At 67.1% G+C, this 56,048-nt stretch carries 53 protein-coding genes (2 of these 53 running past the window's edge); 30 read left to right on the top strand and 23 right to left on the bottom strand.

Annotated elements, in window-relative coordinates; genetic code table 11:
• From AC3A6M_RS03900 to flhD, 10 genes are all read right to left on the bottom strand, one after another.
• Nucleotides 1-622, bottom strand: the 5' portion of a protein-coding gene (locus AC3A6M_RS03900; protein ID WP_487851425.1) for a CheR family methyltransferase. The gene continues 245 nt to the left of window position 1, outside the view; the window shows 622 of its 867 coding nt (coding positions 1-622); it begins with the start codon at nt 620-622; its stop codon lies beyond the left edge, outside the window.
• Nucleotides 623-708: 86 nt separating this feature from the next.
• Entirely contained in the window at nt 709-1,206 is a 498-nt protein-coding gene (locus AC3A6M_RS03895) for a chemotaxis protein CheW (protein ID WP_487851424.1), read from the bottom strand.
• A 31-nt stretch (nt 1,207-1,237) separates the two neighbouring features.
• Nucleotides 1,238-3,403: a chemotaxis protein CheA gene (gene cheA / locus AC3A6M_RS03890; RefSeq protein WP_487851423.1), complete on the bottom strand. Its 2,166-nt coding sequence runs from the start codon at nt 3,401-3,403 to the stop codon at nt 1,238-1,240.
• 25 nt (nt 3,404-3,428) lie between these two features.
• Nucleotides 3,429-3,794 (bottom strand): response regulator, encoded by a 366-nt coding sequence (locus tag AC3A6M_RS03885; RefSeq protein ID WP_487851422.1) that lies wholly within the window; start codon nt 3,792-3,794, stop codon nt 3,429-3,431.
• A 93-nt stretch (nt 3,795-3,887) separates the two neighbouring features.
• Nucleotides 3,888-4,436 carry a chemotaxis protein gene (locus tag AC3A6M_RS03880; RefSeq protein WP_487851421.1) on the bottom strand — a complete coding sequence of 183 codons (549 nt, stop codon included), beginning with the start codon at nt 4,434-4,436 and terminating at the stop codon, nt 3,888-3,890.
• Nucleotides 4,437-4,450: 14 nt separating this feature from the next.
• Nucleotides 4,451-5,431 (bottom strand): flagellar motor protein MotB, encoded by a 981-nt coding sequence (motB, locus tag AC3A6M_RS03875; protein ID WP_487851420.1) that lies wholly within the window; start codon nt 5,429-5,431, stop codon nt 4,451-4,453.
• The gene (motA, locus tag AC3A6M_RS03870) at nt 5,431-6,291 is read right to left on the bottom strand and encodes a flagellar motor stator protein MotA (protein WP_487851419.1); all 861 of its coding nucleotides are present in this window, start codon (nt 6,289-6,291) and stop codon (nt 5,431-5,433) included. The genes motB and motA overlap by 1 nt, the downstream gene beginning before the upstream one ends.
• Nucleotides 6,292-6,430: 139 nt before the next feature.
• Nucleotides 6,431-7,216: a class I SAM-dependent methyltransferase gene (locus tag AC3A6M_RS03865; RefSeq protein WP_487851418.1), complete on the bottom strand. Its 786-nt coding sequence runs from the start codon at nt 7,214-7,216 to the stop codon at nt 6,431-6,433.
• Nucleotides 7,217-7,269: 53 nt separating this feature from the next.
• A complete protein-coding gene (gene flhC / locus AC3A6M_RS03860; RefSeq protein WP_487851417.1) occupies nt 7,270-7,818 on the bottom strand; it encodes a flagellar transcriptional regulator FlhC in 549 nt (182 codons plus the stop codon).
• 123 nt (nt 7,819-7,941) lie between these two features.
• Entirely contained in the window at nt 7,942-8,259 is a 318-nt protein-coding gene (gene flhD / locus AC3A6M_RS03855; RefSeq protein ID WP_047826184.1) for a flagellar transcriptional regulator FlhD, read from the bottom strand.
• A 549-nt stretch (nt 8,260-8,808) separates the two neighbouring features.
• Between flhD and kynB the strand changes: the two genes are divergently transcribed.
• The 4 genes from kynB to AC3A6M_RS03835 are packed head-to-tail and all read left to right on the top strand — an operon-like array spanning nt 8,809 to nt 12,123.
• Complete coding sequence (gene kynB, locus AC3A6M_RS03850; protein ID WP_487851416.1) at nt 8,809-9,456, top strand: arylformamidase; 648 nt, start codon at nt 8,809-8,811, stop codon at nt 9,454-9,456.
• Nucleotides 9,453-10,715, top strand: coding sequence for a kynureninase (gene kynU, locus AC3A6M_RS03845; protein WP_487851415.1), 1,263 nt, complete (start codon nt 9,453-9,455; stop codon nt 10,713-10,715). The genes kynB and kynU overlap by 4 nt, the downstream gene beginning before the upstream one ends.
• Nucleotides 10,716-10,726: 11 nt before the next feature.
• Nucleotides 10,727-11,566 (top strand): tryptophan 2,3-dioxygenase, encoded by an 840-nt coding sequence (gene kynA / locus AC3A6M_RS03840; protein ID WP_487851414.1) that lies wholly within the window; start codon nt 10,727-10,729, stop codon nt 11,564-11,566.
• Nucleotides 11,563-12,123, top strand: a complete 561-nt coding sequence (locus AC3A6M_RS03835; protein WP_487851413.1) for an RBBP9/YdeN family alpha/beta hydrolase — start codon at nt 11,563-11,565, stop codon at nt 12,121-12,123. Before kynA ends, AC3A6M_RS03835 begins: the two co-directional genes overlap by 4 nt.
• 15 nt (nt 12,124-12,138) lie before the next feature.
• Here the strand turns inward: AC3A6M_RS03835 and AC3A6M_RS03830 are convergent, their stop codons facing one another.
• A complete protein-coding gene (locus AC3A6M_RS03830; RefSeq protein ID WP_487851412.1) occupies nt 12,139-13,338 on the bottom strand; it encodes a tetratricopeptide repeat protein in 1,200 nt (399 codons plus the stop codon).
• 98 nt (nt 13,339-13,436) lie between these two features.
• Complete coding sequence (gene htpG, locus AC3A6M_RS03825; RefSeq protein ID WP_487851411.1) at nt 13,437-15,359, bottom strand: molecular chaperone HtpG; 1,923 nt, start codon at nt 15,357-15,359, stop codon at nt 13,437-13,439.
• Between the two features lie 233 nt (nt 15,360-15,592).
• Between htpG and AC3A6M_RS03820 the strand changes: the two genes are divergently transcribed.
• From AC3A6M_RS03820 to AC3A6M_RS03770, 11 genes are all read left to right on the top strand, one after another.
• The gene (locus AC3A6M_RS03820; protein WP_487851410.1) at nt 15,593-16,096 is read left to right on the top strand and encodes a VOC family protein; all 504 of its coding nucleotides are present in this window, start codon (nt 15,593-15,595) and stop codon (nt 16,094-16,096) included.
• A complete protein-coding gene (locus tag AC3A6M_RS03815) occupies nt 16,093-16,518 on the top strand; it encodes a YciI family protein (protein WP_487851409.1) in 426 nt (141 codons plus the stop codon). Before AC3A6M_RS03820 ends, AC3A6M_RS03815 begins: the two co-directional genes overlap by 4 nt.
• An 84-nt stretch (nt 16,519-16,602) precedes the next feature.
• Nucleotides 16,603-17,370, top strand: coding sequence for a YciI family protein (locus AC3A6M_RS03810; protein ID WP_487851408.1), 768 nt, complete (start codon nt 16,603-16,605; stop codon nt 17,368-17,370).
• On the top strand, nt 17,367-18,662 hold the full coding sequence (locus AC3A6M_RS03805; protein WP_487851407.1) for an RNA polymerase sigma factor: 1,296 nt from the start codon (nt 17,367-17,369) through the stop codon (nt 18,660-18,662). Before AC3A6M_RS03810 ends, AC3A6M_RS03805 begins: the two co-directional genes overlap by 4 nt.
• Nucleotides 18,663-18,716: 54 nt before the next feature.
• Complete coding sequence (locus tag AC3A6M_RS03800) at nt 18,717-19,412, top strand: response regulator transcription factor (protein ID WP_487851406.1); 696 nt, start codon at nt 18,717-18,719, stop codon at nt 19,410-19,412.
• Nucleotides 19,360-20,670, top strand: a complete 1,311-nt coding sequence (locus tag AC3A6M_RS03795; RefSeq protein WP_487851405.1) for a sensor histidine kinase — start codon at nt 19,360-19,362, stop codon at nt 20,668-20,670. Before AC3A6M_RS03800 ends, AC3A6M_RS03795 begins: the two co-directional genes overlap by 53 nt.
• A 141-nt stretch (nt 20,671-20,811) precedes the next feature.
• Nucleotides 20,812-21,852 carry a bifunctional UDP-4-keto-pentose/UDP-xylose synthase gene (locus AC3A6M_RS03790; RefSeq protein WP_487851404.1) on the top strand — a complete coding sequence of 347 codons (1,041 nt, stop codon included), beginning with the start codon at nt 20,812-20,814 and terminating at the stop codon, nt 21,850-21,852.
• Nucleotides 21,853-21,859: 7 nt separating this feature from the next.
• Entirely contained in the window at nt 21,860-22,030 is a 171-nt protein-coding gene (locus AC3A6M_RS03785; protein ID WP_487851403.1) for a hypothetical protein, read from the top strand.
• Between the two features lie 77 nt (nt 22,031-22,107).
• Nucleotides 22,108-22,569: a RidA family protein gene (locus AC3A6M_RS03780; RefSeq protein ID WP_487851402.1), complete on the top strand. Its 462-nt coding sequence runs from the start codon at nt 22,108-22,110 to the stop codon at nt 22,567-22,569.
• A 138-nt stretch (nt 22,570-22,707) separates the two neighbouring features.
• Nucleotides 22,708-23,901, top strand: a complete 1,194-nt coding sequence (locus tag AC3A6M_RS03775) for an aminotransferase-like domain-containing protein (protein WP_487851401.1) — start codon at nt 22,708-22,710, stop codon at nt 23,899-23,901.
• A 210-nt stretch (nt 23,902-24,111) separates the two neighbouring features.
• Nucleotides 24,112-25,449, top strand: a complete 1,338-nt coding sequence (locus tag AC3A6M_RS03770; protein ID WP_487851400.1) for a diguanylate cyclase — start codon at nt 24,112-24,114, stop codon at nt 25,447-25,449.
• Nucleotides 25,450-25,464: 15 nt separating this feature from the next.
• Here the strand turns inward: AC3A6M_RS03770 and AC3A6M_RS03765 are convergent, their stop codons facing one another.
• From AC3A6M_RS03765 to AC3A6M_RS03755, 3 genes are read right to left on the bottom strand one after another with little or no spacing between them, the layout of a single operon-like run.
• Entirely contained in the window at nt 25,465-27,030 is a 1,566-nt protein-coding gene (locus AC3A6M_RS03765; protein ID WP_487851399.1) for an FGGY-family carbohydrate kinase, read from the bottom strand.
• Complete coding sequence (locus tag AC3A6M_RS03760; protein ID WP_487851398.1) at nt 27,027-28,631, bottom strand: glycerol-3-phosphate dehydrogenase/oxidase; 1,605 nt, start codon at nt 28,629-28,631, stop codon at nt 27,027-27,029. The genes AC3A6M_RS03765 and AC3A6M_RS03760 overlap by 4 nt, the downstream gene beginning before the upstream one ends.
• Entirely contained in the window at nt 28,631-30,220 is a 1,590-nt protein-coding gene (locus AC3A6M_RS03755) for an FAD-binding oxidoreductase (protein WP_487851397.1), read from the bottom strand. Before AC3A6M_RS03755 ends, AC3A6M_RS03760 begins: the two co-directional genes overlap by 1 nt.
• A gap of 107 nt (nt 30,221-30,327) precedes the next feature.
• Between AC3A6M_RS03755 and AC3A6M_RS03750 the strand changes: the two genes are divergently transcribed.
• On the top strand, nt 30,328-31,350 hold the full coding sequence (locus tag AC3A6M_RS03750; RefSeq protein ID WP_487851396.1) for an AraC family transcriptional regulator: 1,023 nt from the start codon (nt 30,328-30,330) through the stop codon (nt 31,348-31,350).
• Between the two features lies 1 nt (nt 31,351).
• Here the strand turns inward: AC3A6M_RS03750 and AC3A6M_RS03745 are convergent, their stop codons facing one another.
• On the bottom strand, nt 31,352-32,095 hold the full coding sequence (locus tag AC3A6M_RS03745; protein ID WP_487851395.1) for a YoaK family protein: 744 nt from the start codon (nt 32,093-32,095) through the stop codon (nt 31,352-31,354).
• 123 nt (nt 32,096-32,218) lie between these two features.
• Here AC3A6M_RS03745 and dapC point away from each other — a divergent pair, with 123 nt between their 5' ends.
• The 7 genes from dapC (at nt 32,219) to AC3A6M_RS03710 (ending at nt 40,335) form a co-directional block, all read left to right on the top strand.
• A complete protein-coding gene (dapC, locus tag AC3A6M_RS03740) occupies nt 32,219-33,451 on the top strand; it encodes a succinyldiaminopimelate transaminase (protein ID WP_487851394.1) in 1,233 nt (410 codons plus the stop codon).
• 41 nt (nt 33,452-33,492) lie between these two features.
• Nucleotides 33,493-34,317: a 2,3,4,5-tetrahydropyridine-2,6-dicarboxylate N-succinyltransferase gene (dapD, locus tag AC3A6M_RS03735; protein WP_487851393.1), complete on the top strand. Its 825-nt coding sequence runs from the start codon at nt 33,493-33,495 to the stop codon at nt 34,315-34,317.
• Between the two features lie 179 nt (nt 34,318-34,496).
• On the top strand, nt 34,497-35,642 hold the full coding sequence (locus AC3A6M_RS03730; RefSeq protein WP_487851392.1) for a PilT/PilU family type 4a pilus ATPase: 1,146 nt from the start codon (nt 34,497-34,499) through the stop codon (nt 35,640-35,642).
• A gap of 162 nt (nt 35,643-35,804) precedes the next feature.
• On the top strand, nt 35,805-36,167 hold the full coding sequence (locus tag AC3A6M_RS03725; RefSeq protein ID WP_487851391.1) for an ArsC family reductase: 363 nt from the start codon (nt 35,805-35,807) through the stop codon (nt 36,165-36,167).
• Nucleotides 36,164-37,315 carry a succinyl-diaminopimelate desuccinylase gene (dapE, locus tag AC3A6M_RS03720; RefSeq protein ID WP_487851390.1) on the top strand — a complete coding sequence of 384 codons (1,152 nt, stop codon included), beginning with the start codon at nt 36,164-36,166 and terminating at the stop codon, nt 37,313-37,315. Before AC3A6M_RS03725 ends, dapE begins: the two co-directional genes overlap by 4 nt.
• A gap of 27 nt (nt 37,316-37,342) precedes the next feature.
• Nucleotides 37,343-38,230, top strand: coding sequence for a 50S ribosomal protein L3 N(5)-glutamine methyltransferase (gene prmB / locus AC3A6M_RS03715; protein WP_487851389.1), 888 nt, complete (start codon nt 37,343-37,345; stop codon nt 38,228-38,230).
• A gap of 116 nt (nt 38,231-38,346) precedes the next feature.
• Nucleotides 38,347-40,335 carry an ATP-binding cassette domain-containing protein gene (locus AC3A6M_RS03710; protein ID WP_487851388.1) on the top strand — a complete coding sequence of 663 codons (1,989 nt, stop codon included), beginning with the start codon at nt 38,347-38,349 and terminating at the stop codon, nt 40,333-40,335.
• 111 nt (nt 40,336-40,446) lie between these two features.
• On the opposite strand, the gene AC3A6M_RS03705 is transcribed toward AC3A6M_RS03710, so the two are convergent.
• Nucleotides 40,447-40,929, bottom strand: coding sequence for a chemotaxis protein CheW (locus AC3A6M_RS03705; protein ID WP_487851387.1), 483 nt, complete (start codon nt 40,927-40,929; stop codon nt 40,447-40,449).
• A 159-nt stretch (nt 40,930-41,088) separates the two neighbouring features.
• On the opposite strand from AC3A6M_RS03705, the gene AC3A6M_RS03700 reads away from it, so the two are divergent.
• Complete coding sequence (locus AC3A6M_RS03700) at nt 41,089-42,177, top strand: HDOD domain-containing protein (RefSeq protein ID WP_487851386.1); 1,089 nt, start codon at nt 41,089-41,091, stop codon at nt 42,175-42,177.
• 106 nt (nt 42,178-42,283) lie between these two features.
• Here AC3A6M_RS03700 and AC3A6M_RS03695 read toward each other — a convergent pair whose 3' ends face one another.
• From AC3A6M_RS03695 to AC3A6M_RS03685, 3 genes are all read right to left on the bottom strand, one after another.
• Nucleotides 42,284-44,146 carry a M2 family metallopeptidase gene (locus tag AC3A6M_RS03695; RefSeq protein WP_487851732.1) on the bottom strand — a complete coding sequence of 621 codons (1,863 nt, stop codon included), beginning with the start codon at nt 44,144-44,146 and terminating at the stop codon, nt 42,284-42,286.
• Between the two features lie 38 nt (nt 44,147-44,184).
• A complete protein-coding gene (locus AC3A6M_RS03690; protein WP_487851385.1) occupies nt 44,185-46,086 on the bottom strand; it encodes a flagellar assembly protein A in 1,902 nt (633 codons plus the stop codon).
• Nucleotides 46,087-46,186: 100 nt separating this feature from the next.
• Entirely contained in the window at nt 46,187-46,612 is a 426-nt protein-coding gene (locus tag AC3A6M_RS03685; protein WP_487851384.1) for a hypothetical protein, read from the bottom strand.
• Between the two features lie 209 nt (nt 46,613-46,821).
• Here AC3A6M_RS03685 and ompR point away from each other — a divergent pair, with 209 nt between their 5' ends.
• The 5 genes from ompR to AC3A6M_RS03660 all read left to right on the top strand — a co-directional run bounded on the left by ompR (nt 46,822) and on the right by AC3A6M_RS03660 (nt 51,375).
• Nucleotides 46,822-47,580, top strand: coding sequence for an osmolarity response regulator transcription factor OmpR (gene ompR, locus AC3A6M_RS03680; RefSeq protein WP_258847468.1), 759 nt, complete (start codon nt 46,822-46,824; stop codon nt 47,578-47,580).
• A 20-nt stretch (nt 47,581-47,600) separates the two neighbouring features.
• Nucleotides 47,601-48,962 carry an ATP-binding protein gene (locus tag AC3A6M_RS03675; RefSeq protein ID WP_487851383.1) on the top strand — a complete coding sequence of 454 codons (1,362 nt, stop codon included), beginning with the start codon at nt 47,601-47,603 and terminating at the stop codon, nt 48,960-48,962.
• 25 nt (nt 48,963-48,987) lie between these two features.
• Nucleotides 48,988-49,953, top strand: a complete 966-nt coding sequence (locus tag AC3A6M_RS03670) for a threo-3-hydroxy-L-aspartate ammonia-lyase (RefSeq protein ID WP_487851382.1) — start codon at nt 48,988-48,990, stop codon at nt 49,951-49,953.
• A 128-nt stretch (nt 49,954-50,081) separates the two neighbouring features.
• Complete coding sequence (locus tag AC3A6M_RS03665; protein WP_487851381.1) at nt 50,082-50,885, top strand: fatty acid desaturase; 804 nt, start codon at nt 50,082-50,084, stop codon at nt 50,883-50,885.
• Between the two features lie 79 nt (nt 50,886-50,964).
• A complete protein-coding gene (locus AC3A6M_RS03660) occupies nt 50,965-51,375 on the top strand; it encodes a YXWGXW repeat-containing protein (protein ID WP_487851380.1) in 411 nt (136 codons plus the stop codon).
• On the opposite strand, the gene AC3A6M_RS03655 is transcribed toward AC3A6M_RS03660, so the two are convergent.
• On the bottom strand, nt 51,372-53,270 hold the full coding sequence (locus AC3A6M_RS03655; protein WP_487851379.1) for an ATP-binding protein: 1,899 nt from the start codon (nt 53,268-53,270) through the stop codon (nt 51,372-51,374). The genes AC3A6M_RS03660 and AC3A6M_RS03655 overlap by 4 nt on opposite strands.
• An 89-nt stretch (nt 53,271-53,359) precedes the next feature.
• On the bottom strand, nt 53,360-54,133 hold the full coding sequence (locus AC3A6M_RS03650; protein ID WP_487851378.1) for a c-type cytochrome: 774 nt from the start codon (nt 54,131-54,133) through the stop codon (nt 53,360-53,362).
• 91 nt (nt 54,134-54,224) lie between these two features.
• On the opposite strand from AC3A6M_RS03650, the gene AC3A6M_RS03645 reads away from it, so the two are divergent.
• Nucleotides 54,225-54,575, top strand: a complete 351-nt coding sequence (locus AC3A6M_RS03645) for a DUF4124 domain-containing protein (protein WP_487851377.1) — start codon at nt 54,225-54,227, stop codon at nt 54,573-54,575.
• Between the two features lie 22 nt (nt 54,576-54,597).
• On the opposite strand, the gene AC3A6M_RS03640 is transcribed toward AC3A6M_RS03645, so the two are convergent.
• Nucleotides 54,598-56,048 carry the 3' portion of an EAL domain-containing protein gene (locus AC3A6M_RS03640; protein ID WP_487851376.1) on the bottom strand. The gene runs 1,516 nt beyond the window's last position, so 1,451 of the gene's 2,967 nt are visible here — the last part of the coding sequence; the start codon falls outside the window, past its right edge — the gene reads right to left on this strand; its stop codon occupies nt 54,598-54,600.

The following is a 56,048-nucleotide window of genomic DNA, read 5'->3' as shown; positions in this document are numbered from 1 at the left end:
TCAGGTTGCGCAGCTCCGGGCGCACCCGCGCCAGGCCCTGCTGGGCGCCCTTCCCCTTCAGGAAGAAGCGTCGCTTGCGATCAAGCTCGAGCTTGTCGAGGCGTTCGAGCGGATAGACGCCGGCGCCGGCGGTGGCCAGCACGTTGGTGTCGATGTCGGTGGCGATGATCTGCACCGGCGGCGTGAGCGTGTCGAACGCCTCGCACAGGGTCATCGCGATCGAATAGGGTTCTTCGCCAGTCGAACTGGCCGAACACCAGATCGTCAGCGGCGTACCCGGATTGCGGCGGCGCGCCTTGAGCGCGTGCTCGGCCAGCAGCGGGAAGTGATGCGCTTCGCGGAAGAACGAGGTCAGGTTGGTGGTCAGCGCATTGGTGAAGGCTTCCCACTCCTGCTCGGGATTTCCGGCGAGACGACCTGCTTCGAGGTCGTCCAGATAGCGGGAGAAGGACTCGATGCCGGCCGCGCGCAGGCGGCGCGCAAGCCGGCTGTAGACCATCTCCTGCTTGCTGTCGGCCAGCGAAATGCCGGCGCGCTGATAAATCAGGCCCCGCACGCGCTCGAAGTCGGCACGCGTGAACTCGAATTCCTTGCCAGTTTCCTGCTTGGTGTGAAGCGGCACGTGAATACCTTTGGGTGTTGGTCGATCCTGCGAACCCGCCGGGCGGGTCCGCGCACTGCTATCCCTGTGCGCCGCGGCCGCGTTGCTTACGCTGCCATCTTGTCGATCAGGCCCATCTCGCTCGACGACATCAGGCGGTCGATGTCGATCAGGATCAGCATGCGCTCGTCGACGGTGCCGAGGCCCATCAGGTAGTCCGAGTTGAAGGCGGTGCCCATTTCCGGCGCCGGCTTGATCTGGTCCGGCGTCAGGGTGGTGACGTCCGACACGCTGTCGACCACCATGCCCATGATGCGGCCGCCGATGTTCAGGATGATCACGACGGTGAACTGGTCGTAGGTCGGGGTGCCCAGGTTGAAGCGGATGCGCATGTCGACCACCGGGATGATGATGCCACGCAGGTTGATCACGCCCTTGATGAATTCGGGGGCGTTGGCGATGCGGGTCACGGCTTCGTAGCCGCGGATCTCCTGCACCTTCAGGATGTCGATGCCGTATTCCTCGGAGCCGAGGGTGAAGGCCAGGTATTCGCTGCCGCTGCCGTCGCGCGCGTCGGCCGGTTTGGTAGTCTGTTGAGTGGACATGTCGGTTCCTGAGTTCAGAGTAAGTTCAATGTTATGAGACGACGGTATCGTCCGTCAGCTGACGGGACGAGCGCAGCAGCGCCGCCACGTCCAGGATCAGGGCAACGCCACCATCGCCGAGGATGGTCGCACCGGAGATCCCTGCCACCTTGCGGTAGTTCGATTCGAGGTTCTTCACCACGACCTGCTGCTGGCCCACCAGTTCGTCGACGAACAGCGCGGCCTTGCGTCCTTCGGTCTCGAGGATCACCAGGATGCCTTCCCAAGGGTCGGTATGGCGCGGCTCGATGCCGAACATCTGGTGCAGCGGGATCAGCGGCAGGTATTCGCCGCGCACCTTGACCACCCGGCCCTGGCCGGCGATCTCGCGCACGTCGGACCGCGCCGGCTGCAGCGACTCGACCACGAAGCCGAGCGGCAGGATGTAGATCTCGTCGCCGCAGCGGATCGACATGCCGTCCAGGATCGCCAAGGTCAGCGGCAGCGAGATCAGGATGGTGGTGCCGAAGCCCTTCGCCGAGCGGATGTCGATGGTCCCGCCCATGGCCGTGATGTTGCGCTTGACGACGTCCATGCCGACCCCGCGGCCGGAAACGTCGGTAACGGTTTCCGCGGTCGAGAAGCCCGGCGCGAAGATCAGCTGCCAGACTTCGGCGTCGCTCATGTTCTCGGACACCGGCAAGCCGTTCTGGCGGGCCTTGGCCAGGATCCGTTCGCGATTCAGGCCGCCGCCGTCGTCGGCCACCTCGATCACGATATTGCCGCCCTGGTGGGCAGCGGACAGGAACAGGCGGCCCGATTCGGATTTGCCGGCGGCGATGCGCGCGGCCGGCATCTCGATGCCGTGGTCGATGCTGTTCCTCACCAGGTGGGTCAGCGGGTCGACGATGCGCTCGATCAGGCCCTTGTCCAGTTCCGTCGCGGCGCCGTTGGTGATGAAGTCGACCTTCTTGCCAAGCTTGCTGGCCAGGTCGCGCACCATGCGCGGGAAGCGCGAGAACACGAAGTCCATCGGCATCATGCGGATCGACATCACCGCTTCCTGCAGGTCGCGGGTATTGCGGGTCAGTTGCGATACCGAAGCGAGCAGGCGCTGGTGGACCATCGGGTCCAGCCCGTCGCTCCTCTGCTCGATCATGGCCTGGGTGATCACCAGTTCGCCGACCAGGTTGATCAACTGGTCGACCTTTTCGATCGAGACCCGGATCGAGCTCGATTCGGCGTGCGCATGGGCGGCGTCGGCGGCCTTCTTCGCGGCCTTCTTCTCGGCCGCCACCTCGGTCACTTCGAGCGGCTCCGGGCGCGCCGGCGCGGCGATCGGCGCCGGCACTTCGGCCACGATGCCGGCTTCACGGCGGATCTGCTCGATCGGCTGGAAGAAACCGTAACCGCGCTCGTCGTCGGACTGCTCGGCTTGCTGCGCATCGAGCGGATCGGACGGGTCGAAGAAGCCGTAGCCCTGCTCTTCCTCGATGCGGGCGCGTTCAAGGGCCTCGAGGGCGCGCTGCTCGGGCGTCAGCGGCGGCGCTTCGAAAATCTTCAGGTCGTTCGGGTCCAGCACGAACGAGCAGATCGCGATGATGTCGTCCAGCCCTTCGTGGGTCATGATGATCAGCGCGCTGCGGCCGCCTTCCAGCGGAGTGACCGAGACGCGGCCCAGCAGGCCGAGTTCGTCCACCAGCGCATTCACGTCGCGCTGCGGGATGTCGGGCAGTTCGATCTTGTAGCGGTGCGCGCCTTCGCGCACTTCCTGCTTCTGCTCGGCGTGGAGGAAGGACGGCACGGTCGGCTGGTGCGCGGCGACGACCACGCCCTCGGACAGGTCGTGCAGCATCATGCGCACGTTGGCGACCGCTTCCTGGTCGACGCTGGCGCCGTTGCGGTGGCCGTCGAGCTGCATCTTGAGGATGTCCTTGGCGGCCAGGAAGGCATCCACGTGCTGGCTGGTGAGGGACATCTCGCCCTTGCGGATCCGGTCCAGCAGCGACTCCAGCACGTGGGTCACTTCGCTCATGTCGTTCAGGCCGAAGGTCGAGGCCCCGCCCTTGATCGAGTGGGCGGTGCGGAAGATCGCGTTCAGGTCTTCCGCGTCCGGCGCGGCGATATCGACGGCCAGCAGCAGACGCTCCTTCTCGGCGAGGAGTTCTTCCGCCTCGTCGAAAAAGACCTGGTAGAACTGGCTGATGTCGATGGTCATGATGTGTCGCTTGTCGCTTGTCGGCTCAGCCGATGACTTTCTTGACCACCTCGATCAGGCGCTGCGGATCGAAAGGCTTGACCAGCCAGCCATTCGCGCCGGCGGCACGGCCCTTCGATTTCATGTCGTCCGACGATTCGGTGGTGAGCATCAGGATCGGCACCTTCTGGTAGGTCGGCAGCGCGCGCAGCGACTTGATCAGGGTGAGGCCATCCATCTTCGGCATGTTCTGGTCGGTCAGGACCAGGTCGACGGTCTGCTGCTTCGCCTTTTCGAGGCCATCCTGGCCGTCGACGGCCTCCACCACCTGGTAGCCGGCGGCCTTCAGGCTGAACGCCACCATCTGGCGCAGGGAACTGGAATCGTCAACCGCAAGAATCGTTTTAGCCATATTTGTGTGCTCCCGAGGGGTCGGAGTCCGGTTCTTCTTTTAAGGGACTCCGACCCCGGTGTTATTAGTTAAAGTTTATTTCGCCGGATAAGATCAAAACAGTTCCACGTCACCGCTCTCGAGATGCCGCTGCTCCACCGACTTGCGCAGCATGCTGCGCAGCTCGAGCGACTGGATCGCCAGCGCCATGCTGACCTTGCCCAGCCGGTCGACGATTTCCTCGCTGTGGCTGTCGGGCGCGAGATCGGCGCCGTGCTCGCTCAGCGTGGTCAGGAATTCGCGCAGGCCGGTCACGCGGCGCAGCGTGCGGTCGAGCAGCTGGCTGGTCATGTCCTGGAACTGCATGCTGGTGATCGCCGTGTTCACGTGCTGGCCGATCTCGCCCGACATGCCGGTCAGCTTCTCGCTTTCCTCGGCCGACGGGGCCTCGCCCGCCAGCAGGCGGTTGATGCTCTGCTGGCGCGCGTCGACCGCCTGGTGGATCGCCATGAAGCTGGTGGTCAGCTTCTCGACGGCCTCCTCCAGCAGCAGCGTGGTCTGCACCAGGTCGGTCTCGACTTCGGACAGGTGGCGCCGCCCGTGGTCGGAGACGCCCGACAGCAGGCGCTTCACGTGTGACCCTAAAATCTTTTTTCTTGTCATTGAGTCCTCCAGAACTATCGCGCGCTCTGCTTCGCTTCCGCGGCCTCTGCCAGACCACCGCCCGTCGCCGAGGCCACGGCCTTGACGGCGCCGTCGGCGTCGCCGGGGACGTCCAGCTTGTCGCCGCTGTCGCCGCCGTCGCGCAGCAGCGCTTCCTCGGTGCGCTTGTTCATCACCAGGATGCTGATGCGGCGGTTGACCGGGTTGAACGGGTCCTTGCGGTCCAGGTGGTTGGCCGCGGCCAGGCCGACCACGCGCAGCACCTTGTCGTCGGCCAGGCCGCCGCGCACCAGCTCGCGGCGCGAGGCGTTGGCGCGGTCCGCCGACAGTTCCCAGTTGCTGTAGCCGCTCTCGCTCATGTACGGCGTCGAATCGGTGTGGCCGGACAGGCTGATTTTGTTCGGCACGTCGTTCAGCACTAGCGCCAGCACGTCGAGGATGTCGCGGGTGTAGGGCTGCAGCTCGGCCCTGGCCATCTCGAACATCGGGCGGTTCTTCTCGTCCACGATCTGGATGCGCAGGCCCTCGTTGGTGATGTCGAGCAGCAGCTGGTTCTTGTATTTCTTCAGCAGCGGATTGGCATCGATGGTCGACTGGATGCGCTCCTTCAGCTTTTGCAGCTTGGCCGCTTCCTCGTGCTCGAGGGCGGCGCGTGCGGCCTTCAGGTCGTAGGTCTTTTTCTCGGCCGGGACTTCGCCCTTCTTGACCTGGCCGCTACGGCGCGTCAGGTCCTGGCCGCCGCCCTGCAGGATCGAGGAGCTGTCGCCGCTGCCCGAACCGCCCTGCATGGCCACCTTCAGCGGGGTCTTGAAGTAGTTGGCGATGCCTTCCATGTCGCCCTTGGTGGTCGAGCCGAGCAGCCACATGAGCAGGAAGAAGGCCATCATCGCCGTCACGAAGTCGGCGTACGCGATCTTCCAGGCGCCGCCATGGTGTCCATGGCCGCCCTTCTTGACGCGCTTGACGATGATCGGCCGCTGGCCTTCGTCCGCCATTACTTGCTCTTCGCTTTCTTGATGTGGTCTTCGAGCTCGGCGAAGGTCGGACGCTCGGTCGAGTACAGGACCTTGCGGCCGAATTCGACCGCCAGCGCCGGCGCATAGCCGTTCAGGCTGGCCAGCAGGGTCACCTTCACGGTCTGGAACATCTTGGTCGATTCCTCCAGTTTCTGTTCCAGCAGGCTGGCGAGCGGACCCACGAAGCCGTAGGCCAGCAGGATGCCGAGGAAGGTGCCGACCAGCGCGTGGGCGATCAGGATGCCCAGCTCGGCGGGCGGCAGGCCGACCGATTCCATGGTGTGGACCACGCCCATCACCGCGGCGACGATGCCGAATGCCGGCAGGCCGTCGCCCAGCTTGGCGATGCATTGGGCCGGGACCGCTCCCTCATGATGGTGGGTCTCGATTTCGTTGTCCATCAGGTTTTCGATCTGGAACGCGTCCATGTTGCCGGAAACCATCAGGCGCAGGTAGTCGGTAATGAATTCGACAATGTGGTGGTCGGCCAGCACGGCCGGGTATTTCGAGAACACGGGGCTCTGTTCGGGCGCCTCGATGTCGCCTTCGATCGACATCAGGCCCTCTTTACGGACCTTGGACAGGACGTCGAACATCAGCGACATCAGCTCCATGTACATGTCGCGCGTGTATTTGGAACCCTTGAACAGGGTCGGGAAAGCCTTGAGGGTGGCTTTCACGGCCTTCGGGCTGTTGCCGACGAAGAAAGCGCCAACTGCGGCGCCGCCGATCATCACCAGTTCCAGCGGCTGCCACAGCGCCGCCAGGTGGCCGCCGTTCATGGCAAAACCGCCGAAGACGGCGGCTAGGACGACAACGTAACCAACAATAACAAACACGGGACTCCCGATCGAGAAATCCGGGAGCTGGCCCCGGTGTTTGAATCCAAGTTAATGAATCCAAAGAGAAATATTTACCTAGGGAACTAGATTATCTTGAGAATGGACTACGGGCAAGTAAAAGTGCCGGGAATGTGGCTCAAAAGTGCCAAATGTAGAGAATTTTTCTGCTATCGCCAGTTACAACGCGCTGGTCGGGTTCGCGCTCCGGAACGGTGAATTCGTAACTGAGAAGTACACTGCCGGGACGCATTTCGGCCTCGGCCTTGCGCCACAGCGCGCCCATCGCGGCCGGCGACAGATAGGCGAAGATCACATCGTACTGTCCGAAGTCGAGTTCGTCGTAGTCGCCGCGCAGGAAACGGGCGCGGCTGCGCGTGGCGCGGGCGCGCAAGGCACTGGCCAGCCACGGCAAGGGTGCGAGTTCGATGCCGGCGACGTCGCAGTCGGGACGGCGCCGCGCCAGGTCGAGCGCCAGGCCGCCCAGCCCGCTGCCGATGTCGATGATGCGCAGCGGACGGCCCGCCGGCAGCACCCTGGCGACCTCTTCCCACACGCGCCGGCCGGACGGGTAGTACGGCACCTGGGTCCGGAAGGTCGACCAATACAGCAGCAGCAGGAACAGGAACACGGCCAGGAAGGCCGTCGGCGGCACGGCCAGCGCATCGGCCGCTTCCCTGGCCAGCAACAGGGCCGGCGGAAACAGGAACTGGATCGTTCGCCACCAGCTCGCCAGCCCGGCGCGCCAGGACAGCATCGCCGCCCAGGCGCCCTGCACCAGCGTCACGCCGAGCCAGGATTGCGGCGCACCGGCGCGCGCCAGCAGCCAGACCGAGGCCAGCATCAGGGGAAAAGCGAGGACTTGCAGCAGCAGCGCGCGGACGGCGGGCGCGCGCCGGATGCGGCGCGGGGCAGCGGCGCTCACGCCCTGCCCCGCAGGAAGATGAAGAGTCGGATCAGGCGCACATCAGGGGCGCATCAGGCGCCGGCCAGCGCGGCGGCATCCTTGGCCTTGCGGGTCTTGCCGGCGCGCGAAGGCATGTGGCACAGGCCGCACTGGTAATCGTTGTTCAGGTCGAGCGCGTTGACGACATACTTGCCCTTGCACTTCGAGCAAGGCGCCAGCACCAGCATGCCGCCCTGGAAGAAGCGCACCAGGGTCCAGGCGCGGGTCAGCGACAGCAGCGGCTCTTCGCCCGGCTCCGGCGGCATCTGCTCCAGGTAGAGTTTATAAGCCTTCATCACCGCCTGGATGCCGGTGGCGCCGGCGTGCTCGACCAGGAACTTGTAGATATTGATGTACAGCGAGGAGTGGATGTTCGGCTGCCAGGTCAGGAACCAGTCGGTCGAGAACGGCAGCATGCCCTTCGGCGGCGACACGCCCTTCAGTTCCTTGTACAACTTGAGCAGGCGCTCGCGCGACAGCGAGACTTCGCTTTCCAGCAGTTGCAGGCGGGCGCCAAGCTGGATCAGTTCGATGGCCAGCTGGATTTCCTGGGCTTCCGAGACGACGCTTTTCTTGCTCATGATTCACTCACTCCGACAACTGCACATACGCTAGAAAACTGACTTCGATCAAACCGGGGTCAGACTCCCGATTTTGGAAATTGCCCAAAACCGGAGTCTGACCCCGGTTTTTGGAAATTGAACTTAGGCGATTTCTTCGGCAGGCTGGCCGGCCATCAGGATGGCGGCGTGCGACTGCGCCAGGGCGCGGTCCTTGCTGTGGCTGGTGAGCATCGACAGGATGGCGGTGTCGTCGAAGCGGAAGCGGGCCAGCATCATGTTGCCGCCGGCGAGCTTCAGGATCTGGGCATTGCTCATGCCTTCGATCAGGTCGGCGATGTCGGCCGAGATGCCGAGACGGAAGATTGCGGTGACTTTGTCGGCACGGATCATCTGCTGAGCCAGCATCAGGTAGCTCAGGTTCGCATCACGAATTTCAGCCATCATGTCGTTCGCAGTCATTTTCATCTCTCCGTTTGATCTATTCGTCGGCGGGTTTGTGTTGCCGTTGAGATAGATTCTGACTGTGAGGAAACTTTCCGTATATTGGAGACTGTCTGGATTTTTCGTCCGGCAAAGACGAAGACGACCCGTAGGAGTTTGTCTGACAAACCCTCCCGGATCGGGGTCGCGCCCCTATGAAAACGGGCGGATGAAGATGTTCGATAACTCGGGCTTTTCGGGCCCGGCGACGCCGACAGGAATCTGCGTCTGTGTTGGTTAACGTCAACCGATTTGGGAACTTTAGGGTCGAATCGAAATATTTTTCGATTTTTTTGCTGCCCTTCGTTGCCCTACAGACCGTTATCGGATGGGTTTGCGCAAACTTTAGGGTGGTTTGCAAAAAATTTTCGACCCAATCCCGGTCATCTGGGTAGGTTATCGGACGGGTTTTCGGGAACTTTAGGGTTCCGGCGAAAAATTTTAAAAAAATTTTTGCCCCCTCCTTCCGGCCGCCGCCGATGCATTTCTTGCTACACTGCCGGCTTCGCGCATTCCTCACCAAATCCTATGCACGCTCCTGCACTCTGGGATATCAGCCCGACGATCTCGGCCGGCATCCCGGTCTGGCCCGGCGACACCCCGTTCGACGCCAGTCCGACCTGGGAAATCCGGGATGGCTGCCCGGTCCATGTCAGCCGCATGACCATGACGACCCACCTCGGCGCCCATACCGACGCGCCCTCGCACTACGATCCGGCGGGCCGGGCCATCGACGCCGTCGACCTGGCGCCCTACCTCGGCCCCTGCCGCGTGATCCACTGCATCGGCGTGTCGACGGTGCATCCGCAGGACATCGAAGCCCGGCTCGACGGCACGCCGCCGCGGGTGCTGCTCCGTACTTACGCCACGGCGCCCCAGCAGGCCTGGGACCCGGCCTTTCCCGCGATCGCCCCGGAAACCATCGACCTGCTGGCATCGAAAGGCGTGATCCTGGTCGGCACCGATGCGGCTTCGCTCGACCCGCAGGATTCGAAAACCCTGGACGCCCATCACGCGGTGCGCCGCCACGGCCTGGCGATCCTCGAAGGCGTCGTGCTCGATGCCGTGCCGCCGGGCGACTACGAGCTGATCGCCCTGCCCCTGAAACTGGCCGGCATGGACGCCAGCCCGGTGCGCGCGATCCTGCGCGCCCTGCCCGCCAAGGAGACTGCATGACGAATACAGTAACGATATCCTCGCGCGCCGATTGCGCCGCGCTCGACGCCCAGGACCCGCTGGCCCCGCTGCGCGACCGCTTCGCACTGCCCGAGGGCGTGATCTACCTGGACGGCAATTCGCTCGGCGCCCGCCCGCGCGCCTCCCTGGCCCGCGTGCACGAGGTAGTCGCCATGGAATGGGGCCACGACCTGATCCGCAGCTGGAACAAGGCCGGCTGGTTCGAGCTGCCCAAGCGCCTCGGCGACCGTCTGGCCCCGCTCATCGGCGCCCGTCACGGCGAAGTGGTGGTCACCGACACCACCTCGCTGAACCTGTTCAAGGCGCTGGCCGCCGCGCTCGAGATCCAGCGCCAGCGCGCGCCGGAGCGCAAGGTCATCGTCACCGAGCGCAGCAACTTCCCGACCGATATCTATATGGCGGACGGCCTGGCGCGCTGGCTCGACCGCGGTTACCGGATCCACCTGGTCGACAGCGTGGACGAACTGCCGGCCGCCGTGGATGCGGATTGCGCGGTCCTGATGCTGACCCACGTGAACTACCGCACCGGCTGGCAGCACGACATGGCCGCGCTGACCCGCCAGGCCCACGCGGCCGGCGCGCTGGCGCTGTGGGACCTGGCCCACTCGGCCGGCGCGGTCCCGCTCGACCTGCACGCGGCCGAAGCGGACTTCGCGGTCGGCTGCACCTATAAATACCTGAACGGCGGCCCGGGCGCGCCGGCCTTCATCTGGGTGCCCGAACGCCACCAGGCCGCCTTCAGCCATCCGCTGACCGGCTGGTGGAGCCACGCGGCGCCGTTCGCGATGTCGCACGGCTTCACCGCGGCGGACGGCATCGGCCGCGCCCTGTGCGGCACCCAGCCGGTAGCCTCGCTGGCGATGGTCGAGTGCGGGCTCGAGATCTTCGAAGAAACCGATATGCAGGCGATCCGCACGAAATCGCTGGCGCTGACCGACCTGTTCATCGCCCTCGTGGAAGCGCGCTGCAAGGCGCATCCGCTGGGACTGGTGACGCCGCGCGAGCACGCCCGCCGCGGCAGCCAGGTCAGCTTCACCCATCCGCAGGGCTACGCGGTGATGCAGGCCCTGATCGAGCGCGGCGTGATCGGCGACTACCGCGAGCCGGAGATCATGCGTTTCGGCTTCACGCCGCTGTACACGAGCTATTGCGATGTCTGGGACGCGGTCGAGATCCTGCGCGATATCCTCGACAACGGCAGCTACGACGCGAATGCGGCGCGCAGCGCGGTGACCTGAAGGGAATCGACATGGACGATCAAAAGAAAGCCGCCGAATGGCACGGCGCGAAGATGGACTTCAAGGAGTCCATGAGCTACGGCGACTACCTGGGCCTGGACCGGATCCTGACGGCCCAGCATCCGCTCTCGCCGAACCACAACGAAATGCTGTTCATCATCCAGCACCAGACCAGCGAGCTGTGGATCAAGCTGATGCTGCACGAGCTGCAGGCGGTGCGCGAGCAGATCCGCAAGGACGAGCTGCCGCCGGCCTTCAAGATGCTGGCCCGCGTCGCGCGCATCATGGACCAGCTGGTGCATGCCTGGGACGTGCTGGCCACCATGACGCCGCCCGAGTACACCGCGATCCGCCCCTACCTGGGCGCATCGAGCGGCTTCCAGTCCTTCCAGTACCGCGAGCTCGAATTCATCCTCGGGAACAAGAACGCGGCGATGCTGGCCGTGCACCAGGCCAGCCCGGAGCACCACGCCCTGCTCGAACGCGAGCTGCACGCGCCCTCGATCTACGACGAGGCGGTGCGCCTGCTGGCGCGCACCGGGCTGCCGGTCTCGCAGGCGCGCCTGGATGCCGACCCGACCAAACCGACCGTCCACGACGACTCGGTGCTGGCGGCCTGGCTCGAGGTCTACCGCGATCCGGAGCACCACTGGGCGCTGTACGAACTGGCCGAAAAGCTGGTCGACATGGAGACCGCCTTCCGCACCTGGCGCTTCCGCCACGTCTCGACGGTCGAGCGCATCATCGGCTTCAAGACCGGCACCGGCGGCACGGCCGGCGTCAGCTACCTGCGCAAGATGCTGGACGTGGTATTGTTCCCGGAACTGTTCGCACTGAGGACCGCTTTATGAAATGCGACATCCTGATCGTGGCCGGCCTGTGGAATTCGGGCCCGCAGCACTGGCAGACCCACTGGGAACGCAAGTACGCCAAATGGGAACGGGTGGCGCACCGCGACTGGAACGATCCCGAGCGCGACGAATGGGTGGCCGAGCTGGACGCCGCCATCGCCGCCTGCGAAGGCCGGCCGATCCTGGTCGCCCACAGCCTCGGCTGCATGCTGGTGGCGCAATGGGCGCAATGGGCCTGCACCCATGGCGGCTCCCCGCTGAAGATCGCGGGCGCCTTCCTGGTGGCGCCCAGCGACGTCGAAGCGCCCTCCTATCCGGTGCCCGTCAACGGCTTCGTGCCGATCCCGATGCAGGCCCTGCCCTTCCCTTCCGTGGTCGTGGCCAGTACCAATGACGAATACGTGAGCACCGACAGGGCGCGGGCGTTCGCCGCGGCATGGGGCAGCAAACTGATTGAAATCGGCGACGCCGGCCATATCAACGGCGACAGCGGGTATGGACCTTGGCCGGAAGGCGAGCAGATGCTGGAAGCGTTCTGCGCGACGCTCCAGCCCTGATCCCGGCCCACACGCTCAGGGCCGCAGGCCGTAGCGGTCGATGAATACCTTGACCCCGTCCGGATTCGCCGCCAGCCAGGCATCCAGCGCCGGCCGGTAGGACTGGCGGAACATCAGGATCAGGATGGCCGCTTCGAGCTGGCCGTCGCGCGCGATGGCCTGGATCTGCCGGAACGCCGGGTCGGCCAGCTCTTTCCCGGTACTGGCCTTCATCTCGTCGGCGACTTTCATGGCGTCGCGCCAGCTAGCCAGTTCGATGTCGTAGGGACTGGCTTTCTTGTCGGCCTTGCGCATGTTCGCTTCACCGGCGCCCAGCATGAGGCGGAACGCGAAGTCGGGCGTATCGACCTTTTCGTCGGCCGGCTTGTCGACGTTCAGGGTGAATTTTCCATCGGCGTTCGCGACCACGCTGACGCCGCGCCGCAGCGCCAGCGCTTTCAGGGGCATGTGCTGCTGCTCGCGTATCGACGCCAGCTTGATCCAGTTGGGGCGCTGCGAAGGATCGGCCACGATGGCCGACAGCAGCGCCTTTTCGGCAGCCTCGATCTTGCCAAGGTTGTACAGGGTATCCGCCAGGTAGCGCCAGGCCTGGGAATTGCGCGGTTCGATCTCGGTGGCGCGGCGGAACAGGATTTCCGCCTGCGCCCAGTCATGCTGCGCGAAATGGCAATCTGCGGCGCCGAGCCATGCGCCGGAGTACTGCGGGTCCGCCTTCATCGCCGCCTCGTAGTTTGCCAGCGCCTCGCGGAAATGCCGCTGCCCGAACTGCGACTCCGCCTCGGCCATGAATTTGGCCGCTTCGGGATTGGGCGCATGCAGGGGCGACGGACCGTCGTCGTCCAGCGTGCGCAGGACCTCGTGGGCGATCGGGTCGTCCTGTGCCAGGGCGAGGGCCTGGTTCGCCAGGGCGCGCGCGGCGTCGCGCCATTGGGCGGTCTTCTCCGGCACACGTTCCGACAGGGCCAGCAACAGGTTCGCCTCCATCGAAATCGGCATGGAAGCCCGTGGGTCGGCCTTTTGCGCGGCCCGGTACTTTTCCTGGGCTTCCTTGTACTTGCCCTGGGCGCCGAGCGCCTCGCCTTCCTGGATCAGGCCGTGGCAAGGCTCGCCACACATCACGGCGGCGGAGACGGCAGGACTGCCGAATGCGAGCAGTACGGCAAGGGGCAGGAAGCGAAATGAGGTCATGGCGGCCAGGATGAGGGAAACGCTCATCTTACCCTGCGCCAAGCAGCCGGATTCTCTCGAAACTCCACCAACGAAAAAAGGCCGGGCGAACCCGACCTTCTCACTGCCACCGGCAGACTGGCGCCTTACTTGGCCGCCGTCGCCAGCAGCATCTCGTTCAGGCGCTTCACGAAAGCCGCCGGATCCGTCAGGCTGCCGCCCTCGGCCAGCATGGCCTGGTCGAACAGGATGTGCGACCAGTCGGCGAAGCGCGCGCTCGCCGCGTCTTCGTACTTCAGGCGCGTCACCAGCGGGTGGTTCGGATTGATCTCGAGGATGGGCTTCGATTCCGGCGCGTTCTGGCCGGCCGCCTTCAGCATGCGCACCAGGTTGGCCGACAGTTCATGCTCGTCCGCCACCAGGCAGGCCGGGGAGTCGGTCAGGCGGAAGGTCACGCGCACGTCCTTGGCCTTGTCGGCCAGCGCGCCCTTCATCTTCTCGACCAGGTCCTTGTACTGGCCTTCGGTCTCTTCGTGCTCCTTCTTCTCGGCCTCGTCCTCCAGCTTGCCCAGGTCCAGGCCGCCCTTGGCGACCGACACCAGTTCCTTGCCGTCGAACTCGTTCAGGAAGGACAGCATCCACTCGTCGACCCGGTCGGTCAGCAGCAGCACTTCGACGCCCTTCTTGCGGAAGATCTCCAGGTGCGGGCTGTTCTTCGCCGCGGTGTAGCTGTCGGCGGTGACGTAGTAGATCTTCTCCTGGCCTTCCTTCATGCGCGCCACGTAGTCGGCGAAGGAGACCGTCTGCTCGGCCGAGTCGTTCTGGGTCGAGGCGAAGCGCAGCAGCTTGGCGATGCGGTCCTTGTTGGTCGCGTCCTCGCCGATGCCTTCCTTCAGCACCTGGCCGAACTCCTTCCAGAAGGTCGCGTACTTGTCCTTGCCTTCCTGCTCGTCCGCGTTCGCCATCTCTTCCAGCATGCCCAGCACGCGCTTGGTCGAGCCTTCGCGGATCACGCGCACGTCGCGCGACTCCTGCAGGATCTCGCGCGAGACGTTCAGCGGCAGGTCGTTCGAATCGATCACGCCCTTCACGAAGCGCAGGTAGACCGGCATCAGCTGCTCGGCATCGTCCATGATGAACACGCGCTTCACGTACAGCTTGATCCCGCCGCGCTTGTTGCGGTCCCACAGGTCGAACGGCGCGTGGCCCGGCACATACAGCAGCTGGGTGTATTCGCTGCGGCCTTCGACGCGGTTGTGGGTGTAGGTCAGCGGCGCCTGGAAGTCGTGCGAGACGTGCTTGTAGAACTCTTCGTACTGCTCCTTGGTGATGTCCGACTTCGAACGTGCCCACAGCGCGGACGCCTGGTTCACGGTCTCGAATTCGTCCTTGACGACGGTTTCCTTCTTATCCTCGTCCCACTCTTCCTTCTTCATGACGATGGGCAGGGAGATGTGGTCCGAGTACTTGCGGATAATGGATTTCAGCTTCCACGACGACAGCAGCTCGTCCTCGCCTTCGCGCAGGTGCAGGATGATGTCGGTGCCGCGGCTGCTCTTCTCGATCGGCTCCAGGGTGTAGTCGCCCTCGCCGGTCGATTCCCAGCGCACCGCCTCGGATGGTGCCGCGCCGGCGCGGCGGGTCTCGACGGTCACGCGGTCGGCGACGATGAAGGCCGAGTAGAAGCCCACCCCGAACTGGCCGATCAGGGCCGCGTCGGCCTGCTGGTCGCCGGACAGCTTGCTGAAGAATTCCTTGGTGCCCGACTTGGCGATGGTGCCCAGGTGCGAGATCACCTCGTCGCGGCTCATGCCGATGCCGTTGTCCGAGATGGTGACGGTTTTCGCCTCCTTGTCGAACAGGACCTTGATCTTCAGTTCGTGGTCGTTGCCGTACAGGGCATCGTTGTTGATCGCTTCGAAGCGCAGCTTGTCGGCGGCGTCGGAGGCGTTCGAGATCAGTTCGCGCAAGAAGATTTCCTTGTTCGAATACAAGGAGTGGATCATCAGTTGCAGCAGCTGTTTTACTTCTGCTTGGAAGCCAAGGGTTTCTTTTTCGGCAACAGCCATCTTGTGTCCTCGTTATGATCAGTGGTTAAACAGACCGGGCGAATATTGGGTTGGCAAAATGGATTTCAAGGGGTTTTTTCCAGATAGTCATCTTTTTCTCGACTTCCCACGACAGCGGTCATACCGTATCGAAAATCCCAGGATTTTTTCGCACGCCGGTGTCGAAAGCGGGATGCGCCGTTCGTCGTAGCCGTAGAAGCACCCAAAACAACAGGATAAACAAGGAGATCATCATGCAAGGACAAGTACGCGCCATCCCCGAAGGCTTCCACACCATCACGCCCCACCTCGTGTGCGCGGGCGCGCTTGACGCCATCGAGTTCTATAAAAAAGCCTTCGGCGCCATCGAAACCGGCCGCATGCCCGGCCCCGGCGGCAAGATCATGCACGCCCAGCTGCGCATCGGCGACTCGCCCATCATGCTGGCGGACGACTTTCCCGAATTCGGCTGCAACGGCCCGCAGGCCCTGAAGGGCACCCCGGTCTTCATCCACCTGTACGTGAACGACGCCGACGCCACCTGGGCGCAGGCGGTGGCGGCCGGCGCCAAACCCGTCATGCCGCTGGCGGACATGTTCTGGGGCGACCGCTACGGCCAGCTCGACGATCCGTTCGGCCACCGCTGGTCGATCGCCACCCACAAGCGCGACATGACCCCGCAACAGATGCAGGAAGAGATGCAGAAGTCGATGCAGCAGGGCCAGGGCTGCGGCGACCAGCAGGGAGGCCAGCCATGAAATTCATGGTCATCGTGAAAGCCACCGCCGCCTCCGAGGCCGGCGTCATGCCGACCCGGCAGCAGCTGGCGGAGATGGGCCAGTTCAACGAGGAGCTGGCCAAGGCCGGCGTGCTGCTGGCCGGCGAAGGCCTGCACCCGACCAGCAGGGGCGCGCGCATCGTCTTCGACGGCGACCAGCGCAGCGTGGTCGACGGCCCCTTCACCGAGTCCAAGGAGCTGATTGCCGGCTTCTGGATCATCGAGGTCAGCTCGAAGCAGGAAGCGATCGAATGGATGAAGCGCTGCCCGAATCCGTATGGCGAGGGCCGGGGCGACATCGAGATCCGCCAGCTGTTCGAGGCCGAGGATTTCGGCGCCGAGCTCACGCCCGAGCTGCGCGCCCAGGAGGAGCGCCGGCGCGGGCAGGTCGCGGCGCGCTGAGGAGACGGTAATGCAATTCATGGTCATCCGCAAGGCGGACCAGGCCACCGAGGCCGGGGTTCCGCCCTCCAGGCACTCGACGAGATGGAGCGCTTCAACCAGGCCCTCGCGGACGAGGGCCGTCTCGGGCTGGCCCTGGGCCTGCGCCCGTCGCGCCGCGCGGTGCGCCTGACACTGTGGCCGGGCGGCGAGAGCATGACGGACGGCCCCTTCGCCGAAGCCAAGGAGCTGGTGGCCGGCTTCACCATCTTCGAAGCGCCGTCGAAGGAGGCCGCGCTCGAGCGGCTGAAACAGTGGCCGCAGAGCGACGTGCAGGCCACCGGCGAAGCCGTGCTGGAACTGCGCGAGACCGGCTGCCCGGGCGGCTGCGCCCAGGTGCCGCCGGCCGCGGACAGTGGCGACCGGCGCTACGTCATCCTGCTGCGCTCAAACGAAGAAACCGAGCGCGACCGCATTCCGCCGCGGGAAATGCTGGACGCGCTGAACGCCTTCAACGCCGCCCAGGCGGCGCAAGGCAGGCTGCTGGCCGGCGACGGCCTGAAGTCGAGCGCACGCGGCGCCAGGCTGCATTTCAGGGGCGGCCAGGCCAGCGTGATCGATGGCCCGTTCGCGGAAGCCAAGGAACTGATCGCCGGCTTCTGGATGATCAGGGCCGGCTCGATGCCGGACGCGATCGCCTGGGCGCGCACCCTGCCGTATCCGACCGGGCCGTATGTCGAGGTCGAGATCCGCGAGGCCGCCACCATGGACGACCTGATGCCGGCCCTCGGCGAAGCGCAGCGCCAGGAAGACGCCAGCCTGCGCGCCGAGCAGCTGGATGCCGCCCTGCGCACGGTCATGCTCCGGCGATGACGAGCGATATAAAGACGAACGGCACCGGCCGGATCGTCGAGGCGGTCTGGCGCATGGAATCGGCGCGCATCGTCGGCGCGCTGAGCCGGATGCTGCGCGACGTCGGCATCGCCGAAGAGCTGGCCCAGGACGCCATGCTGCAGGCGCTGGAATCCTGGCCGGCGGACGGCGTGCCCGACAAGCCCGGCGCCTGGCTGATGCAGGTGGCCAAGCACCGCGCGCTCGACCACCTGCGGCACGCCAGCATGCACGCCGGGAAGGAAGGCCAGCTGTCGTGGGAGATGGACGAGCAGTTGCGCGACGCCCAGCGCCGGCCCGACGAGCTGGCCGAGCTGGCGCAGGACGCCGAGGGTATCGACGACGACGTGCTGCGCCTGATGTTCGTCGCCTGCCATCCGGTACTTTCCAGCGAAGCGCGCGCCGCGCTGACGCTCAAGCTGCTGGGCGGCCTGTCCACCGCCGAGATCGCGCGCGCCTTCCTGGTGCCCGAGGCCACGGTGGCCCAGCGCATCGTGCGCGCCAAACGCACGCTGGCGGAGGCGAAGGTGCCGTTCGAGGTGCCGCGCGGCGAAGAGCGCAAGCCGCGCCTGGCCTCGGTGCTGCAGGTGATCTACCTGATCTATAACGAAGGGTATTCGGCCAGCGCCGGCGCCGACTGGCTGCGGCCCGGCCTGTGCCGCGAGGCGCTGCGCCTGGGCCGGGTGCTGGCCGGTCTGGCGCCGGAAGAAGGCGAAGTGCACGGCCTGGTCGCGCTGATGGAGATCCAGTCCTCGCGCGAGCGCGCCCGCACGGGGCCGAACGGCGAGCCGGTGCTGCTGCTGGACCAGGACCGCAGCCGCTGGGACCGGCTCCAGATCCGGCGCGGCCTGGATGCGCTGGAGCGTGCCGGCCGCCTCGGCAGCCTGGGGCCCTACGCCCTGCAGGCCGCGATCGCCGCCTGCCACGCCCGCGCCCTGACGCCGGAGGCGACCGACTGGCCGCGCATCGCCGCGCTGTACGACGCCCTGGCCGAGCTGCTGCGCTCGCCGGTGGTCGAGCTGAACCGCGCGGTGGCGCTGGGCATGGCCTACGGTCCGGCGGAAGGCCTGGCGCTGGCCGACCAGCTGCTGGACGAACCGCGGCTGGCCAGTTACCACCTGCTGCCCAGCGTGCGCGGCGACCTGCTCGCCAGGCTGGGCCGCCACGAGGAAGCGCGCGCCGAGTTCGAGCGCGCCGCCAGCCTGACCCTCAACGAGCGCGAACGCACCCTGCTGCTGGCGCGCGCCCGCGACGAGCGCGAGCGGACCGGCTGAATACGCCGCCGCAGTATGGCATGATGGCGGCTTCCGTTCCCTCAAGCACTTCTCATGCGCGTTCTCATCATCGAAGACGACCCGGCCATCGCGGCCAATCTCTATGATTATCTCGAAGCCGCCGGCTATGCCCCGGAACACGCTTCGGATGGCGTCACCGGCCTGCACCGCGCCGTCAGCGCGCAATGGAGCGCGATCCTGCTCGACGTGTCCCTGCCGGGCATGGACGGCTTCACGCTGTGCCGCAAGCTGCGCGAGGAAGCGCGCCGCGATACCCCGGTCCTGATGCTGACCGCCAAGGACACGCTGGACGACAAGCTGGCCGGCTTCGGCCACGGCGCCGACGACTACCTGGTCAAACCGTTCTCGTTGAAGGAGCTTGGCGCGCGCCTGGCGGCGCTGATCAAGCGCCACCACGGCCAGGTCGTGCCGGGCGCGCTGCGCTGCGGAGACATCAGCCTTGACCCGCGCACGCTCGAGGTCGAGCGCGCCGGCCGGACGATCCGCCTGCCGCGCAAGTGCCTGCACCTGCTGCAATTGCTGATGGCTTCGCCGGGCCAGGTGCTGCGCCGCGCCGACCTCGAAACCGCCGTGTGGGGCGAGCCGCTGCCGGACAGCGACACGCTGCGCTCGCACATGCACACGCTGCGGCGCGCCCTGACCGCCGACGGCGAAGCGAACCCGATCGAGACCCTGCATGGCATCGGCTACCGGATCGGCTCCCCGGGCGACCCGCACGATGCGTCCTAGCCTGCGCCTGAAGGTCGCGCTGGCCCTGTTCGCGGCGGCGATCGTCCTTCTCGTCGTGCAGACGCTGGGGGTGCGCGCCCTCGCCGAATCCCAGGAAGAGCGCCTGGTCCAGTCGATCATCGACGACGACATGCGCAACCTGCTGCAGTCCTACCGCGACGAGCCCTCCTCGCTGCCGCCGGTCGATCCGGTGGTGGGCGCGCGCGTGTCGCAGGAAGGCGGACAGTGGTTCGACCTGCCCGCCTCGCTTGCTTCGCTGCCGGAGGGCGTCCATAAAGTCCCGGTGGGTGGACGCGACATCCATGTGGCCGTCGTGCGCTTCGGTGACGAACGGGTGTACCGCGCCTATGACTACAGCGCCTATGAACAGCATTTCAGGGACGGCATCGACACGCTGACGATCGTCACCGCGCTGTTCGTGCTGCCTTCGGTGTGGATGGCCTACTGGCTGTCCGGCCTGCTGGTGCGGCAGGTCGGCGGCCTGGCCCGCCAGGTCACGGCCCTGCGTTCGGGCGCCTCCTCCGCCATCGATCCGCGCGGCTACGACGAGCACGAAGTGGCCGAACTGGCGCATGCGGTCAACGATTACCACGTCCGCATGGCCGCGATGGTCGAACGCGAGAAGGAATTCACCGCCAACGTCAGCCACGAGCTGCGCACCCCGCTCACCCGGATCCGCACCAGCTGCGAGCTGCTGGAACCGGTCGCCGCATCGCTCGACGCCAAGTCGCGCCAGCGCCTGCTGCAGATCGAGCAGGCGGCCGAGGACATGCATGCCCTGATCGAATGCCTGCTCGCGCTTGCCCGCGAGGAATCGGCCACGGTGGCGTCATCCGCGCGTCTCTGCGCCATCATCGATGCCATCCTGGAACGCTACGCCGAGCGGCTGGAAAAGCGGGCGGTGCGGGCACGCGTGTCGGTGCCGGCCGAGATTCCCGTGCTCGCGAATGCCTCGGCGCTCGGCATCGTCCTGTCCAACCTGGTCGACAACGCCCTGCGCCACACGCAGGATGGGGAGCTGCGCTTCACGTACGCGGACGGTACGCTGAGCGTCGAAGACACCGGCTCCGGCATCGCTCCGCAAGCCCTGCCCCATGTCTTCGACCGCTTCTACCGCGCGCCGGGCGGACGCGGGGACGGATTCGGCATCGGGCTGGCGATCGTGAAGAAAATATGCGACCGTTACGGCTGGCGCATCGCGGTCGAAAGCGCCGAAGGCAGCGGAACCCGCGTCCTGCTCGGCCTGGAATCGCGGTAATTCGCGAAACTTCACGAAAACTTCACGGATCCTTGACGCCGGCTTCACACCGGCCTGACTATCATGACGGCCCCGACGCGCCGCCTTTCGCCGCCGCGTCACAGCAACACCGCTTCACTGCGGCATCTTGAAAGTTAGCACATGAAAAAAGTCCTCATCCTCGGCGTCAACGGCTTCATCGGCCACCACCTGTCCAAGCGCATTCTCGCAACCACCGACTGGGAAGTCTACGGCATGGACATGAACGCCGAGCGCATCACGGAGCTGCTGGACCATCCGCGCATGCACTTCTTCGAAGGCGACATCACGATCAACACCGAATGGGTCGAGTACCACGTCAAGAAGTGCGACGTGATCCTGCCGCTGGTCGCCATCGCCACGCCGTCGACCTACGTGAAGGAACCGCTGCGCGTGTTCGAACTCGACTTCGAGGCCAACCTGCCGATCGTGCGCTCGGCCGCGAAGTACGGGAAGCACCTGATCTTCCCGTCGACCTCGGAAGTGTATGGCATGAGCCGCGACGAGGAATTCGATCCGGAAAATTCGGAACTGGTCTACGGCCCGATCAACAAGCCGCGCTGGATCTACGCCTGCGCCAAGCAGTTGATGGACCGCGTGATCTGGGGCTACGGCATGGAAGGCCTGAACTTCACGCTGTTCCGCCCGTTCAACTGGATCGGCGCCGGCCTGGACTCGATCCACACGCCGAAGGAAGGCTCGTCGCGCGTGCTGACCCAGTTCTTCGGCCACATCGTGCGCGGCGAAACCATCTCGCTGGTCGACGGCGGCGCGCAGAAACGCGCCTTCACCTATGTGGACGACGGCATCGACGTGCTCATGAAGATCATCGAGAACAAGGACGGCAAGGCGAGCGGCCAGATCTACAACGTCGGCAACCCGGCCAACAATTATTCGATCCGCGAGCTGGCGGACATGATGCTGAAGCTGGCCGCCGAATACCCGGAATACGCCGCCGGCGCGCAGAAGGTGAAGATCGTCGAGACCAGCTCGGGCGCCTACTACGGCAAGGGCTACCAGGACGTGCAGAACCGCGTGCCGAAGATCGAGAACACCATGAACGACCTCGGCTGGGCGCCGAGCACCACCATGGCCGAGGCCCTGCGCCACATCTTCGACGCCTATCGCGGCCAGGTCGGCGTCGCGCGCGGGCTGGTCGATTGAGCCACACATGTCCTATACGCGCTGCGATCCGGTGAAGGCCCGTGCCGTCTACAAGGCGCAGGCCGTACGGCGCGTGCTGGGTGCGGGTGCGGCGCGCGCCTACATGAGGGGCATGCGGCTCGATTCGGCGCTCATCGAGCGGGTGCTGCGGTCGCCCCAGGAAGGGCTGCGGCGCTAGCCTCGCGCGCCGGACATAGCCGCGCGCAGTGGCAAGTCGTACAATACGGGCTCTTTTTCAAGCAACCTGGGGATTCCATGTCCGTCTACGACAAACTCAAAGAACTGAACATCACCCTCGCGGCGCCGGCCACCCCGGCCGCGGCCTATGTCATGTACGTGCAGACCGGCAACCTGGTCTTCATTTCCGGCCACATCGCCAAGAACGCCGACGGCTCGCCGACCACCGGCCTGCTGGGCAAGGACAAAACCACGGCCGATGGCCAAGCGGCGGCGCGCTCGGTCGCGATCGACCTGATGGGCACCCTGCAGGAAGCCTGCGGCGGCGACCTCGGCCGTGTGAAGCGCATCGTCAAGGTGATGAGCCTGGTCGCCTCGACCCCGGACTACAACGAACAGCACCTGGTCACCAACGGCTGCTCGGAACTGCTGGGCGAAGTGTTCGGCGACGCCGGCAAGCATGCCCGCTCGGCCTTCGGCGTGGCCTCGCTGCCGCGCGGTACCTGCGTCGAGATCGAGCTGATCGCCGAAGTAGCGTAATAATGTAGGGTGGGCACCCCGTGCCCACGTACAAGTTCCGGGGCGGGCCCACAAGGCACGCCTCTTTTACGAAGTTCGCTCATCCAGCGTGCTTTATAATGGCCGACGCACCCAAGCCGTCCTTCCTGTGAGATCAGTATGAAAATCGAAAATCCCAATCCCATCCAGTGGCAGTTTTCGGAACGCGCGCAGCAGCTGCAAAGCTCGGCGATCCGCGAAATCCTGAAGATCACCCAGCGCCCGGAGATCATCTCCTTCGCCGGCGGCCTGCCCTCGCCCGCCACCTTCCCCGTCGAACGCATGAAAGCGGCCTACGACAAGGTGTTGTCCGAGGCGGGTAAACAGGCCCTCCAGTATGGCCCGACCGACGGCTACGCTCCGCTGCGCGAATGGATTGCCGGCTACCTGTCGACGCCCGACTGCAAGATCCTGCCCGAGCAGATCCTGATGGTGTCCGGCTCGCAGCAGGCCCTCGACCTGCTGGGCAAGGTACTGATCGACGAAGGCAGCAAAGTGCTGGTCGAGACCCCGAGCTACCTCGGCGCCCTGCAGGCGTTCTCGGTTTACCGCCCCGAATTCCACTCGGTCGAGACCGACGAGCACGGCCTGGTGCCGTCTTCGCTCGAAGGCCTGGCCGAAGGCGCGCGCCTGCTGTACGCGCTGCCGAACTTCCAGAACCCGACCGGCCGCTCGCTGTCGCTCGAGCGCCGCCGCGAACTGGTCGAGACCTGCGCCCGCCTGGGCCTGCCCCTGATCGAGGACGATCCGTACGGCGCCCTGTCGTACAAGGGCGAGCCGATGCCGCGCATGCTGAACATGAACCCGGAAGGCGTGATCTACATGGGTTCCTTCTCGAAGGTGCTGACCCCGGGCATCCGCCTCGGTTATGTGTGCGCCCCGCTGCCGCTGGTGCGCCGCCTCGAGCTGGCCAAGCAGGCCGCCGACCTCCACACCGCCCAGCTGACCCAGATGGTCGTGCACGAAGTGGTCAAGGACGGCTTCCTGCAGGAGCACATCCCGACCATCCGCAACCTGTACGCCAACCAGTGCCAGGTGATGCTGGACGCAATGGAAGAGCACTTCCCGAAGGGCGTGACCTGGACCCGTCCGGAAGGCGGCATGTTCATCTGGGTCGAGCTGCCGAAGCAGATCGACGCCACCAAGCTGCTCGACCAGTCGATCGCCGCGCGCGTCGCCTTCGTGCCGGGCGCCCCGTTCTACGCCAACGAGCCGGCCACCAACACCCTGCGCCTGTCCTTCGTGACCGTGCCGCCGGAGCGCATCCGTGAAGGCATCGCCGTGCTGGGCCAGCTGATCAAGGACCAGCTGTAATCCTGCCGCGCGGGCCGTCCGGTCCGCGCCTCCCGGCGCCGCAATTGTTACCGCGGCGCCGCACCATGTGATTTTCCGTATCTCGGGCGCAACCGAAAGTTGCGCCCGAGTCACAAATTTTTCTTACAAACAAGCAATACTGCTCCATGACGGTGCACAACGATGTATGATTTTGAACGAACATCATCGTGAGCCCTCACAAGGCACAGTATGACCGACCTAGCCAGCGCGGGGCCAGCCGCACCCCGCAAGCCTGCCATCCTCATCGTCGACGACGCACCGGACAACGTTTCCCTGCTGCGCACCATGATGCTGCGCCAGGACTACCAGACTTTCGTCGCCACGTCGGGTGAGCGCGCCATCGAGATCGCCCAGCGCGTCAAGCCCGACCTGGTGCTGCTCGACGTCGTCATGCCCGGGATGGATGGGCTGGAAACCTGCCGCCGCCTGAAGGCGCACCCGGCCACGGCGCGCATCCCCGTGATCTTCATGAGCGCGCGCGGCGAGACCGAAGACATCGTGGCCGGCTTCGACATCGGCGCGGTCGACTACATTCCCAAGCCCTTGCGCATGGAAGAAGTTTGCGCGCGCGTGCGCGCCCAGCTGCGCCTGAACAGCGGCAGCGCCGTCCAGAAGGAACAGGCGGAGCGCCTGCGCATGATCGTCGACAGCATGGACCAGGGCCTGCTGATCGTCGAGCGCAACGGCCGCGTCCAGTACGCGAACCCGGCCTGCGACCGCTACCTGGGCTATGCCGCGGACGAGCTGGTGGGCCGCTCGCTGGCCGATCTGCTGGCCCAGCAGGACCACTACCCGGACGGCGGCGCCGCCATGGAGGCGTTCGGCCACGGCACCCGCGAAGTGCTGATCCGCCACCGCGACGGCCGCCTGCGCGCGATGGACCTGACGATGACGCCGATGCACGCGGCCGACGACCTGTTCGTCGCCCTGCTGCACGACATCACCCACCACAAGCAGTCCGAGGATGCGCTGCACCGCGCCGCCATGCTGGATCCGCTTACTAAAATCGCCAACCGCCGCCACTTCGACGCCTTCCTGGAAAAAGAATGGCAGCGCGCGATCCGCCACGCCCAGCCGCTGTCGCTGGTCGTGCTCGACGTCGACCATTTCAAGCTGTACAACGACACCCTCGGCCATGTGGCCGGCGACGTCTGCCTGCAGAAAGTGGCCCAGGCGCTGGACGCGCACGCACTGCGCCCGACCGATCTGGCGGCGCGTTACGGCGGCGAGGAATTCGTGCTGCTGTTCGCCGAGACCCCGCACGAAGCCGCGGCGCGCCTGGCGGAAGCGATCCGCACCACGGTCGAAGCCCTGCAGCTGCCGAACCCGCGCTCGCCCACCTCGCCGTGGATCACGGTCTCGGTGGGCGTGGCGACCATCGTGCCGACCCAGCTCGACGAGATCGAGCAGCTGTTCGTGTGCGCCGACCGCGCCATGTACGCGGCCAAGGGCGCCGGGCGCAACCGCGTCGAGACCGCGGTAGCCGGGGCGGCCTGGGAGGCGGTGCGTAGCGCGGCGATGTACTGAGAAAGGCACCGACGTTCAGGAAACGCGCGGATAGCCCGTAATCTCCGCAATCTCCCGATAAAGCGGCTGCAACTGCCGATACATCCGCCGGTACACCCGCCGGTACAGGCGGTCGTAGATGCGCTGGTTCTCCGGCAAGGGCTCGAACACCCTCCCCACCCTGGTCATCGCCGCCACCGCGGCATCGAAGTCGCGGTGCAGGCCGAGGCCGACGGCGGCGTCGATGGCCGCGCCCAGGCCCGAGGTCTCGTAGACATGCGGGCGCGCGGTCGGCAGGCCGAAGATGTCGGCCGTCAGCTGCATCGCGCAATCGCTCTGCGAGCCGCCGCCGGAGACGCGCAGCTCGGTAACCGCCACCCCGCTGCGCTGCTCGATCCGCTCCTTCCCCTCGCGCAGCGCATACGCCAATCCCTCCAGGATCGCGCGATACACGTGGGCGCGGGTGTGCACGTCGCCGAAGCCGATGATGCCGCCCTTCGCTTCCCGGCCCGGCACGCGGATGCCGGGGGTCCAGTACGGCTGCAGCATCAGGCCCATCGAGCCGGGCGGCACGCTGCTGGCCATGCGGTCGAACAGCTGCTCCGGCGCGACATCCTCGGCCAATGCGCGCAGCTGCTCGTGGTGGCCGAACTGCTCCTTGAACCAGTTGACCATCCAGTAGCCGCGGAACACCTGCACCTCGTTGCTGTAGGCGCACGGGATCGCCGCCGGGTATGGCGGAATGAAGGGCGTGACTTCGGTATAGCGCGTGCTGGTGGTATTGATGGTGGCAGTGGTGCCGTAGCTCAGGCAGCCCACGTGCGGCTCGCGGCAGCCGGCGCCGATCACCTCGCAGGCCTTGTCGGCGGCGGCAGCCAGCAGCGGCAGGCCCTGCGGAATGCCGGTATCGAGCGCCGCCTGCGCCGAGATCCTGCCCAGGCGCTCGCCCGGCTCGACCAGCCCGGGCAGCATGTGCGGCTCGACCGCCAGCGCCTGCCACTTCCAGTCGTGGCGCGCGGCCCAGCGCCGGCGCTTGTAGTCGAACGGCAGATAGGCGACCTGCGAGCCGCTGGAATCGAGGAACTCGCCGCACAGGCGCCAGTTCAGGTAGCCGGACAGCAGCAGGAACTTGTCGGTCGCGGCCCAGACCTCGGGCTGGTGGGCCTTGATCCAGTTGATTTCCGCTTCGCCGCGGAAGTAATCGATGGTGCCGTCGACCCGCGCCAGCTTGAACGCCGCCCGCCACCACCAGGCGATCGGCGGGTAACGATCGGTGCGGCGCTGGTCGAGCCAGGTGATGGCCGGGCGCAGGGGCTTGCCGTCCTTGCCGAGGCTGACCACGGTGCCGCGCTGGGTGGTCACGGCCACGCCCTGCACGGCGGCCTTGTCCACGCCGGGCTGGGTCCACAGGCCCTGGCAAGCCTTGCAGAGCGACGCCCAGTAATCCTCGGGGTCGTGCTCGGCCCAGCCGGGCTGCTCGGAAAAATAAGCCTCCAGCATGACCTGGGACCTGGCCACGATATTTCCCCGCAGGTCGAACAGCAGCGCGCGCACGCTCTGGGTGCCGTTGTCGATGGCGAGGATGGTCGCTTGCATGCTCATTCCGTTTTCTCCTGCGGCAGGCCGTAGTGGGAGCGCCACAAGGCCAGGTAATCGCGTTCTTCCTGCGCCCAGCGCGCGTCGTTCCAGCCCAGCTCCGGCTGGCAGATCGCGCGGATGCGCGGCATCAGCGCGGTCCCGCCCTGCCTGAGCTGGAGGCCCAGGCGGGTACGGCGCAGCAGCAGGTCGTCCAGGCGCTGCACGGCTTCCGCGCGCGCGCCCCAGCGCAGCTCGGCCCACGGGGTCTCGGTGCCGGGAACCGGTGCGCATTCTCCGTCGCCGGCGGCGGCCAGCAAGGCCCCGGCCGCGGCGCCATGGCGGCCCTGCAGGCGCCGCAGCGCGCCCGGCGGCAGGCGGCTGTCGGACACCGCAGGCGGCGACGCGAACACGCGGCAGGGCCGCAGCGCGTCGCGCCAGCCGGGCAACTGGGCGCGCACCTGCTTCAGCGCGTCGAGGGCGATGGCGCGGAAGGTGGTCAGCTTGCCGCCGGCCACCGCCACCAGTCCGGCCTCGCTCCACACGCAATGCTCGCGCCCTTCGCGCGACGCCTCGGCACGGCCGCCGGCGATGACCGGGCGCACCCCGGCAAAGGTCGACAGCACGTCGCCTTCGACGATGCCGAGTCCCGGAAACTGGGCCTGCAGCGCGGCCAGCAGGTAGTCGAGTTCGGCCCGCGTGATGCGCGCTTCGTGGTCCATCGGCTGCGCGTGGTCGAGGTCCGTGGTGCCGGCCAGGATCGTGCCCTCCCACGGATAGGCGAACACCGGGCGCCCGTCCCGCGGATGCATCAGGCTCACGGCCTGGGACAAGGGCAGGCGCCAGGCCGGCAGCACCAGGTGGCTGCCGCGCAGCGGGCGCAGGCGCGGGCCCTTGCCGTGCAGCGGTCCGGACCAGGCGCCGGTGGCGTCGACCGTCACGCGCGCGCTTGCCTCGTACAGGGCGCCCGAGACTTCGTCGCGCAGGACCGCGCCGGCCACCCTGCCCGCGATCCGGACCAGCGAACGCGCAGCCACGTAGTTGAGCGCCGCCGCGCCATGCGCCATCGCCTCGCCCAGCACCCGCAGCACCAGGCGCGCGTCGTCGGTCCTGGCGTCGGTGTAGACGATGCCGCCGTCCAGGCCCGCGCCTGCCATCTGAAGCGCCACGTTCGGCGCCCGCTCCAGGAACGCTTCCTTCGGCAGCCAGTGCCGCTCGCGCCGGCCGGCCAGCAGGTCGTAGATGGCCAGTCCGGCCAGGAAGCTGCGCCGTCCGCGCTGGCCCTGGTAGTGGGCGAAGGCGAAGCCCTGCGGTTCGACCAGTCCCGGCGCATCGCGCAGCAGGCTTTCGCGCTCGCGCACCGACTCCCTGGTCAGGTGCAGGTGGCCGTCCTTCAGGTAGCGCAGTCCGCCGTGCACCAGCTTGGACGAGCGGCTCGACGTGCCCCAGGCGAAGTCGCGCTGCTCGACCAGCAGGGCCTTCAGGCCCCGCCGCGCCGCTTCCAGCAGGATGCCGGCGCCGGTGATGCCGCCGCCGATCACCAGCAGGTCCCATTCGCGCGCCATCAGCGCCGGCAAGCCGGCGCGCCCATCGCGCTCCCAGAGCGCATTCACGGCATGAGCTTTCATCACGTCAGCAGCTTGCCGGGGTTCATGCAGCCATCCGGGTCGAACTGGCGGAACAGCGCCCGCAGCGCCTCCATGCCGAGCTCTCCCTTTTCCATGTGCAGCCACGGCGCGTGATCAAGGCCGACGCCATGCTGGTGGCTGATGGTGCCGCCGCTGGCGACGATGGCTTCGGAGGCGGCGGTCTTGAGGCGGCGCCAGCGCGCCAGGTCGGCCTCGTAATTCCCGGCCAGGCGCCAGATGAAGGTCGTGTACACGCTGGCGCCTTGCGGATACAGGTGCGACAGGTGGGTGTAGGCATGCACCCGTTCGCTATCCGCGGCCAGGGCGTCGACGGCGGCCTGTTCCACGGCGCGCATCGCCGGCGTCACGCGCGGCCAGTCCAGCGCGGTCTCGACGGTATCGATCGCGTAGCCGCGTTCCCAGGCGGCGTTGCGCAGGTAGACGTTGCGGAAGCGGTTCTTCTTCCAGCGTTCGCCCAGGCCGCGCCCCGCATGCACGCCCTTGTGGCTGCGCGCGATCTTCAAGGCCGCCGCCAGGGCCGCGCGCGCCTGTCCTTTCGTACCGCTGGCGCCGACCAGCAGCATGCACTTGCCCTCGCCGGCGCCGCGCAGGCGCAGCAGGGTCTCGAGCAGCGCCACTTGCCTGGCGTGGCCTGCGAGGGTCAGCATGGTCGCCGTCTCCACCGGATTCGACAGCCGCAGCATCGACAGCCCGAGCCGCGCCTGCACGATCGCGCGCACCGCCCGCTCGGCGCCTTCCCAGTCGGGCAGGAACACGGCATGGAAGGCTTCGAAGGCCGGCAAGGGGCTGATGCGCACCGCTGCTTCCGTCAGGATGCCGAGCCGGCCCTCGGAACCCAGCACCAGCTCGCGCAGGTCGGGGCCGGCGCTCGACGCCGGGAAGGTCGGGATCTCCAGCAGACCTTGCGGCGTCTCGATGCGGCCGCCGGCGAACAGCTGCTCGATGCGGCCGTAGCGCAGCGACTGCTGGCCCGAGGAGCGCGTGACGACCCAGCCGCCGAGGGTGGAATACTCGAAGGATTGCGGAAAGTGGCCCAGCGTGTAGCCATGCGCGCGCAGCTGGGCTTCGAGGTCCGGGCCGGCCACGCCGGCGCCGAAGGTGGCCAGCAGCGCGTCGCGGTCGAGGTTCGTCAGCGCGCGCAGGCGGCGCATGTCGACCGACAGCGTGGGCCGGTCGCGCGCCGGGTCCAGGTGGCCGCATACGCTGGTGCCGCCGCCGTAGGGCACGACCGCGGCGCCGGCCCCGATCGCGTAGCGGATCAGCGCCCGTACCTCGTCCGCGCTTTCCGGGAAGGCCACGCCGTCCGGCGCCGCCGCGATCCGGCCGTAGCGCAGGCGCAGCCAGTCCGGCAGGCTCTGGCCCAGCGCGTGGGTCAGGCGCACGTCGGGCGCCGTGTCCACCAGCGGATGCGGCGGCAGGCGCGACGGCGCGACCTGCGCACACACCGCCTCGAAGCCGGCATCGGCCGGCCCCGTGCCCGGCCCCAGCCGCCGCTCGAGGAAGCGCAGCGCCTCCGCGCCGATCGGCACCCCGATCGCCTCGTCTCCCCAGCCGTTCCATCGCCTCATGGTCTGTCTTCCTCGATGTTTTTTGCGTAAGATAAGCCAACCGCTCATCCACGTCTTGCGGATTCATGCCAAGCGCTTGTTCGAACATGCCACCGACGAATGGTCCCATGCTTGCCCGGGTCACCGGATCCTATCTGCAGCCGCTGCTGGAGGCCGCCGCCGCGCGCGGCGTGGACGCGCGCGCGCTCGCGCAAGGAGCCGGGCTCGCCATCGCGCTCGATCCGCTGCCGGAATCGCTGGCCGCGCGCGACTACATCGCCCTGCTGGCGGCCGGCGCCGAACTGGCTGGCGATCCGCATTTCGGCCTGCACGTGGGCGAACGGGTGCGGCTCGGCACCTACAGCGTGTATGGCCTGATCCTGCTGGCCTGCACCGACTTCGCCCAGGCCCTCGAACAGACGCAGCGCTACGAACAGCTGGCCCACGATCTCGGACGCTCGCGGCTCGATCTCGACCCCGCGGCCGGCGTCGCCTGCTACACCTGGACCAGCCACTTCCCGGACGCCAGCCGGCACCTGGCCGAAAGCGTGTTCGCCGGCATCCGCACCTTCGGTTCCTGGCTCGCCGGCCGTCCGCTGGCGCCGCTGCGCCTGGCCTTCGCGCACGCGGGCGATGCCGATGCGGCGGAATACGAACGGGTGCTGGGCATGGTGCCGGAGTTCGGCGCTGGCGCCCACCTGGCCTGCTTCGACGCGGCCCTGCTGGCGATGCCGGTGCCGAACGCCGACGCCGGCATGTACCCGGTGCTGCAGCAGCATGCCGAACGCCTGCTGCAGGAAAGACGGGATGAGCGCGAGCGCCACGGCATCGTCGCCGAGGTGCGCGCCTGCGTGATCCGCAACCTGGCGAACGACCGCGTGCGCCTGGCCGGCATCGCCGGCGAACTCGGGCTGTCGCCGCGCACCCTGCAGCGCAAGCTGGCGGACGCCGGCGCCAACTTCCAGCAGGTGCTGGACGCGGCCCGCCATGCGCTGGCCCAGGATTATCTGCGCCAGCGCGGCCTGTCGCTGGCCGACATCGCCTTCCTGCTCGGCTACCAGGAACAGAGCGCGTTCACGCACGCGTTCCGCGAATGGTCGGGGATGAATCCGGGGGCATGGCGCGAGCGGGCGCTGGCCGGCGCGGCCTGATTTAGCGTGGCGCCAGGCGTCTCAAATCGTCGACCGCCGGCACGATCGCCAGCGCGCACAGCAGGCCGGCCAGCGGCAGCGTCGCCAGGTAGCCGACGTGCTTGAAACCGAGCGCCCCCGCCAGCCCGCCGCCGAAGAAACCCAGCAGCAGCGACACCAGCAGGCGCAGGCGCGCGCGGTTGGCCGTCACCTTCGGCTGCGCCGGGTCGCGGTTCCAGTACGCCATCCGGCCCAGTTCGATGCCGATGTCGGTGACGATGCCGGTCATGTGGGTGGTGCGGATCTCGGCCTGCGAGAGCTTGGTGATCAGGGCGTTCTGCAGTCCCATCATGAAGCACAGCAGCATCACCGTGGCCGGCACGAACAGCGCGTCGACGGCGGCCAGGCGCGCGCCCAGCACGCCGAAGGCCAGCAGCAGCACCGCTTCCAGCAGCAGCGGCAGCGCATACTCGCTGGCCAGCCCGCGCCGGCGCCCGTAGTTGACGGTAAGCGCGGTGCAGGCGGCGCCCAGCAGGAACGACAGCACGGCGCCAAGGCCGTCCAGCGCCAGGTCCCAGGCGCCGAGGGCCAGGTTGTCGGCCGCCGACGAGATCGCCCCGGTCAGGTGCGAGGTGTACTGGTGCACGGCGAGGAAGCCGCCGGCATTGATGGCGCCGGCGACGAAGGCGAGCGCCACCCCGAGGTGGCGGTTGGCGCGCGGGCTGCGCGCACGGCCGAGAAGGCTGCGGGCGTAATGGATGGGCACGGGGAACCTGGGGAGTGAATTCCTGCCGTTAATATTACTGCATTCCAAGCGAGAGCAGCATCGGGCGCGCCTCGCTATAATTGATCTTCTCGCACCGACCCATCTGACCTGACCGATAGCGCCGTGAATCCACATCTCGAACGACTGCACCCCTATCCTTTCGAAAAGCTGCGCCAGCTGTTCGCCGGCGTCGCGCCGAATCCCGACCATGCCCATATCAGCCTCGGCATCGGCGAGCCCAAGCATCCGACTCCGGCCTTCATCCAGAAAGCCCTGACGCACAGCGTGACCGGACTGGCGAATTATCCGAGCACGCACGGCGGCGAGCCACTGCGCAGCGCGATCGCCGGCTGGCTGGAGCGCCGCTACGGGGTGCCGGCGCTGGATCCGGACACGATGGTGCTGCCGGTGAACGGCTCGCGCGAGGCGCTGTTCGCGATCGCGCAGTGCGTGATCGACCCGCGCGCAGCGGCGAACGGCGGCGCGCTGGTAATGTGTCCGAACCCCTTCTACCAGATCTACGAAGGCGCGGCCTACCTGGCCGGCGCCGAACCCTATTTCGTGAACTCGGTCCCGGCGCGCAACTTCGCCCCGGACTATGCCGGCGTGCCGGACGAGGTGTGGGCGCGGGTGCAGCTGTTGTACCTGTGCTCGCCGGGCAACCCGACCGGCGCCGTGCTGACCCTGGACGACTGGCGCGAGCTGTTCGAGCTGGCCGACCGCCACGGCTTCGTGATCGCGGCCGACGAGTGCTATTCCGAGATCTACTTCGGCGCGACCCCGCCGCTGGGCGCGCTGGAAGCGGCGCACCAGCTCGGCCGCAGCGCCGGCCTGCGTCCCTATGCCAACCTGGTCGTGTTCTCGAGCCTGTCGAAGCGCTCGAACGTGCCGGGCATGCGCTCGGGCTTCGTCGCCGGCGACCCTGACGTGCTGAAGAAATTCCTGCTGTACCGCACCTACTGCGGCGGCGCGATGTCGCCGACCATCCAGGCGGCCTCGATCGCGGCCTGGAACGACGAAGCCCACGTGCAGGACAACCGCAACCTGTACAAGGAAAAGTTCAACCTCATCACCCCGTTGCTGAAGCAGGTGATGGACGTCGAACTGCCCGACGCCGGCTTCTACCTGTGGGCCGACGTGCGTTCCAGCGGCCTGTCGGACACCGAGTTCGCACGCGGCCTGTACGCCGAATATAATGTGACGGTTTTGCCCGGCTCCTACCTGGCGCGCGATGCGCACGGCAGCAACCCGGGCCGCAACCGCATCCGCATGGCGCTCGTCGCCGGTGTGGACGAAGGACTGGAAGCGGCCAACCGCATCGTCCAGTTCTGCAAGGACCTGAAGGCGTCCGCCTGAGACGCCGCTACGCTATCCCTAACCTGAAACGCTGACACATCATGACCCAACAACTCCAGACCATCATCGACACCGCGTGGGAACAGCGCGCCGACATCAGCCCGAACAGCGCCAGCGCGGAAGTGCGCGACGCGGTCGCCCACGTCCTCGCAGGCCTTGACGACGGCAGCCTGCGCGTGGCCCAGAAAGACAGCGGCAGCTGGGTCGTGAACCAGTGGATCAAGAAGGCCGTCCTGCTGTCCTTCCGCCTCGAGAACAACGTCCCGGTCGAAGGCGGCGGCATGCAGTTCTACGACAAGGTGCCGACCAAGTTCGCCGGCTACACCGCCGAAGATTTCGCCAGGGGCGGCTTCCGCGTGGTGCCGCCGGCCGTGGCCCGCCGCGGCTCCTTCATCGGCAAGAACGTGGTGCTGATGCCGTCCTACGTGAACATCGGCGCCTACGTCGACGAAGGCACCATGGTCGACACCTGGGCCACCGTCGGCTCCTGCGCCCAGATCGGCAAGAACGTCCACCTGTCCGGCGGCGTCGGCATCGGCGGCGTGCTGGAACCGATGCAGGCCAACCCGACCATCATCGAAGACAACTGCTTCATCGGCGCGCGCTCGGAGATCGTCGAAGGCGTGATCGTCGAAGAGAACTCGGTGATCTCGATGGGCGTGTACATCGGCCAGTCGACCAAGATCTACAACCGCGAAACCGGCGAAGTGAGCTACGGCCGCATCCCGGCCGGCTCGGTGGTGGTGTCGGGTTCGCTGCCGTCGGCCGACGGCAAGTACAGCCTGTACTGCGCCGTGATCGTCAAGCAGGTCGACGCCAAGACGCGCGCCAAGACCGGCATCAACGAGCTGCTGCGCGGGATTTAATCCCACTTCCGTCGCCCCCGCGCAGGCGGGGCCCAGGTTCGTTCCGTAGCCAGCGCCGCTGGTTCTCACAAAACTTGGGTTCCCGCCTGCGCGGGAACGACGATGCAGTGCCCGCAATCCTTCTCCAACAGGTTAGAATCCCCAAAACGCAAAATTACCGCGAAGCAAGGGAGAGAGCCATGATGATGGAACGCCTGTTCCAGTTGATGAAGGAAAAGAACGCGTCGGACATGTTCTTCGCGGTAAATTCCCCCGTCCACATCAAGATCAACGGGAACCTCATCCCGATCAACCAGAACAAGCTCGAACCGGAAAACATCCAGGTGCTGCTGTCCGAGGTCGCCTCCCCCGAGCAGATGGCCGAGCTGGAGCGCGAGAACGAGCTGAACATGGGTATTTCCGTGCCCAACCTGGGACGGTTCCGCCTGTCGGCCTTCCGCCAGCGCGGTTCGATCTCGGCCGTGTTCCGCTTCGTGCCGGCGACGATCCCGCCGCTGTCCGAGCTGGGCCTGCCTCCCGTGCTGTCCGAGCTGATCATGGAAAAGCGCGGCCTGCTGCTGATCGTCGGCGCCACCGGTTCCGGCAAGTCGACCACCATCGCGTCCATGCTCGACCATCGGAACGAGCTGCGCCCCGGCCACATCCTGACCCTGGAAGACCCGATCGAGTACCTGTTCAAGAACAAGAAATCGATCGTCAACCAGCGCGAGATCGGCAGCGACGCGGCCAGCTTCGACGTCGCCCTGCGCAACTCGATGCGCCAGGCGCCGGACTGCATCCTGATCGGCGAGATCCGCGACAAGGACACGATGGCCGCCGCCCTCGCCTATGCGCAATCCGGCCACCTGGTGCTGGCGACCCTGCACGCGAATAACAGCTACAACGCGCTGAACCGCATCATCAGCTTCTACCCGATCGAGAACCGGCCCGCCCTGCTGCAGGACCTGTCGTCGGCGGTCAAGGCCATCGTCTCGCAGCGCCTGGTCCGCTCGAAGGCGGGCGGCGCGCGCCAGGCCGCGGTCGAGATCATGGTCAACACCCGCTACGTGGCCGACCTGATCGAGAAGGGCGAGATCGGCCAGATCAAGGAAGCGATGGACAAGAGCCTGTCGCCGGGCTCGCAATCCTTCGAGAAGGCGCTGCTGGAACTGGTGCAGGCCGACCTGATCACCCAGGAAGAAGCGCTGGCGAACGCCGACTCGGCCACCAACCTGCTGTGGCTCATCAATAATGGGCCGGACAGCCAGGGCAAGGACAACGAGGCGGGCAAGCAGGCCGATGAGCCGGCCGGACCGTCCTTCACCGAGTTTACGCTCGACCATTGAACATCCACGGATTTGTGACGCCGGGTCACAAATCCGCCTCCCTTCCCGACGCCCGGCGCCCGCCGCGCCGAGTACCGCGACAGCCTTGAAATCGTGTGGTTAAACTATCTGCCGGAGGTAGCGGCCTGTGCTATCCTTCGCGCCTTTCCCCTGCACAACGCCATGAAAAAAACTCTCTACGGTATTCCTCACTGCGACACCGTCAAGAAAGCGCGCACCTGGCTGGCCGAGCACGGCCAGGACGTCGAGTTCCACGATTTCAAGAAGCAGGGTCTGGACCGCGACACGGTCGCCGCCTGGCTCGAACAGCTCGACTGGGAAACCCTGGTCAACCGCAAGGGCACGACCTGGCGCAAGCTGTCCGACGAGCGCCGCGCGCAAGTCGTCGACAAGGCCAGCGCCCTCGACCTGATGCTGGAGAATCCCTCCGTCATCAAGCGCCCCGTGCTCGAAGGGGCCGGCCCGCTGAAGGTCGGTTTCTCGGCCGACGAGTACGAACGCACCTTCGGAGACTGGCCCGCATGAAGACCTCGCGCACCCTGCAGCTGACCGAGGAGCTGATCGCCCTCGATTCGATCACCCCGCAGGACAAGGGCTGCCAGCAGAAACTGAAGGACCTGCTGGCCCCGCTCGGCTTCGCCTGCGAGACCATCGAATCGAACGGCGTCACCAACCTGTGGGCGCGCAGGGGCCTTGAATCCCCCGTGTTCGTATTCGCCGGCCACACCGACGTGGTCCCGGCCGGCCCGCTCGACCAGTGGCATTCGCAGCCCTTCGCCCCGACCCGGCGCGACGGCAAGCTGTACGGGCGCGGCGCTTCCGACATGAAGACCTCGATTGCGGCCATGGTGGTGGCCGTCGAGGAATTCGTCGCCGCGCATCCGGGCCATGCCGGCTCGATCGCCTTCCTGATCACCAGCGACGAGGAAGGCCCGGCCGTGGACGGCACCGTGGTCGTCTGCGAGATGCTGGAAGAACGCGGCGAGACCCTGGATTACTGCCTGGTCGGCGAACCGACCTCCAGCCATGTGCTGGGCGACATGATCAAGAACGGCCGCCGCGGCTCCCTGTCGGGCTGCCTGGTGGTCAAGGGCGTGCAGGGCCACATCGCCTATCCGCACCTGGCGCGCAACCCGATCCACCAGGCCGCGCCCGCCCTGGCCGAACTCGCGGCCGAAAAGTGGGATGACGGCAACGAGTATTTCCCGCCGACCAGCTGGCAGATCTCGAACATCCACGCCGGCACCGGCGCCAACAACGTGATCCCGGGCGAACTGAAGGTCGACTTCAACTTCCGCTTCTCGACCGCCAGCACGGCCGACGGCCTGGAAGCGCGCGTGCATGCCATCCTCGACCGCCACGGCCTCGATTACGACCTCCAGTGGACCCTGTCCGGCGAGCCCTTCCTGACGCCGAAGGGCACGCTGTCCGATGCGATCTGCGGCGCGATCAGGCAGGAACTGGGCGTGCACACGGAACTGTCGACCACCGGCGGCACCTCGGACGGACGCTTCATCGCCCGCATCTGCCCCCAGGTGATAGAATTCGGGCCACCGAACGCCAGCATCCACAAGATCGACGAACACATCGAGCTGCGCTACATCGACCCGCTCAAGAACATCTACCGCCGCACGCTGGAAGCGTTGCTGGCGCCCTCGCCGCCCGCGGCGTAACCATTTCCGCGAGACCCCGACATGGCCATGACCACGCCCAATTTCTGCACGCCGCGCGACCTGCTGCGCTACGCAGTCACCCGCTTCAACACCGCCAAGCTGTTCTTCGGCCACGGCAGCGCCGAAGCCTTCGACGAAGCCGCCTACCTGATCCTGCACACCCTCAAGCTCCCGCTGGACAAGCTCGAGCCCTTCCTCGACGCACGCCTGCTGCAGGAGGAGGTGCTGCAGGTGCTGGCCGTGATCGAGCGCCGCGTCAGCGAACGCGTGCCGGCCGCCTACATCACCAACGAAGCCTGGCTGGGCAGCTACAACTTCTACGTCGACGAGCGCGTGCTGGTGCCGCGCTCCTTCATCGCCGAACTGATCCCGAACCTGTTCAGCCCCTGGGTGCAGGATCCGGAATCGGTCGAGAACGTGCTCGAACTGTGCACCGGGTCCGGCTGCCTGGCGATCATGCTGGCCGACGCCTTCCCGAACGCGACGGTGGACGCGGTCGACATCTCGAAGGACGCGCTGGCGGTCGCCGAGCGCAACATCCGCGACTACAAGCTGGCCGGCCGCGTGAACCCGATCGAGTCCGACCTGTACGAGAACGTGCCGTTCAAGAAGTACGACCTGATCGTCACCAACCCGCCGTACGTGAACAGCGATTCGATGTCGCGCCTGCCGCCGGAATACATGCGCGAGCCGCAGATCGCCCTGGCCGGCGGCGAGGACGGCATGGACCTGGTGCGCAAGATCGTCGACGGCGCCGCCGAACGCCTGACGCCGGACGGCGTGCTGGTGGTCGAGATCGGCAACGAGCGCGAATACGCGGAAGCGGCCTTCGGCCACCTGGGCCTGACCTGGCTGACCACCAGCCAGGGGGATGATGCGGTGTTCCTGCTGACGGCCGAACAGCTGGCCCAATAATTTCGACCCGCTACGCTAGCACCGTCGCCCCCGCGAAGGCGGGGGTCCAAGTTCGTGGCGAACCACGCAAACTTGGGTTCCCGCCTGCGCGGGAACGACGATATCAATAAATTCTTATGATCCGATTCTCCAACGTCAGTCTGATGCGCGGCACCAAGCCGCTGCTGGAAGACGCCGACCTCACCCTCAATCCCGGCGACAAGATCGGCCTGATCGGCGCGAACGGCGCCGGCAAGTCCAGCCTGTTCGCCATGCTGCGCAGCGAGCTCCACCCGGACCAGGGCGCGATCGATTTCCCGCAGCGCTGGCGCATGGCCTACGTGGCCCAGGAGACCCCTGCGCTGGACCGTCCCGCGATCGAATACGCGATCGACGGCGACGCCAACCTGCGCACCCTGCAGTCGGAGCTGGAACGCCTGGAGGCCGCCCCGCACACCCAGGAAAACGGGCTCGCCATCGGCCACGTACACAGCGCGCTGGCGGATGCCGACGCCTACACGGTGCAGTCGCGCGCCGAGCAGCTGCTGCTGGGCCTGGGCTTCTCGCTGGAGCAGATGCGCCAGCCGGTCGCCAGCTTCTCCGGCGGCTGGCGGATGCGCCTGAACCTGGCGCAGGCCCTGATGTGCCCTTCCGACCTGCTGCTGCTGGACGAGCCGACCAACCACCTCGACCTGGACGCCATCATCTGGCTGGAAGACTGGCTGAAGCGCTACCAGGGCACCCTGATCATCATCTCGCACGACCGCGACTTCCTCGACGAGATCGTGAACGTGGTGGTGCACATCGACGAGCGCAAGCTGAAGCGCTACTCGGGCAACTATTCGAGCTTCGAGCGCCAGCGCGCCGCCCACATGGTGCTGGCCGCGGCCGCCTTCGAAAAGCAGCAGCGCACCCGCGCCCACCTGCAGTCCTTCGTCGACCGCTTCAAGGCCAAGGCCACCAAGGCGCGCCAGGCCCAGAGCCGCATGAAGGCGCTGGCCAAGATGGAGGAGCTGGCCCCGCTGCGCGCCGCCGCCGAGTTCTCGTTCGAGTTCCGCGATCCGCTGTCGGCGCCGAATCCGCTGCTGGTGATGGAAGACGTCGACGCCGGCTACCCGGTCCTCGACGAACACGGCGACAAGGTCGGCGGCAAGACCATCGTCCACCGCGTGAACTTTTCGCTGCAGACCGGCCAGCGCATCGGCCTGCTGGGCGTGAACGGCGCCGGCAAATCCACGCTCATCAAGACGATCGCCAACGAACTGGCGCCGCTGGCCGGCACCGCGACGCTCGGCAAGGGCCTGGTGATCGGCTACTTCGCCCAGCACCAGGTCGAGATGCTGCGCCACGACGAATCGCCGCTGTGGCACCTGCAGAAGATCGCGCCGACCGTGCGCGAGCAGGAGCTGCGCAACTTCCTGGGCGGCTTCAACTTCCCGGGCGATATGGTCACCAGCCCGATCAGGCCCTTCTCCGGCGGCGAAAAGGCGCGCCTGGCGCTGGCCCTGATCGTCTGGCAGCGTCCGAACCTGCTGCTGCTGGACGAACCGACCAACCACCTCGACCTCGAAACGCGCGAGGCCCTGACCCTGGCGCTGGCCCAGTTCGAAGGCACCCTGGTGGTGGTTTCGCACGACCGCCACCTGCTGCGCGCCACCACCGAGGAATTCATCATCGTCGCCGACGGCCGCCTGCAGCCCTTCGACGGCGACCTGGACGACTACAAGAACTGGCTGTTCCAGACCAAGCTGGCCAAGGGCGACGCCGCCACGCCGCTGCCTTCGAAGACCGATGCGCCGGCTGCGAACGCCCCGGCCGCGGCGCCCATCGCTCCCGTCGACCGCAAGGAACAGAAGCGTCTCGAAGCCGAGGAGCGCCAGCGCATGGCGGCCCTGAAGAAGCCGATCGAAAACCGCATCAAGCGCCTGGAAGAGCAGATGGCCAAGCTGAACGCGCGCAAGGCCGAGATCGACGCGCGCCTGCTGGAACCGGCAATCTACGAGGCGGACAAGAAGGAAGAGCTGAAGACCCTGGTCGCCGACCAGGCCTTCGTGGTGCGCGACCTGGGGACGCTGGAAGAGGAGTGGCTGGAGTTGCAGGAGCAGCTGGAGAGTCTGGCGGCTTGAGTTAGCCGTTGGACCGTCGTTCCCGCGAAGGCGGGAACCCAAGTTCTGTTCGCATCTCGACAGCTCATCAAACTTGGGTCCCCGCCTGCGCGGGGACGACGTTTTTAGGTCTCAGGCCACCTGCCGCGCCGCCGCCGGCTTCCGCACCGACATCAGGCGCTCGATGTCCACCAGGATCAGGCGCCGTCCACCGGCCTGCCCGAGGCCGAGCAGGTAGCCGGGCCGTTCGCCGTCCGCGCCCGCCGCCGGCAGCGGCGCCACCTGTTCCGGCGCCAGCGTGACCACGCCGGTCACGCCATCCACCACCATCCCCATCACGCAGCTCGACAGCCTCAGGATGATCACGTCGGTCATCGGATCGGGCGCGTCGGGCGCGCTGCCGCAGGCCACGCGCATGTCGACCAGCGGGATGATCACGCCGCGCGATACCGCAACCCCGCCGATGATCTCGCCGCTCGCGGCAAAGCGCTCGAGTGCCTTGAGCACACGCAGTTCCTGCACCCTGGCGAAGTCGATGCCGTATTCGAGGCCGCCGAGCGAAAAGCTCAGGAAGCGCATCGGATCGGAGCCGGAAGAAATCATGGTGTCACGCATGGCGCGTCCTTTAATCGAGATGGTCATGCTAAGACGGGCACTTCCTGTAACAATTGAGTACAGTCAACTTTTGCTTGCAGCAGAAGCAAGTTTGCTTTCGCCGGCCGCGCCCGTACAATGTGCGCCCATGCGTGCACGCGAAACAATGAGGAACTGACCATGTACCGGTGGCTGCGACGCCTGATTTCCGGCCCTTCCGCGCCCGTGCGCCCGGCGCCGCCCGTGGCCGTGCCGGATCCCGTCCCGGCGCCTGCGCCGGTTCCCGCCGCCGCGCCCTCCCCCGCGGCAGCCGTTCGCGCACCCGCCGCAAGCCAGGCAGGCGTGCGCCCGGCCGGCATGCCGATCCCTTTCGAACTGCTCGACCGCGTCGACGGCGCCTGGAACGCCTGGCTGTACGAGCGCGCCGACGAGGGCGGCCTGGAACTCAATCCGCATGAAGCCCGGGTGCTGGAGGCGCTCGCCGGCATCCTGTCCTCGCAGCAGTCCGGCGCCGCGCTGGTGCGCCGCATGCCGGGCCTGATCCCGCAACTGCTGCAAAGCCTGCGCAGCGAGAATTTTTCCGGCGCCGCACTGTCGCGCACGATCTCGTCCGACGTGGTGCTGGTGGCGGCGGTGATCCGCCTCGCCAACAGCTGCTACCAGGGCACCGGCGCCACCGTCACCAGCGTCGAGCAGGCCGTGATCCTGATCGGCCAGGAAGGCCTGCGCCAGCTGATCACGACCGTCGCCTTCCGCCCCATCATCGACGTCCACTCCGGCTTCTACGTACGGCGCCTGGCGCCGATCCTGTGGGAGCATTCGGAACGCTGCGCGGTGGCGGCGCGGGCGCTGGCGCCGGGCCTCGGCATCGAACCATTCGACGCCTTCCTGGCTGCCCTGCTGCAGAACGTCGGCCTGACCGTGGCCCTGCGCACCATGGACCAGGCGACCAAGGGAGAGCCGCAACTCGGCTCCGGCGTGTTCTGGGCCCAGCTGGCGCGCGATACCCGCGCCCTGAGCGTCAGCATCGCGCGCGAGTGGAATTTCCCGGACGGCGTGGTGCAGGCCCTGGCCGAGCAAGGGGGAATGCGCAAGGGGACGGCGATATCGCCGCTGGGCAGGCTGCTGATGCTGAGCGGGTACCTGGGCAGGGTCAGGATGCTGGTCGAGCAGGGGGTAGTGGAGGATGGGGATGCCTCGCTGTTTGCGGGGCTGCCGGAGGATGCTGGGGAGTGCTACGCGCTGCTGGCCGAAGTCCGCAACCCGTAAACGTCGTTCCCGCGGAGGCGGGAACCCAAGTTTTTCGATCTGCCACGAACTTGGATTCCCGCCTTCGCGGGAACGACGGTCTCAATGCTAACGAGTACGACTTTTCTTACGGCTTGACCGACGCATCGGTCTTGGCCAACTCCCGATTCTGCTCATCCAGCCAGGCCTTCAACGGCGCAAAGTAATCCAGCATCGCCGTCGCATCCATCCCGTCCTCGCCGGTGACGGCTTTCAGCGCTTCCGGCCACGGCTTCGATTTGCCCATCTCCAGCATCTGCTGGAACCTGGCGCCGGCCTTCTTGTTGCCGTACACCGAGCAGCGGTTCAGCGGGCCGGTGTAGCCGGCTTCGCGGCACAGCGCGCGGTGGAACTGGAACTGCAGGACGTGGGCCAGGAAGTAGCGCGCGTACGGGGTGTCGCTGGCGACGTGGAACTTGGCGCCGGCGTCGAAGCCGCCCTCCGCGATCGGCGCCGGACGGCCGACGCCCTGGTACTGCTCCTTCAGCGCCCACCAGGCCTTGTCGTAGTCGGCCGGCTTGACCTGGCCCGAGTACACCTGCCAGCGCCATTTGTCGACCATGTAGCCGAACGGCAGGAAGGCGACCTTCTGCAGCGCGGTGTACAGCAGCGGGCCGATGTCCTGCGACGGGTCCGGCTCGCTCTTCATCAGGCCGATCTGCTTCAGGTAGGCCGGGGTGATCGACAGCGCCACGGTGTCGCCGATGGCTTCGTGGAAGCCGTCGTTGGCGCCGTTCTTGAACATCGGCGACTGCCCGCTGTAGGCCAGGTCGTAGTACAGGTGGCCCAGTTCGTGGTGGATGACGCGGAAGTCTTCGGCGGTCGGGGTGATGCACATCTTCACGCGCACGTCGTCCTTGCCGTCCAGGTCCCAGGCCGAGGCGTGGCACACGACTTCACGGTCGCGCGGCTTGGTCAGCAGCGAGCGTTCCCAGAAGGTCGCCGGCAGCGCGCGCATGCCGAGCGAGGTGTAGAAGCCCTCGGCATACCTGGTCATCGCCACGGCGTCGGTCTTGCGCTCTTCCAGCAGCGCGGTCAGGTCTTCGCCGCCCTCCTTGGTGGCGGGCTTCAGCAGCGGGTACAGGTTGTCCCAGCTCTGCGCCCACATGTTACCGAGCAGGTGGGCCGGGATCGGGCCGCTGGCCGGCACCACCGAGGCGCCGTAGGCCTGGCGCAGCTTGTAGCGGGTATAGGTGTGCAGCGAATCGTACAGCGGCTTGACCTGCTGCCACAGGCGCTCCATCTCGGCCGAGAAAGCGTCCGGGCTCATGTCGTAGCCCGAGCGCCACAGCGCGCCGGTGTCGGCGAAGCCCATCGTGCGTGCGCCCTTGTTCGACACCTCGACGTATTTTGCGTAGTCGTCCTTGTAGGCCGGCGACTGGGCGTGCCAGCCGAGCCAGACTTCCTTCAGGCGGTTCGGGTCGCGGCTGGTGGCCAGCACCTTTTCCAGTTCGCCGAGCGGCATGCAGGACGGCTTCGCCGCCGCGCCCGCGGCTGCCGGCGGACAGTACTTGGCCGAGCCGTAGGCGCCGGTCATGTGCGCCGCCAGGCGCGCGTAGGTCGCGCGGTCGGCGGCCTCCGGCAGCATCAGGGTCTGCCGCATCAGCATCAGCTTGCGCGCGCTGGCCGCGGGCAGCTTCAGGTCCTTGTAGCGGCGCGCCTTCAGGGCCGTCTCGCCGCTCAGGGTCAGGTAGCTTTCGTTGGCCTGGGCCGTGATGGCCTGGGTGTCGAGCGTGATGAAGTTTTCGGCCACCCACTCGGCGCGCTGGGCGTCCAGGCCGAGCTGCTCGAGCTTCTCTTCGGCGTCCTTGATGAAGCGCTCGGCTTCGACGACGGTCGGTTTGCCCTGGGCTTTCGCCGGGGCCGCCCTGGTGGCGGCGGCGGCCGGCAGCGCCAGCACGGCGCCTGCGACCAGGGTCGCGATCAAGGTACGGCGGGTTGTCGGATGCATCGTTTTCAAGCTTTGTCTCCTCTTGTCTTTGTCGGTCGTCAGGCCACGGCGGCCTGCTCGCTGCTCCATGCGAAGCTTCCCTGCGCGCCGGAGAACAGCAGTTCGCCGGACTGCGGCCCGCGCAGGCGCGCACGGGCCTCGCGTGGCGCAATGATATACGGTGCGCCCGCCGCCGGGCTGTACCCGAGCACGCGCACCAAGGTGTCGCCCTGCACCTGGTGGACCGTGACGGCGGACACGCAGGAGGCATCCTGGCGCTGGCGCTCGAGGTCGGCCAGCACCTTGCGGCCCTCCTCCTGGTCGGCGTCGAGCTGCCTGATCTTGCCGGACACCTCGCCGATCGCCTTCAGCGCCGGCCCGACCTCCTGCCCCATGCGCTGGAACTGGCGCGCCTGCTCGGGCGTGAAGTTGATCTCGTTCTTGCGTACGCGCGAGGCCAGCATCAGGTAACTGCGCACCGCCGGCTGGGCGGTCAGGGCCTCCATCTGCGCCCTGTGGCGCGCCGCCAGTTCGCCGAACTGCGCCAGGCGCGCGCCGATCGCGGCGATGATTTCCTCGACCTGCGCGCCGTCCGGGCGCAGCACGTACACCAGCATCTCGCCCTGCTTGCGCGGCATTGCGAATTCGACCGTCACGCGGCGCCCGGCGACGGCGCTGCCCTCGGCCTGGCCGATGCTCACCTCGTCGCCGATCACTTCGCAATTGACCGCATGCGCGATCGTGACCCGGGTGCCGGACACCACGCAGTTCTCGGCGCGCTCGAGGAACACCGCGCCGTCCTCGGCCTGCAGCACGGCCCCCGAGGCGACCCCGCGCACGCGGATGTCGCCCCGCTTGTTGTGGGCGCTGCCGCCGACCAGGTTGGCATGCAGCAGGATGGTGCCGCCGCGCGAGGCCAGCTCGCCGAACACGTCGCCGTGCACGGTGATGCTCTCGCCTTCGATGACGCGCTTTTCCTGCACCTCGCCGAATTCCTCGTAATCGCCCGTGAGCTGCAGGTTGCCGGTGGTCTTGGCGCTGACGCCGTCGCGGCTGACGATCTTGGCGCCCACCGAGATCTTGCTGGTCGACGACTCGACCGTCAGGAATCCGGCCTGGTGCGAGACCAGGAATTCGCCTTCCTTCAGGCGCTCGACCTTCGTGCCCTCGCCGGCATACTCGCCGAGCTCGAAGTCGCTGCCCGGCTTGGGCGTCAGCGCCGCGCCGGACATCTCGAAGCCGGGCCGGCCGACGGTGAGCGGGATCTTCTGCAGCAGGCGCACGCCGGGCTGGATCTGCGGGAAGCGGTTCTGGAAGCTGTTCAGGTCGAGGCGCCCGTTGGCCAGCTGGCGCGGGGCGTCGTTGCGGTGGATGTCGTCGGAGACTTCGACGATGCGCGCATCCTGCCCCGGTTCCGGGTCGAGGCGCCGCGCCACCGTGACGCGCTCGGCCTTCGAGAGGTCGATCGCGGCGCGCACGGCCTCGAGGTCGATGCCGAAGCGGATCCCCTTGAGCCACATGTCGGCGATGAATTCGTCGAGGTCGAGGCGGGCCGGCACGCCGGGGGCGTCCGGATCGGCGGGATCCTGCAGCCAGACCGGCTCGAAATAGTATTCGGCGCGGCCGGCGCCGATCTTCACCGCGCGATACAGCTCGCGCCGCGCCGGATCGAACGGCAGGATGTCGGCCGCGATCCGGACCACGGCGCTGCCGTCGGCCGCCTTCGGCAGCGCGGGGCCATGGTCGAACAGGGCCTTGAGCAGGACCGGATAGTCGATGCCGGCCAGGTATTGGCCGCTGCGGAAGATGTTGTCGATGGCGGCGACCAGCGTGGTGCCGAGCACGGCGGGATCGGCGTACACGCCATCCGCGCGCCGGGCGAGGCAGTGTTCAGGGCCGGTGGCGGCAAAACGGGGCGCCTGTGCTTGCGCCGGAGGCGCGGCCGCAAAATCCGTAGACACGTGGAACTCCCAGTCCAGAGTAGACCGGGTAGCGTATCACGTTGCCGAGATTAAATAAATATCTGGCAACTAGATTGCATTACGGAAATGAAGCCGGCAATTAACGGCGTGGCGGATACAGGTCCATGCCCGCTTCGTTGATCTGGCGGCGCAGGTCGCGCCGCTCATCGGGAGTCATGCGGCCGCTGCCGCGGCGCGACTCGCGCTGTTCCTGCTGCATCTGCTGGTACTGCTGCTGCTGCTGCTGTTGCTGCTGCAGGCGGCGCTGTTCTTCGTAGGCGCGGACGTCGTAGCGCGGGTCGCGCTCCGGCGGCAGCTGCAAGCGCCCGCCGCGGCCGGACTGCTGCATCGGCTGCTGCATGGACGAATCGTCGCGGCGGTCGCCGTACTGGCGGTCGCCATACTGCTGGGCAAATGCGACGCCCGAGGCGCCCAGGACCAGGGCGCACGCCAGCACACTGCGAAGCGCGCTGCGGGCAAACCGCCCTGCCTTCGTTCCTGCGTGATGGTTGGTGACGCTGTTCATGGTGTGCCTCTTCCGCGATGCCAAGTAAGGGGATAAGCTAAGCTGTGTTTCAGTTTCGACGTGAGGCCAGTGTATGTGGAATCCACCGGGGGTATAAGACCAATTGGGTAAAGTTTGTAACACAATGTAATGCCTCGGCAATATCTCCCGTCCGCACAGCCATATGAAGTTACCATAGCGACATTAATCTGACAAATCCTGACAGACTCATGAATGCAACGAGCTCGAATAACGGAGGCCAGAACAACGGCCATTCCGCCAAGATCATGGTGGTCGACGACGACGTGCGCCTGCGCGACCTGCTGCGCCGTTACCTGACCGAACAGGGCTTCCAGGTCGTGACCGCGGAGAGCGCGCCGGCCATGAACAAGCTGTGGCTGCGCGAGCGCTACGACCTGCTGGTGCTGGACCTGATGCTGCCCGGCGAGGACGGCCTGTCGATCTGCCGCCGCCTGCGCGGCGCCGGCGACCAGACCCCGATCATCATGCTGACCGCCAAGGGCGAGGACGTCGACCGCATCGTCGGCCTCGAGATGGGCGCCGACGACTACCTGCCCAAGCCCTTCAACCCGCGCGAGCTGGTGGCGCGCATCAACGCCGTCCTGCGCCGCAAGGGCCCGGACGAGATCCCCGGCGCGCCTTCCGAAACCCCGCAGACCTTCGAGTTCGGCGACTTCGTGCTCGACCTCGGCACCCGCACCCTCAAGAAGAACGGCGAGACCGTGCCCCTGACCACCGGCGAATTCTCGGTGCTGAAGGTGTTCGCCCGCCATGCGCGCCAGCCGCTGTCGCGCGAGAAGCTGATGGAACTGGCGCGCGGCCGCGAGTACGAAGTGTTCGACCGCTCGCTCGACGTGCAGATCTCGCGCCTGCGCAAGCTGATCGAACCCGATCCGTCCAGCCCGCTGTACATCCAGACCGTCTGGGGCCTGGGCTACGTGTTCATCCCTGAAGGCCAGCCGCGCTGATCGGACCCGTGACCGCATCGATGTCCGAAGCACCGCGCGCACGCTTTTTCGGCCGCATGAAGAGCGGCCTGTTCTGGCGCACCTTCCTGCTGCTGTCCTTCCTGACCGGCCTGTCGATCGCCTCGTGGATCGGCATGATCAACGTGTTCCAGCGCGGCTCGCAGGCCGAGCAGACCGCCGAACTGCTGGTCTCGGTGGTCACCCTCACCAAGGCGGCGCTGACCCACTCCTCGCCCGACCTGCGGCGCGAGCTGCTGATCGAGCTGGTGTCGAACGAAGGCATCCGCATCCTCACGCTGGAGCCCGACGACAAGGTCGAGCCGCCGCCCGCCAATTCCCTGATGCCCGAGATCGCCGCGCGCGTGCGCGAGAAGCTGGGCCAGGACACGCGCTTCTCGCGCCGCGTGAACGACATGCCGGGCTTCTGGATGAGCTTCGACATCGACGGCGACAAGTACTGGCTGATGCTCGAACGCGAGCGCATCGCCGGCCTCACCGGCGTGCAATGGCTGGGCTGGGCCACGGTGGTGGGCGCGCTCTCGCTGCTCGGCGCCGCCCTGATTTCCGGCCTGGTGAACCTGCCGCTGGCGCGCCTGACCGCGGCCGCGCGCGCGATCGCCCAGGGCCAGCGCCCGGCTCCGCTGCCCGAAAAGGGCCCGCAGGAGATCATCGAAGCCAACCGCAGCTTCAACCAGATGATCGACGACCTGCAGCAGCTGGAAAAGGACCGCGCCGTGATCCTGGCCGGCATCTCGCACGACCTGCGCACCCCGCTGGCGCGCATGCAGCTGGAAGTCGAGATGGCCAACCTGTCGCAGGAAGCGCGCGAGGGCATCCAGTCCGACATCGCGCAGATGGACGCCATCATCGGCCAGTTCCTCGATTTCGCGCGCCCGACCGAGGCCGCCACCTTCGTGCCGGTCGACCTGTCCGAGCTGCTGGAAGACTGCGCGCACGCGGCCGGCCGCCTGGCGGACGTGCGCGCCACCACCGCCATCGAGCCGGGCATCCACGTGCCGGCCAACGCCACCGACCTGCGGCGCGTGATCAACAACGTGATCGAGAACGCGCGCCGCTACGGCAAGACGCCGGGGTCCGACGTCACCGAGATCGACATCGCCTGCCATGTGAAGATGACGGGCCACGGCCGCCGCGCGGTGGTCGAGATCGGCGACCACGGGGTCGGCGTGCCGGAGGACCAGATCCAGCTGCTGCTGCGCCCCTTCACGCGCCTGGACACCGCGCGCGGCCAGGCCAACGGCGCCGGCCTCGGCCTGGCGATCGTCGAACGCGTCATCACCCGCCACAACGCCGAACTGCAGGTGCGCAACCGCGACGGCGGCGGGCTGGTGCTGCAGTTCTCGTTCCCGCTGGCGAGCTGACGTTTCACTCATCCTACCGACCCACATGACCGACACCACCCTGCACTATTCCGACGTCGAACAGGCCGCCGCGCGCATCGAGGGCGTGGCCCACCGTACGCCGGTCCTGACCTCGCGCACGGCCGACGCCATGGCCAATGCCCGCCTGTTCTTCAAGGCCGAGAATTTCCAGCGCATGGGCGCTTTCAAGTTCCGCGGCGCCTGCAACGCCATCGCGAAATTCACCGAGGCCCAGCGCCAGGCCGGCGTGCTGACCTTCTCGTCCGGTAACCATGCGCAGGCGATCGCCCTGTCGGCCAGGCTGGCCGGGATCCGCGCCACCATCATCATGCCGAAGGACGCGCCGGCGCTGAAGGTGCGCGCCACCCAGGGCTATGGCGGCGAAGTGATCTTCTACGACCGCTACACCGAAAACCGCGAAGAGATCGGCGCCCGCCTGGCGCGCGAGCGCGGCATGACCCTGATTCCGCCCTACGACCATCCGGACGTGATCGCCGGCCAGGGCACCGCCGCCAAGGAACTGTTCGACGAAGTGGGCGAGCTGGACGTGCTGCTGGTGCCGCTCGGCGGCGGCGGCCTGCTGGCCGGCTGCGCGCTGGCGGCATCGACGCTGTCGCCGCATTGCCAGGTGATCGGCGTCGAACCGGAAGCCGGCAACGACGGCCAGCAATCGCTGCGCAGCGGGACCATCGTCGACATCGGCGTGCCGCAGACCATCGCCGACGGCGCCCAGACCAGCCACCTGGGCCAGCACAATTTTGCCGTCATCCGCAAACTGGTGTCCGACATCGTCACCGTCAGCGATGCCCAGCTGGTCGAGACCATGAAATTCTTCGCCGAGCGCATGAAGACCGTCGTCGAGCCGACCGGCTGCCTGGCCGCGGCGGCTGCCCTGCATGGCGTGGTACCGGTCGCCGGCAAGAAAGTCGGCATCCTGGTCAGCGGCGGCAACGTCGACCTGGCGCGCTTCGCCAGCCTGGTCGCCGCCTGACCCTCGTCGATGGCCGGGCGTGGCAATCGGCATAATCAGGCGGTAAAAGCGGCTGTAATCGTGGCTTAGAAAACAAGGCGGCCCCGCTATCCTTCTTCCCAACTTGCTTGTTCATCAAAGGGAAGAAGATGTTTTCAGGACTTGTCCATCTTTCGCCGAAGGCCGTCATGCTGGCCATGGCGGTGTCGTTCGTCATCACCATCGTCGGCAGCGAACTGTACCTGCACCGCTCGCGCAGCCACCGCGCGATCACCTTCCATCCGGTGCTGTGCCAGCTGTTCCGGATGTGGTTCTTCCTGACGACCTTCGGCATGACCGCGAAGGCGTGGGTTGCCGTGCACCGCAAGCACCACGCCAAGACCGATACGGCCGAGGATCCGCACAGCCCGGTCATCCACGGCCTCATGGGGGTGTTGACCAAGGGCGTGCTCCTGTACCGCAGGGCAGCGACCAACCCGGACGTGATCAGGACCTACGGCGTCGGCGTCAAGGAAGACTGGATGGACACGCACCTGTACACGAAGCACCGCTTCAAGGGCGCCTGGTTCTTCCTGCTGGCGGAGATGGCGCTGTTCGGCGTCGAGCACGGCCTGTATATCTGGCTGTTCCAGCTGTCGGTGTCGCCGGTCTGGGCGGCGGGCTTCATCAACAGCTTCTTCCACGTGGTCGGCTACCGCAACTTCGAGACCCGGGAACACTCCCGTAATTTCTTCCCGATCGGAATCATCTTCTGCGGAGCGGAACTGCACAACAACCACCACGCCTATCCGGCGTCGGCAAAGACCTCGATGCGCTGGTGGGAGTTCGATGCCGGCTGGCTGATCATCCGGGTGCTGGCCATGTTCCGCCTGGTGACGATCAACCGCGTGGAAACCGGCGTGTTCGAAGAGCGCGGCCGCCGCGCGCTCGCGGATGGCGGCATCAAAGCCTGAGCGCGTTAAACCGCGCACAGTCGGGCCGGCCTCCGGCGCGTAGAGTAAAGCTGCAACATCACTCTACATGGAGGCCACAATGAACAAGTTGCACAAGCTTCTCATCGCCAGCCTGGTTGCCGGCTCCTTCGGCAGCGTCGCCATCCCCGCCTCGGCCGATACCGTCATCATCCGCGAAGCCCCGCCGGCCCCGCGCGCCGAGCGTGTCCCGCACGCGCGCCGCGGACACGTGTGGGCGCCGGGACACTGGGAATACCGTCACGGCCGTTACGTCTGGATGCGCGGCAAATGGCTGCGCGAACGCCACGGCTACGCCTACAACGCCCCGACCTGGGTCGAGCGCGACGGCCACTGGGTGATGGAACGCGGCGGCTGGCGCCGCGGTGACCGCGACGGCGACGGCATCCGCAACGGCCGCGACCGCGACCGCGACGGCGACGGCGTGCCGAACCGCATGGACGCCCGTCCGAACAATCCGAACCGCAGCTAAGGCGTTCCTGCCGCTGCATGGGGCGGCGTGTCGACGGTATCGAGACTGACCGTGAACACGCTGCCCCTGCCCGGCCCGTCGCTGTGCGCGCTGGCCGTGCCGCCGTGCAGGCAGACGATGTTGCGCACCAGCGCCAGCCCGATGCCGAGACCACCCTGGGCGCGGTCCGGGGTGCGCTCGGCCTGGGTGAACAGGTCGAACACCTGCGGCAGCAAACCGGCGTCGATGCCGATGCCGTTGTCGCGGACGGCGATGCGCACCGCCCCCTCCCCGCGCGTCACCGACAGCACGATGCGTCCGCCGCGCGGCGTGTACTTGACCGCATTGTTCAACAGATTGACGATCACCTGCACCAGGCGGTTGGCATCGCCGATGACGGCGGCATCGCCGGCTTCCTGCTCCACCGCGAGCACATGCGCGCGCGCCTCGACCAAAGGCCGCGCCTGCTCGACGGCGCTGGCGACGATCGCGCCGATGGCGACGCGGCTGCGTTCCAGCTCGATCAGCCCGCGGGTGACGCGCGAGACGTCGAGCAGGTCGTCGACCAGCGAGGTCATGTGCCGCACCTGGCGCCCGATCACCTCGCTCGCCCTGGCGACGCGCGCCTCGTCGGCGCGGCCGGATTTCAGCAGCTCCGCGGCCGCCGAGATCGGCGCGAGCGGGTTGCGCAGCTCGTGCGCCAGCATCGCCAGGAATTCGTCCTTGCGCCGGTCCTGCTCCTGCAGCGAGGCGACCAGGCGCGCGTTCTCGAAGCCGGTGGCCGCGATCGACGCGAGCTGCACGAGGACCGCTTCGTCCTCTTCGGTAAATGCGCCCTCGATCTTGTCCCATACCCGGATCAGGCCGAACTCGCGGCCGTTGCGGTCGGCCAGCGGCACCGCCAGCCCGCCGCCGGGCAGCTCCTCATGGACGCCATCGTCCAGCGCCACCCGGGCTTCGCGGGCGTCGAGGATGGCACGGACTTCGTCCACCAGGGCGGCGGCGATGTCCCCGCCCGACAAGGCCATGTGCACGGTGCGCGAAGCCTGCGCGACCCGCGCCAGCAGCGCCGAATTGCGCTTCTCGCGCTCCAGGCGCTGGGCCAGCTCGGCCTGGGCAATGACCATCTCGTGGATGTCGGTATTGGCGCCGATCCATTCGCGCAGGCTGCCGTCCTCGTCGAGGACCGGCACGCCCTTCACCGCGGTCCAGCGGTACTCCCCGTCCGCGCGGCGCAGCCGGTATTCGGTCTCGAACACGCTGCGCGTCGCCACGCAGTGCGCCCACAGCCGCGCGGAACGCTCGCGGTCGTCCGGGTGCAGGGCATCGAGCCAGCCGAGCGTGTTCCATTCGTCGTGGCTCTGGCCCGTGAACGCGCGCCATGACGGCGAGTCCTCGAGCACGCGGCCCTGCGCGGTATTGGTCCAGACGATCTGCGAAGTCGCCATCACCAGCGAGCGGAAGCGCTGTTCGCGCACGCGCAGCGCGCGTTCGGTCTCGATCCGGTCGGTGATGTCCTCATGCATCAGCATGACTTCGAGCACGGCGCCGCCGGCGTCCCGGATCGGATGCGCGCGCGCCGTCACCCAGCGCACGTGCTGGACGCCGCCCTCGAGGCGGCCGACGTCGTAGCGGATCGCGGGGATCTCCACCGATTCGCCCGCCAGCGCCCGCCGCAGGTAGGCATGCACGCCGTTCTCGACCACCTGCGGATCGTCCAGCACGTTGTACTCGCCGAGCACCCAGGCGTACAGCTCGGTCCCCTCGTGGATCTGCCACAGCGCCTGCCAGGCCTTGTTGACGCGCAGCGTACGGCCATCCGGGGCGAGGATCTGGAGGCTGACCGGGGCCTGCCGGAACAGTTCGCGGAAGCGCAGCTCTTCGTTCGTGGCGGAGTGGTCGGGGTGGGACGGCATCTGGGCGGGGATAGTAGAACGTCGTGATATCAGTAGAACATGATGTCACAGTTTACCGCTGAGCGCACCTGTCGCCGGCGCCTCCCCGCTTAGCGCGCCGCAGGCGCCGGCCGGGCCGCGAACCAGGCCGACAGGGCCGCGACGTCGGCGTCCGGCAGCGCCCTGGCGATGTGCGGCATCTGGCCGCTGCTGTCGGTCTTGCGCGCCCCGCTCTTCCAGTCGGCCATCGCCTTCGTCAGGTAGTTCGCATGCTGGCCGGCCAGGTAGGGGTAGTCGGGCTGCCTGCCCTCGCCGCCGGGGCCATGGCAGCTGGCGCAGGCCGGCACGCCGAGGCCCGGGTCGCCCGCTTCGGACAGCAGGCGACCGCGCGCCATGGCGGCATCGGCGGGCTGCGCGGCGGCGGCCGGCGCAGCGGCGGCCAGCGACGCATACCAGGCGCTGACGTCGCGGATCTGCTCCGCGCTCATGGCGCTGGCGATCGGCTGCATGACCGGGTTCACCCGCGCACCGTTGGCGTAGGCGCCGAGCTGGGTGCCGAGGTAGGCCGCGGACTGGCCGGCGATGCGCGGATAGCCGCTCGCGGCATCGCCTTCGCCCCGGGCGCCGTGGCAGCTCGCGCAGGCCGCCACGCCGTTCGGCGCGCCGTGCTCCGCCAGCTGCGCGCCGGCCCGCATGTCGGGTGCGCCGCCGGCGTGGGCCGCCGAGGCGCCGGGGATGCCGAGCGCGTTGGCCGGGCCGCCCTGGTTCTGTGCGGCCAGCACGGCGCCCTGGCCCATGCCGCGGTTTCCCGCATGCTGGCAGGCGGCCAGGATCAGGGTCAGGTTCAGGGCCAGCAAGGATCCGAGGAATGTGGATGTCTTCATGTTGTCGGGCAGCTTCGCGGTCAGGGTGAGGCAACGTACAGATCACGGCGGGCACGGCAGGCACACTTGGACCATAGCACAGGAGAACATCATGAAGCGCCCAGTTAAACTGCTGAGCATGATTGCCGCGGCTGCACTGTCGGCAGCCATGGCGCCGGCCACGATGGCCGGCAACGAGATCGTGAAATGTATCGATGGGAGCGGCCACGTGACCTTGACCGACCAGCCCTGCGAAGGCGGGTCCGCGACGGTGAAGCTGGCCAGCGAGACGCGGCTGCCGCAGCGCCACGTCGTCACGCCGGCCGAGCTGCGCCACGACGGCTGGAAAAGGCCGCAGGTGGTGCGCCCGGCCCCGCTGTCGCGCGACATCGCCACCATGAAGGAAGCGCGCCGCATGCTGATGCTGCAGGAGGCGCGGCCGCGGCTGGCCGGACTGAATTAATCCAGCTCCGGCGCGTGCCTGGTCAATGCAGGTCGCGCAGCGGCGCGGCGTCGAACAGTTCCGGCTCGTTGGCCGGCGCGCCCAGGGTGCGCACCAGCTGCTGCACGTCCTCGCTCTTGATGAAGCTGGCCGAGGAGCTGGCCGTCAGCAGTTTTTCCGGCGGCTGCGAGCGCGCGATCGCATAGCCCTGCACGTAGTCGACGCCGATCTCGGCCAGGGTGCGCACCGTGTCCGCATCCTCGGCCCACTCGGCGATCGTCTTCATGCCCAGGTTCACCGCCAGGCTGACGATCGCCTCGACGATGGCGACATTGGCCGGATGGGCGTTGATGTTGACGATGAAGTTACCGTCGATCTTCAGCACGTCGGCCGGCAGCTCCTTCAGGTAGGAGAACGACGTGTAGCCGGCGCCGAAGTCGTCCAGCGCCACCTTCACGCCGAAGGCCCGTACCTGGTCGATGAAGCGGCGCGTGTTGTCCAGGTCGTGCAGGGCCACGCTTTCCGTGATCTCCATGCACAGGCGCGCCGCCACGTGTTCGTAGCGCGCCAGGATCTCCAGCGTGTCCTGCACGAAGCGCTCGTCGTTCAGGGAGGCGCCCGACAGGTTCATGCAGACGAAACGGGTGTTGGTCAGCGACTCGACGTGGTCCTCGATCCAGGCCAGGGTGCTCGACAGCACCCAGCGGTCGATCACGCCCGCGCGTCCGCTCTTTTCGGCGGCGGCGATCACCGGGCCGGCCGGCGACACGCGGCCGTCGTCCTCGCGCATGCGCAGCAGCACCTCGAAGTTCAGCGATTCGTGCGGCGAACGCAGCGACATGATCGGCTGCATTTCGAGGAACATGCCTTCGGTCGGGTTCGGGCCGTTCAGGCGCGCCACCAGGTTCAGCTCGGCCTCGCGCTCGTGGAAGGCGCTCGATCCGCGCTTGTACACCACCAGCCCTTCGCTGTGGCCGTCCTTCGCTTCGCGGCAGGCCCGGTCGGCGGTCGAGATCGCGTCCTTCATCTCCATGCCCGGCGCCACTTCGATCAGGCCGACCGAGCCGCGCACATGGAAGGCCTTGTCGCCGACCCGGTAGGGCGAGCCGCCGATGCGGTCGACGATGCTGCGGCAGATCAGCGAGGCCATCGAGATCGCCGTGTCCGGCATCACGATCACGAATTCGTCGCCGCCCACGCGGCCGACCTGCTGGTTGCCGGCCAGGGTCATCGCCACCCGCTCGCAGACCTGCTTGAGGACTTCGTCGCCGGCGGCGTGGCCGAACAGGTCGTTGATCAATTTGAAGCGGTCGAGGTCGAGGTAGGCCAGGGTCAGCGGACGGCCCGGCGCCGAGGCGGCGGCCGCGGCGGCGGTCTCGAACATCTTCTCGATGCCGCGCCGGTTGAAGACCTTGGTCAGCGGATCGTTGTTGGCCATGAAGCGCAGCTGCTCGGTGGCCTTGGTCTTTTCGGTGATGTCTTCGAGCACGCCTT

The sequence above is a fragment of the Telluria sp. Soil_C_11 genome (genome assembly GCF_057657395.1).
Note: the sequence above shows the minus strand (reverse complement) of the source record. Positions and strands in the feature narration are given on the sequence as shown.

Bases quoted from the DNA above. Each gene is read 5' to 3' on its own strand.
- AC3A6M_RS03895 (WP_487851424.1), bottom strand. From the start codon at position 1,206: ATGTCCACTCAACAGACTACCAAACCGGCCGACGCGCGCGACGGCAGC.
- cheA (WP_487851423.1), bottom strand. From the start codon at position 3,403: ATGACCATCGACATCAGCCAGTTCTACCAGGTCTTTTTCGACGAGGCG.
- AC3A6M_RS03885 (WP_487851422.1), bottom strand. From the start codon at position 3,794: ATGGCTAAAACGATTCTTGCGGTTGACGATTCCAGTTCCCTGCGCCAG.
- AC3A6M_RS03880 (WP_487851421.1), bottom strand. From the start codon at position 4,436: ATGACAAGAAAAAAGATTTTAGGGTCACACGTGAAGCGCCTGCTGTCG.
- motB (WP_487851420.1), bottom strand. From the start codon at position 5,431: ATGGCGGACGAAGGCCAGCGGCCGATCATCGTCAAGCGCGTCAAGAAG.
- flhC (WP_487851417.1), bottom strand. From the start codon at position 7,818: ATGAGCAAGAAAAGCGTCGTCTCGGAAGCCCAGGAAATCCAGCTGGCC.
- flhD (WP_047826184.1), bottom strand. From the start codon at position 8,259: ATGACTGCGAACGACATGATGGCTGAAATTCGTGATGCGAACCTGAGC.
- kynB (WP_487851416.1), top strand. From the start codon at position 8,809: ATGCACGCTCCTGCACTCTGGGATATCAGCCCGACGATCTCGGCCGGC.
- kynU (WP_487851415.1), top strand. From the start codon at position 9,453: ATGACGAATACAGTAACGATATCCTCGCGCGCCGATTGCGCCGCGCTC.
- kynA (WP_487851414.1), top strand. From the start codon at position 10,727: ATGGACGATCAAAAGAAAGCCGCCGAATGGCACGGCGCGAAGATGGAC.
- AC3A6M_RS03835 (WP_487851413.1), top strand. From the start codon at position 11,563: ATGAAATGCGACATCCTGATCGTGGCCGGCCTGTGGAATTCGGGCCCG.
- AC3A6M_RS03830 (WP_487851412.1), bottom strand. From the start codon at position 13,338: ATGAGCGTTTCCCTCATCCTGGCCGCCATGACCTCATTTCGCTTCCTG.
- htpG (WP_487851411.1), bottom strand. From the start codon at position 15,359: ATGGCTGTTGCCGAAAAAGAAACCCTTGGCTTCCAAGCAGAAGTAAAA.
- AC3A6M_RS03820 (WP_487851410.1), top strand. From the start codon at position 15,593: ATGCAAGGACAAGTACGCGCCATCCCCGAAGGCTTCCACACCATCACG.
- AC3A6M_RS03815 (WP_487851409.1), top strand. From the start codon at position 16,093: ATGAAATTCATGGTCATCGTGAAAGCCACCGCCGCCTCCGAGGCCGGC.
- AC3A6M_RS03810 (WP_487851408.1), top strand. From the start codon at position 16,603: ATGGAGCGCTTCAACCAGGCCCTCGCGGACGAGGGCCGTCTCGGGCTG.
- AC3A6M_RS03805 (WP_487851407.1), top strand. From the start codon at position 17,367: ATGACGAGCGATATAAAGACGAACGGCACCGGCCGGATCGTCGAGGCG.
- AC3A6M_RS03800 (WP_487851406.1), top strand. From the start codon at position 18,717: ATGCGCGTTCTCATCATCGAAGACGACCCGGCCATCGCGGCCAATCTC.
- AC3A6M_RS03795 (WP_487851405.1), top strand. From the start codon at position 19,360: ATGGCATCGGCTACCGGATCGGCTCCCCGGGCGACCCGCACGATGCGT.
- AC3A6M_RS03790 (WP_487851404.1), top strand. From the start codon at position 20,812: ATGAAAAAAGTCCTCATCCTCGGCGTCAACGGCTTCATCGGCCACCAC.
- AC3A6M_RS03785 (WP_487851403.1), top strand. From the start codon at position 21,860: ATGTCCTATACGCGCTGCGATCCGGTGAAGGCCCGTGCCGTCTACAAG.
- AC3A6M_RS03780 (WP_487851402.1), top strand. From the start codon at position 22,108: ATGTCCGTCTACGACAAACTCAAAGAACTGAACATCACCCTCGCGGCG.
- AC3A6M_RS03775 (WP_487851401.1), top strand. From the start codon at position 22,708: ATGAAAATCGAAAATCCCAATCCCATCCAGTGGCAGTTTTCGGAACGC.
- AC3A6M_RS03770 (WP_487851400.1), top strand. From the start codon at position 24,112: ATGACCGACCTAGCCAGCGCGGGGCCAGCCGCACCCCGCAAGCCTGCC.
- AC3A6M_RS03765 (WP_487851399.1), bottom strand. From the start codon at position 27,030: ATGAGCATGCAAGCGACCATCCTCGCCATCGACAACGGCACCCAGAGC.
- AC3A6M_RS03760 (WP_487851398.1), bottom strand. From the start codon at position 28,631: ATGAAAGCTCATGCCGTGAATGCGCTCTGGGAGCGCGATGGGCGCGCC.
- AC3A6M_RS03755 (WP_487851397.1), bottom strand. From the start codon at position 30,220: ATGAGGCGATGGAACGGCTGGGGAGACGAGGCGATCGGGGTGCCGATC.
- AC3A6M_RS03750 (WP_487851396.1), top strand. From the start codon at position 30,328: ATGCTTGCCCGGGTCACCGGATCCTATCTGCAGCCGCTGCTGGAGGCC.
- dapD (WP_487851393.1), top strand. From the start codon at position 33,493: ATGACCCAACAACTCCAGACCATCATCGACACCGCGTGGGAACAGCGC.
- AC3A6M_RS03730 (WP_487851392.1), top strand. From the start codon at position 34,497: ATGATGATGGAACGCCTGTTCCAGTTGATGAAGGAAAAGAACGCGTCG.
- AC3A6M_RS03725 (WP_487851391.1), top strand. From the start codon at position 35,805: ATGAAAAAAACTCTCTACGGTATTCCTCACTGCGACACCGTCAAGAAA.
- dapE (WP_487851390.1), top strand. From the start codon at position 36,164: ATGAAGACCTCGCGCACCCTGCAGCTGACCGAGGAGCTGATCGCCCTC.
- prmB (WP_487851389.1), top strand. From the start codon at position 37,343: ATGACCACGCCCAATTTCTGCACGCCGCGCGACCTGCTGCGCTACGCA.
- AC3A6M_RS03710 (WP_487851388.1), top strand. From the start codon at position 38,347: ATGATCCGATTCTCCAACGTCAGTCTGATGCGCGGCACCAAGCCGCTG.
- AC3A6M_RS03705 (WP_487851387.1), bottom strand. From the start codon at position 40,929: ATGCGTGACACCATGATTTCTTCCGGCTCCGATCCGATGCGCTTCCTG.
- AC3A6M_RS03700 (WP_487851386.1), top strand. From the start codon at position 41,089: ATGTACCGGTGGCTGCGACGCCTGATTTCCGGCCCTTCCGCGCCCGTG.
- AC3A6M_RS03695 (WP_487851732.1), bottom strand. From the start codon at position 44,146: ATGCATCCGACAACCCGCCGTACCTTGATCGCGACCCTGGTCGCAGGC.
- AC3A6M_RS03685 (WP_487851384.1), bottom strand. From the start codon at position 46,612: ATGAACAGCGTCACCAACCATCACGCAGGAACGAAGGCAGGGCGGTTT.
- ompR (WP_258847468.1), top strand. From the start codon at position 46,822: ATGAATGCAACGAGCTCGAATAACGGAGGCCAGAACAACGGCCATTCC.
- AC3A6M_RS03675 (WP_487851383.1), top strand. From the start codon at position 47,601: ATGTCCGAAGCACCGCGCGCACGCTTTTTCGGCCGCATGAAGAGCGGC.
- AC3A6M_RS03670 (WP_487851382.1), top strand. From the start codon at position 48,988: ATGACCGACACCACCCTGCACTATTCCGACGTCGAACAGGCCGCCGCG.
- AC3A6M_RS03665 (WP_487851381.1), top strand. From the start codon at position 50,082: ATGTTTTCAGGACTTGTCCATCTTTCGCCGAAGGCCGTCATGCTGGCC.
- AC3A6M_RS03660 (WP_487851380.1), top strand. From the start codon at position 50,965: ATGAACAAGTTGCACAAGCTTCTCATCGCCAGCCTGGTTGCCGGCTCC.
- AC3A6M_RS03655 (WP_487851379.1), bottom strand. From the start codon at position 53,270: ATGCCGTCCCACCCCGACCACTCCGCCACGAACGAAGAGCTGCGCTTC.
- AC3A6M_RS03650 (WP_487851378.1), bottom strand. From the start codon at position 54,133: ATGAAGACATCCACATTCCTCGGATCCTTGCTGGCCCTGAACCTGACC.
- AC3A6M_RS03645 (WP_487851377.1), top strand. From the start codon at position 54,225: ATGAAGCGCCCAGTTAAACTGCTGAGCATGATTGCCGCGGCTGCACTG.